Annotated in this window: 45 protein-coding genes and 1 tRNA gene; 19 read left to right on the top strand and 27 right to left on the bottom strand. The window is 49.8% G+C overall.

Annotated elements, in window-relative coordinates; translation table 11 throughout:
* Positions 1–1,019 precede the first annotated feature (1,019 nt).
* The 6 genes from NT002_11005 to NT002_10980 all read right to left on the bottom strand — a co-directional run bounded on the left by NT002_11005 (position 1,020) and on the right by NT002_10980 (position 5,443).
* Complete coding sequence (locus NT002_11005; protein MCX6829791.1) at positions 1,020–1,460, bottom strand: transposase; 441 nt, start codon at positions 1,458–1,460, stop codon at positions 1,020–1,022.
* A gap of 149 nt (positions 1,461–1,609) precedes the next feature.
* Complete coding sequence (locus tag NT002_11000) at positions 1,610–2,332, bottom strand: pseudouridine synthase (protein MCX6829790.1); 723 nt, start codon at positions 2,330–2,332, stop codon at positions 1,610–1,612.
* A 68-nt stretch (positions 2,333–2,400) separates the two neighbouring features.
* Positions 2,401–3,147: an SMC-Scp complex subunit ScpB gene (gene scpB / locus NT002_10995; GenBank protein ID MCX6829789.1), complete on the bottom strand. Its 747-nt coding sequence runs from the start codon at positions 3,145–3,147 to the stop codon at positions 2,401–2,403.
* Between the two features lie 12 nt (positions 3,148–3,159).
* Positions 3,160–3,942 carry a segregation/condensation protein A gene (locus NT002_10990; protein MCX6829788.1) on the bottom strand — a complete coding sequence of 261 codons (783 nt, stop codon included), beginning with the start codon at positions 3,940–3,942 and terminating at the stop codon, positions 3,160–3,162.
* On the bottom strand, positions 3,939–4,928 hold the full coding sequence (gene trpS / locus NT002_10985; protein MCX6829787.1) for a tryptophan--tRNA ligase: 990 nt from the start codon (positions 4,926–4,928) through the stop codon (positions 3,939–3,941). Before trpS ends, NT002_10990 begins: the two co-directional genes overlap by 4 nt.
* A 2-nt stretch (positions 4,929–4,930) precedes the next feature.
* On the bottom strand, positions 4,931–5,443 hold the full coding sequence (locus tag NT002_10980; GenBank protein ID MCX6829786.1) for an HNH endonuclease: 513 nt from the start codon (positions 5,441–5,443) through the stop codon (positions 4,931–4,933).
* A 700-nt stretch (positions 5,444–6,143) separates the two neighbouring features.
* Here NT002_10980 and NT002_10975 point away from each other — a divergent pair.
* The 5 genes from NT002_10975 (at position 6,144) to NT002_10955 (ending at position 9,590) form a co-directional block, all read left to right on the top strand.
* Positions 6,144–6,797, top strand: a complete 654-nt coding sequence (locus NT002_10975) for a hypothetical protein (protein ID MCX6829785.1) — start codon at positions 6,144–6,146, stop codon at positions 6,795–6,797.
* A 400-nt stretch (positions 6,798–7,197) separates the two neighbouring features.
* A complete protein-coding gene (locus tag NT002_10970; protein ID MCX6829784.1) occupies positions 7,198–7,326 on the top strand; it encodes a hypothetical protein in 129 nt (42 codons plus the stop codon).
* Between the two features lie 33 nt (positions 7,327–7,359).
* Complete coding sequence (locus NT002_10965; protein ID MCX6829783.1) at positions 7,360–7,593, top strand: hypothetical protein; 234 nt, start codon at positions 7,360–7,362, stop codon at positions 7,591–7,593.
* A complete protein-coding gene (locus NT002_10960; GenBank protein MCX6829782.1) occupies positions 7,586–8,659 on the top strand; it encodes a hypothetical protein in 1,074 nt (357 codons plus the stop codon). Before NT002_10965 ends, NT002_10960 begins: the two co-directional genes overlap by 8 nt.
* A 163-nt stretch (positions 8,660–8,822) precedes the next feature.
* Complete coding sequence (locus tag NT002_10955; GenBank protein ID MCX6829781.1) at positions 8,823–9,590, top strand: hypothetical protein; 768 nt, start codon at positions 8,823–8,825, stop codon at positions 9,588–9,590.
* Between the two features lie 557 nt (positions 9,591–10,147).
* On the opposite strand, the gene NT002_10950 is transcribed toward NT002_10955, so the two are convergent.
* Positions 10,148–11,569, bottom strand: coding sequence for a dockerin type I domain-containing protein (locus NT002_10950; GenBank protein MCX6829780.1), 1,422 nt, complete (start codon positions 11,567–11,569; stop codon positions 10,148–10,150).
* A gap of 113 nt (positions 11,570–11,682) precedes the next feature.
* Between NT002_10950 and NT002_10945 the strand changes: the two genes are divergently transcribed.
* The 5 genes from NT002_10945 (at position 11,683) to NT002_10925 (ending at position 19,281) form a co-directional block, all read left to right on the top strand.
* Complete coding sequence (locus tag NT002_10945; protein ID MCX6829779.1) at positions 11,683–12,678, top strand: peptidase MA family metallohydrolase; 996 nt, start codon at positions 11,683–11,685, stop codon at positions 12,676–12,678.
* Positions 12,653–13,534 carry a lysophospholipid acyltransferase family protein gene (locus NT002_10940; GenBank protein MCX6829778.1) on the top strand — a complete coding sequence of 294 codons (882 nt, stop codon included), beginning with the start codon at positions 12,653–12,655 and terminating at the stop codon, positions 13,532–13,534. Before NT002_10945 ends, NT002_10940 begins: the two co-directional genes overlap by 26 nt.
* Before the next feature lie 37 nt (positions 13,535–13,571).
* Positions 13,572–14,600 (top strand): lipopolysaccharide heptosyltransferase II, encoded by a 1,029-nt coding sequence (waaF, locus tag NT002_10935; protein ID MCX6829777.1) that lies wholly within the window; start codon positions 13,572–13,574, stop codon positions 14,598–14,600.
* A complete protein-coding gene (locus NT002_10930; protein MCX6829776.1) occupies positions 14,597–15,529 on the top strand; it encodes a carbohydrate kinase family protein in 933 nt (310 codons plus the stop codon). Before waaF ends, NT002_10930 begins: the two co-directional genes overlap by 4 nt.
* Before the next feature lie 530 nt (positions 15,530–16,059).
* Positions 16,060–19,281, top strand: a complete 3,222-nt coding sequence (locus tag NT002_10925; GenBank protein MCX6829775.1) for a thrombospondin type 3 repeat-containing protein — start codon at positions 16,060–16,062, stop codon at positions 19,279–19,281.
* A gap of 148 nt (positions 19,282–19,429) precedes the next feature.
* On the opposite strand, the gene NT002_10920 is transcribed toward NT002_10925, so the two are convergent.
* The 3 genes from NT002_10920 to NT002_10910 form a co-directional block, all read right to left on the bottom strand.
* Positions 19,430–20,059, bottom strand: a complete 630-nt coding sequence (locus tag NT002_10920; protein MCX6829774.1) for a DUF47 family protein — start codon at positions 20,057–20,059, stop codon at positions 19,430–19,432.
* A gap of 166 nt (positions 20,060–20,225) precedes the next feature.
* Positions 20,226–21,416 (bottom strand): MBL fold metallo-hydrolase, encoded by a 1,191-nt coding sequence (locus NT002_10915; GenBank protein ID MCX6829773.1) that lies wholly within the window; start codon positions 21,414–21,416, stop codon positions 20,226–20,228.
* An 87-nt stretch (positions 21,417–21,503) separates the two neighbouring features.
* Positions 21,504–23,321 (bottom strand): M3 family oligoendopeptidase, encoded by a 1,818-nt coding sequence (locus NT002_10910; GenBank protein ID MCX6829772.1) that lies wholly within the window; start codon positions 23,319–23,321, stop codon positions 21,504–21,506.
* Positions 23,322–23,576: 255 nt separating this feature from the next.
* Between NT002_10910 and NT002_10905 the strand changes: the two genes are divergently transcribed.
* Together NT002_10905 and pruA are read left to right on the top strand one after the other, a co-directional pair.
* On the top strand, positions 23,577–24,077 hold the full coding sequence (locus tag NT002_10905; protein ID MCX6829771.1) for a ferritin family protein: 501 nt from the start codon (positions 23,577–23,579) through the stop codon (positions 24,075–24,077).
* Positions 24,078–24,114: 37 nt separating this feature from the next.
* Entirely contained in the window at positions 24,115–25,734 is a 1,620-nt protein-coding gene (gene pruA, locus NT002_10900) for an L-glutamate gamma-semialdehyde dehydrogenase (GenBank protein MCX6829770.1), read from the top strand.
* A 92-nt stretch (positions 25,735–25,826) separates the two neighbouring features.
* On the opposite strand, the gene NT002_10895 is transcribed toward pruA, so the two are convergent.
* On the bottom strand, positions 25,827–26,216 hold the full coding sequence (locus NT002_10895; protein MCX6829769.1) for a hypothetical protein: 390 nt from the start codon (positions 26,214–26,216) through the stop codon (positions 25,827–25,829).
* 393 nt (positions 26,217–26,609) lie between these two features.
* On the opposite strand from NT002_10895, the gene NT002_10890 reads away from it, so the two are divergent.
* Positions 26,610–26,846, top strand: a complete 237-nt coding sequence (locus NT002_10890) for a hypothetical protein (GenBank protein ID MCX6829768.1) — start codon at positions 26,610–26,612, stop codon at positions 26,844–26,846.
* A 136-nt stretch (positions 26,847–26,982) separates the two neighbouring features.
* Here the strand turns inward: NT002_10890 and NT002_10885 are convergent, their stop codons facing one another.
* The 5 genes from NT002_10885 to NT002_10865 form a co-directional block, all read right to left on the bottom strand.
* Positions 26,983–27,183, bottom strand: a complete 201-nt coding sequence (locus NT002_10885; protein ID MCX6829767.1) for a hypothetical protein — start codon at positions 27,181–27,183, stop codon at positions 26,983–26,985.
* A 54-nt stretch (positions 27,184–27,237) separates the two neighbouring features.
* Positions 27,238–28,128, bottom strand: coding sequence for an EVE domain-containing protein (locus tag NT002_10880; protein MCX6829766.1), 891 nt, complete (start codon positions 28,126–28,128; stop codon positions 27,238–27,240).
* A 9-nt stretch (positions 28,129–28,137) separates the two neighbouring features.
* Positions 28,138–29,106: an HPr(Ser) kinase/phosphatase gene (hprK, locus tag NT002_10875; protein ID MCX6829765.1), complete on the bottom strand. Its 969-nt coding sequence runs from the start codon at positions 29,104–29,106 to the stop codon at positions 28,138–28,140.
* A gap of 152 nt (positions 29,107–29,258) precedes the next feature.
* Complete coding sequence (locus NT002_10870; protein MCX6829764.1) at positions 29,259–30,230, bottom strand: PDZ domain-containing protein; 972 nt, start codon at positions 30,228–30,230, stop codon at positions 29,259–29,261.
* Between the two features lie 157 nt (positions 30,231–30,387).
* Positions 30,388–31,194 carry a hypothetical protein gene (locus NT002_10865; protein MCX6829763.1) on the bottom strand — a complete coding sequence of 269 codons (807 nt, stop codon included), beginning with the start codon at positions 31,192–31,194 and terminating at the stop codon, positions 30,388–30,390.
* A 415-nt stretch (positions 31,195–31,609) separates the two neighbouring features.
* Between NT002_10865 and NT002_10860 the strand changes: the two genes are divergently transcribed.
* The 6 genes from NT002_10860 to NT002_10835 all read left to right on the top strand — a co-directional run bounded on the left by NT002_10860 (position 31,610) and on the right by NT002_10835 (position 39,869).
* Positions 31,610–31,682: transfer RNA gene (locus NT002_10860), tRNA-Asn, on the top strand.
* A gap of 423 nt (positions 31,683–32,105) precedes the next feature.
* Positions 32,106–33,797, top strand: coding sequence for a potassium-transporting ATPase subunit KdpA (kdpA, locus tag NT002_10855; protein MCX6829762.1), 1,692 nt, complete (start codon positions 32,106–32,108; stop codon positions 33,795–33,797).
* Between the two features lie 8 nt (positions 33,798–33,805).
* The gene (gene kdpB, locus NT002_10850) at positions 33,806–35,902 is read left to right on the top strand and encodes a potassium-transporting ATPase subunit KdpB (GenBank protein MCX6829761.1); all 2,097 of its coding nucleotides are present in this window, start codon (positions 33,806–33,808) and stop codon (positions 35,900–35,902) included.
* 12 nt (positions 35,903–35,914) lie between these two features.
* Entirely contained in the window at positions 35,915–36,493 is a 579-nt protein-coding gene (gene kdpC / locus NT002_10845; protein MCX6829760.1) for a potassium-transporting ATPase subunit KdpC, read from the top strand.
* Entirely contained in the window at positions 36,493–39,183 is a 2,691-nt protein-coding gene (locus NT002_10840) for a sensor histidine kinase KdpD (protein ID MCX6829759.1), read from the top strand. Before kdpC ends, NT002_10840 begins: the two co-directional genes overlap by 1 nt.
* Positions 39,180–39,869, top strand: a complete 690-nt coding sequence (locus NT002_10835) for a response regulator (protein MCX6829758.1) — start codon at positions 39,180–39,182, stop codon at positions 39,867–39,869. The genes NT002_10840 and NT002_10835 overlap by 4 nt, the downstream gene beginning before the upstream one ends.
* A gap of 364 nt (positions 39,870–40,233) precedes the next feature.
* Here the strand turns inward: NT002_10835 and phoU are convergent, their stop codons facing one another.
* The 11 genes from phoU to NT002_10780 all read right to left on the bottom strand — a co-directional run.
* Positions 40,234–40,896, bottom strand: a complete 663-nt coding sequence (phoU, locus tag NT002_10830; protein ID MCX6829757.1) for a phosphate signaling complex protein PhoU — start codon at positions 40,894–40,896, stop codon at positions 40,234–40,236.
* An 11-nt stretch (positions 40,897–40,907) separates the two neighbouring features.
* The gene (gene pstB, locus NT002_10825; GenBank protein MCX6829756.1) at positions 40,908–41,651 is read right to left on the bottom strand and encodes a phosphate ABC transporter ATP-binding protein PstB; all 744 of its coding nucleotides are present in this window, start codon (positions 41,649–41,651) and stop codon (positions 40,908–40,910) included.
* 76 nt (positions 41,652–41,727) lie between these two features.
* Positions 41,728–42,663, bottom strand: coding sequence for a phosphate ABC transporter permease PstA (gene pstA, locus NT002_10820; protein MCX6829755.1), 936 nt, complete (start codon positions 42,661–42,663; stop codon positions 41,728–41,730).
* Positions 42,660–43,619, bottom strand: coding sequence for a phosphate ABC transporter permease subunit PstC (gene pstC, locus NT002_10815; GenBank protein ID MCX6829754.1), 960 nt, complete (start codon positions 43,617–43,619; stop codon positions 42,660–42,662). Before pstC ends, pstA begins: the two co-directional genes overlap by 4 nt.
* A gap of 83 nt (positions 43,620–43,702) precedes the next feature.
* On the bottom strand, positions 43,703–44,548 hold the full coding sequence (locus NT002_10810) for a phosphate ABC transporter substrate-binding protein (GenBank protein ID MCX6829753.1): 846 nt from the start codon (positions 44,546–44,548) through the stop codon (positions 43,703–43,705).
* 30 nt (positions 44,549–44,578) lie between these two features.
* Positions 44,579–45,769, bottom strand: coding sequence for a hypothetical protein (locus NT002_10805; GenBank protein ID MCX6829752.1), 1,191 nt, complete (start codon positions 45,767–45,769; stop codon positions 44,579–44,581).
* Positions 45,770–45,911: 142 nt separating this feature from the next.
* Positions 45,912–47,699 (bottom strand): ATP-binding protein, encoded by a 1,788-nt coding sequence (locus NT002_10800; GenBank protein ID MCX6829751.1) that lies wholly within the window; start codon positions 47,697–47,699, stop codon positions 45,912–45,914.
* A gap of 3 nt (positions 47,700–47,702) precedes the next feature.
* Positions 47,703–48,413 carry a response regulator transcription factor gene (locus tag NT002_10795; GenBank protein MCX6829750.1) on the bottom strand — a complete coding sequence of 237 codons (711 nt, stop codon included), beginning with the start codon at positions 48,411–48,413 and terminating at the stop codon, positions 47,703–47,705.
* A gap of 721 nt (positions 48,414–49,134) precedes the next feature.
* Positions 49,135–53,547 carry a choice-of-anchor J domain-containing protein gene (locus NT002_10790; GenBank protein ID MCX6829749.1) on the bottom strand — a complete coding sequence of 1,471 codons (4,413 nt, stop codon included), beginning with the start codon at positions 53,545–53,547 and terminating at the stop codon, positions 49,135–49,137.
* 366 nt (positions 53,548–53,913) lie between these two features.
* A complete protein-coding gene (locus tag NT002_10785) occupies positions 53,914–56,793 on the bottom strand; it encodes a M14 family zinc carboxypeptidase (GenBank protein MCX6829748.1) in 2,880 nt (959 codons plus the stop codon).
* Between the two features lie 133 nt (positions 56,794–56,926).
* Positions 56,927–57,671: dockerin type I repeat-containing protein (locus NT002_10780; GenBank protein MCX6829747.1), on the bottom strand; the 745-nt coding region annotated here is incomplete at its 5' end.

Here is a 57,671-nt window from a genome sequence, read left to right as displayed (position 1 = left end):
ATACCTGCCTAACCTCCAAATACCTTTGCGATGCATCTATTACTCTCTGAGAATGTAGAGCACTGAAATGCACACGGTTGAAGATGTTTTCAAAATTGATGATGGAAAAAGCTCCATTCGAATTTCAAGATGCCATGCCTTTTAGAAATATTCCGTCAAACTAATATATATATATACAATGGAATACTTATTGTCAAGCCCCAAAAGGAAAAAATCAGGCCGGGCATGAAATGTTGGCATTCTATTATGATAATATGGATAGAGGTTTAAAATACCCCGGGGGCGGGTATTTTTGCCAGCGACCATAGGTCCCGCGAAAATACCAATATATATTCGCTCTGTGCTCTTCACGGTTCGAAAATGTTCATAGGAGACAATTTCTATCTCCATTACCTAATGAGAAAGGCAACCATTGATTGCGAGTCGACAGAATTGGCATCGAAAGGTATGCACCGATCCATTAATCAACTTTAGCATACGCGCTGTCCCCTTTAATTAAATGGAATGGTACTGAATGCGTCACCAGCCTAAAGTTGGAATTCAAGCATGGAGCCCAAATATAGATTACTATTGGGGGTCATGGCTTGAAAGGCTCTTGCGACTATGTCACGGGGCTTTCCCGCAATGTTGCGACCAATCAAACAAGAGGCTTCATACAAATGGCTGACAGTCAATATACTGGAAAGATCAAAGCGTCCATTCTTCGAAGTTCTGCGAATCTGTTCCGGGGGAATGGAAGGTGCACGGCCTTTTGACCACATATTCGGGGAACAATGGAATATTGGGGCTGTTAAAAAATATAATAAATAGTCAGGTGGGTCGAAGCCCTTGCGGTTTCGACACTTACCCGCATTCATATCCCATTTCCCCTTCAAAATCCACATCGAACCGATGGTAATTTAGCCCCCATCCCCCTTATGTAAGAAGAGTGTTTATTTATATGTCTAAAGTCAAAAAGCAATTTATCAACTGTCCCATCGTCAACAACTGTCACCCGAATAGAATCTTCCCCAAATTCGCTACAAGAACACTACAAGAGAATGCAAAAACGAAGAAACGAACTCCCCCCGCCCCTCGATTAAACCGCTCGCTTTGCATTGAGCAATACTCTTTGTAAAAAGCTCGTTGAAGACCTTGTCCCCAAAACGATCTAAGGCCCGCGACAGAGTCGAGTGATCCGGCAGCTTCTCGTCAAGATCGTAACCGATAAACCAGCGATAGGCCAAGTTTACATGCGCCTGCCGGATTAAATCCCGCACATGCGCTATCTCCTCAACCGCCTGAAGCAAAAACAAACGAATGATTACTTCCGGATCAATCGAGGGACGACCGTTGTCCTGACAATATTGCCCACGCACCGCTTCATGGACAAAACTCAAATCCACCACCTTATTCAAGCGCCGAATAGGGTGGTCTTCCGGGATAAATGTCTCCAACGGCGGCAGAAGCATCATCCTCATCTGTATCCGTTCTCTTTTTGTTTGCATGAACACATATAACTAATCCCCCATGTCAAAAACAACACTTTTTCAACAAGCCCGAAGTCTTGCGGTTCCGCCATTTTTAAACGCGCCATCAGCCGGCCGTGGCGGGCGCTCGTACCGATTTATTATTCTATTCCCACCATATCCTTCAGCTTGCGGATTTCGAGGTGGTTCAGATGCCGCCAGCGGCCCGGTTTCAGGTCGTCAACGCGAAGCCCCGCAAACTCCACTCGCCGCAGATCTATGACATGGTGGCCGACGCTTTTCATGAGTTGTTTGATCTCCCGTTTATGCCCCTCGGTCAGAGTCAGGCGAACTACCGAGCGTCGTACGATGCTATCCAATATTTCCACCTCCGCATGGCCGATATGCCCGTCATCCAGCTTAATTCCCTTGGAGACTTCCGCGGCATGGTCAGCCGTGAAAGCGCCGACCACCAATGCCTGATAGATTTTCTTGATCTCATACTTGGGATGAGCCAGCCGGTAAGCCAGTTCGCCGTCATTGGTTAATATCAAAGCCCCTTCGGTGTCGTAATCCAGTCTCCCTACCGGATAAACCCGCGCGCCAAGTGTTTTGACATAGTACTGAACCGTCTTCCTTTTAAATGGGTCGTGAAGCGTGGTCAGCACCATTTTCGGTTTATTCAGAAGAACATAGAATTTCTTGCGGGTCAAGCCGGCGACCGTCCCATCGACCTTGACAACATCATTCTCCTCGTCAACAATGGTGCCGAGGCGGTCAATCGTGACATCATTGACCGTGACTCTCTTTTCACTGATTAGTTGCTCCGCGCCCCGCCGGGAGGTTACCCCGCATAACGAAAGAAACTTATTTATCCGGATCAATTTCCGGACTCCTCCTTAAACGAGTATTAGGGGCTGTTTCTGTCGGAAACCCGGCAAGCCGGATGACCTCATGAATTCTCAATTACTTCCGCTTCTTCTTCCGCCATCTCTTCATCATTGACATCACCGAGGGGAACGTTATTTTCCTCTGCCTCAGTGTCAGAATCCGGGGCATCCTCAAGCTCCGCGGGCGGAATCATCTCGTCGGTATTCTCCGCGGCCAGCGGTTCATTTTCATCCCGGCTGTCCAGGGGAAGTGTCTGCTGGGCATCCGGCTCCCGCGAGGACAGCAATTCCTCAATCTCGGTCATCTTGGGCAGGTCTTCGATGGCGTTGAGATTGAAATATTTCAGGAATTCATCGGTCGTGCGATACAGAAGCGGCCGCCCGATTGTCTGCGCCCGGCCGGAAAGGGTGATCAGCTTGCGTTCCAGAAGCGTGTGCAGAACCGAATCGGAGGCCACCCCGCGAATCATCTCGATATCCAGTTTCGTCACCGGCTGGCGGTACGCGATTATGGCCAGGGTCTCCAGAGCCGAACGGGTCAGCCGCGCATTCCGCCTTCGGGTGTGAAGTTCCTCCACATACCCGGCATAATCCTCGATTATATAAAGCTGGTAACCGCCGGCCACTTTCCTTATCCGAAACGAGGAATCAGTCGCCAGATATTTCTCATTGAGGGCGGTCACGATCTCCTCGATATCGGCGGCGCTGATATCATCAACCACATCGATCACTCTTCGCGCCGATAATGGTTCCGGTGATGACAGAATCAGTGACTCAATAATCGGTAGTCTATTTCCATTCTGGTCCATATGCTTTTCTCACTATTGCAGAAAATGAAACTTCTTTATGAACTCTATTACCGGTTCGGGATTATGAAAATCATCGCCGCGATAAACTCTCAACTCCGAGAAGGGGAGCGACTGCCGCACCGTGATCCGCTTGATCTTGACCAGTTCCAGAATCGCCAGAAAAGTCAGGATTGCGGTCAGCTTGCGGGGAATATCCTCAAACAACTCTATAAAAGTGGCTGAATCTTTCCCGGCCAGAATCGCCATAATTATGGTGATGCGATCCTCAATGGTACCTGCTTCGGGATTTATCGTGTACTGGCTGTCTTGTCCGGCCCGATCCAGAACTTCCTTGAAAGCGGTCAGAAGGTCAAACAGGGTGGTGGTATCGGAGAGAATAATCTTCTCCCTGTCGCCGTTGCCGCCCCCCAGCCCGTCCGGAACAAAGACCCGCTCCTCAAGTATTCTCTTTTCGCGCAGGATTTCACCCGCCTCCTTGAATTTCTTGTATTCCAGAAGCGCTGCCACCAGATTTTCACGCGGGTCGCCCTCTTCCTCCTCCGATTCATCGCGAGGCAAAAGCAGCCGCGCCTTGATCCGGATAAGTGTCGCCGCCATCAGGATATATTCGCCGGCCAGTTCCAGATTTAAAATCTTCATCATCTCTATATACTGCATATACTGCTGGGTCACTCGGGCAATCGGAATATCATAAATATCGATTTCATCCTTGCGGATAAGATAGAGCAGAAGATCCAGCGGCCCCTGGAAAATTTCCAGGTTGACCGAATAGTTTTCTTTGGGCGTGCCGTTCATTGCCGATAATAATCCATTTTCATTGCGGCCCGGACTCTTTCCATTACTTCCGAGGCCCGTTTTCTCGCGCGAGTTGCTCCGTTTTTCAACACATCCCAGATATAATCTTTATTATTTTCAATAACAACTCTTTTTTCGCGAAGCGGGCGGAGGGACTCATTCAGATTGGCCGCCAGTTTCATTTTGCAGTCCACACAGCCCAGCTCGCCGCTTCGGCAGGGCGGGGCGATCAGCTTCTCGGGCTCCGGCGTGTAAACCTGATGCAGGCAATAAACCGGACAGATTTCCGGACGCCCGGGGTCGCCTCGGCGAAGTTTCTGCGGGTCGGTGAAATATTTCCTTATCCTCTCCGTCGTCTCTTTTTCGGTTGCCGCAATCGGTATATGATTGTCATACGATTTCGACATCTTCCGCCCATCCATGCCGGGGATAACCGGAATCTTCGTGAACAGCGCCTGCGGTTCGACAAACGTCTGCCCATAGAGAGTGTTGAATCTCTTAGCCAGATCGGCCGCCAGCCAGATATGCTTTTCCTGATCTTTCCCCACAGGCACCTTGTCGGCGTTATAAACACAAATATCGGCCGCCTGCAACACCGGATACCCCAGAAAACCGTAACTATCCAGCCCTTTTTCCTCTTTCTTCTCGGTGTAGGTCGGAAGACGGGTCAGGGTCGGGACCGTAACAATCATCGAGAAGAGAAGATGCAGTTCGGCATGCTCTTTCACATCGGATTGGACAAAAATGGCGCATCGCTCCGGATCTAGCCCCGCCGCCAGATAGTCGATTGCCAGTTGTTCCACCCGCTCTTTCATGATCCCGGTGTTTTCATAGTCGCCGGTCAGAGCGTGCCAGTCGACTATGCAGCAATACATGTTATATTCATCCTGAAGCCGCACCCAGTTCTTGAGCGCCGCCTCCAAATTCCCAATATGCAGTTCCCCGGAGGGCTGCATTCCGGATAGAATCGTTTCCCTTTTGTTCAAGATTACTCCATGAAAAGGTATTGTTTCCAGCGGTTGTCGGTGACCCCCACAAAGCGTTGGATATAGGTGATATGATTGGGGCGGGTCGGCTTGCGCAGAAGTTTCATCCCGGCCTGCATGAGCGGCCGGTTTCCTTTCATGTTGTTACAGCGGTCGCAGGCGCAGGCCAGATTTTCCCAGGTGTCGGCGCCTCCCATATTCTTGGGGATAATATGGTCGACCGTCATCGGCCCTTTGACCGCCCCGCAGTAGCAGCAGGTATGGCCGTCTCGGATAAGGACATTTTTGCGCGTCAGAAGGATTCTTTTGCGGGGGGCTTTGATATAGCGGTCGAGCCGCACTACCGAGGGCATCGGGAATGACCGGCTGATCGACCGGATTTTGACCCCGTCGTAGGTTTCGATCATTTCGGCTTTGCCCAGGAAAAGTAGAACGATCGCTCTTCGGGCCGAACAAACCGAAAGCGGTTCATAGTTTTGATTGAGCACCAATACGTTATGACTAAGCAGACTCATGTCGCCGTAAACCTCGCCGCGGGCCCTGCCCGCCTAAGCCAATAAGATTATACTTGACTTCCCGATTGTCAATAGATATTTGCTGGCCCTTTCAGGCCGCGTCCCGATTAGCGCCCTGTTCGTTGGTACCAGCCATGGGAGCCGCCGCAAATGGTGACAACAAGTGACACCCCATTACATCGGGCTTACCATATCAAATGAGAAGATGCTTTCCAAGTTTAGTAAAAATAACTTGACATAGGCGCTATGCCTAATGATATTGTTGATGAGCGCGGAAAGCATTTCGAAAAGCGATCAACCGGGGATATCAACTCGACGCAACCGAACTGATTAGGATCCTATGCCCGTCTGTGACAGTCCTCGGGTTGAATTTGGCATGTCAGCGCGCTAACTAGGTATCTCTTCAACTAGGCGTGAAATGGATACTGCTTACGCGGGTGCATTATGCAGAGTTTCGAAGCATTTTAGAGGCGTTATATGATATGGATCAATATGGACGATGTTAGCCCGTGCACAATTCAGATATTCCAAAGCGTCTGAAAGGAGGTGATATGAATGGTTTAGCTCAAAATGAGCTACAATCCAACAGGATTTAAGGAGCTTTGAATGAAATGAACGCCTATAACTGAGAAAGTTGGAGGTCCGCCAGAAATGAAGAAAACAGTTTTATGGAGTGTATCAAACCCTTATGGAGGATAATATGAAAGAACAGAAGGATTTTCTTCACGAGCATCGTAAGCATCTGCTTTCACCGAAACCCGAGTGGTTACAAGATAAGCTGAAGATATTTGGGATGAAACCGACAGAGTTGAAGCCGCTGAATCCGATTTGCAATGTTATCAAAGGGCCTGTTTACCTGGACCCAATCAGGAAATTTGATCCTCATGTCGGGGAGTTGGACAGATATATTCGTACAATATCACCCAAAAATATCGACGAACTTAAAGAACTGGCCGGTGTGCCAAACCGGGTTTTCGATAAAGAAAAACCCTGTTATCGCTTGCCCTGTGTTCAAATGCATCATCTTCCTACACGAAACATAGAGTCATTGAAGGAATTGGAGCCTGACGAAAGAATAGCGGTAAAGGATATGGCTCATAACCTGCTTTTTGGGTATGTAGACAAAAAGATAGTATCAAAGATCCCATATAAGGGTGTGATAGAGTATATGCTGGAGCGCGCCAAGCGACTAAACACATTTGTTGCTGATACTCTAATTGTCTGCCCGAACGAAGTCGTCATATTCAGGAACTTCGCCGCTGTATACATAACCAATATCATAGTATACGGTTCGGGGTGCATTAGGCTCGGCAACAATACAAAGCTGCATTCTTATCAGATCAAACACGTATAATAACAATATGAATTAAGGAGGTTAATCATGGCGATGTTCGAAGGCTCTGGAGTGGATGGAGTTAATGGGGCTCATGGTGCGAACGGCCTCGCACCGGATCCCGCGACCATAGCCAGTAACGGTGCTGCGGGCAGGGCTGCTGAATGCAGCACCTGGGGAGATGAGTCGCCGACAAATGGTGCTGCCGGCGGAAATGGAGGACAAGGCGCGCCGGGTTGGAACGGCCAAAATGGGGGTGAGGGTTCAGCTGGAACTAATGGTGCGTATGTAACCATAGATAGTACATTTCTAACTGGGACAATAACATTGAACTACAAGGGGGGAAACGGCGGCTACGGTGGCAATGGCGGCACAGGTGGTGCCGGACAGCAAGGTCAGCACGGTGGTGATGGCGGAGCTGGTGGCAGTGGCGAGGGCTGTGAACCGCATGCTGCTCAAGGGCGTGGAGGCGACGGCGGAAATGGCGGCAATGGAGGTAATGGTGGGGATGGTGGCCGTGGTGGGCGTGGCGGCAGCGGCGGTCATATAGTAATCCTCTATGATTCCGGTGCCATATTTCCGAATGTTGTTGCTGACCCGGCGGGCTCGGGCCTTTCTGGCGGTGCTGGCGGGACCGGCGGCCTTAGAGGTGAAAATGGGCCTCCCGGCGGGGGCGGAAATGGTGGTTCTGGAAACCCCGGGGGCGACCGGGGCGACCGGGGCGATTCCTATGGTATTGCTGGAGATCCTGGGAATCCCGGTCTGCCGGGATCACCAGCAACTGTGGATATATTTGAGCAAACGCCGTAATGGCTGACGAAAGATTCCGGAAATTTTTTGATCGACGGACTTCGGAATTGTATGGAGAAGATGGCTTGCCTGAAAACTGCCATCTTCTCCATAGGGCTTTAATTAATTCATTAATGAATGATTTTCAGGGAAAAGCCAAGCTCCGTCGGGCATCTATGTGTCTTGATGGTACACCGGTTGTATATTCTCTAAAATCTACGAGAAATGCGGATGTGGTGCCATTCCGCATGCTGGTTGAACCTGGCGGACTGGGAATTACCGTCTTGGAGCAGATAAACATATCACTCAGGGTCGTTGATGAACTCCTCCACAAGTTGGGATGGGAATTTGTCCTGCACGACCTCAACGCTGTTATTTCTCGTGTTTTCCCTTGGGACGCCGATACTACTCGGAAACTATGGGGCGGAATATGGCTGGGATGTGATTTATCGAAAGATGATGTCCAATTGCGTCTTTATTTGAATCTTCGCTATGACGAGGCACTTTGTCGGTGGCAACGTCTGGCCGATGTCTTAACCTGGTTTAGTGAAGGTGCTCTTGCGGCACAACTTAAAATGTCATTTGAGCAAATATCACTTTATGCGATACCAGTGGGATTGGGTCTAGTCATATCCGAACAGATTCATGCCATAAGACTATATGTCGGAGTGCAACATCCAAATCATGAATCCATGCTGAAAGCCGGTATTAATAAATTACATGGCTCCGAACGCGATGTTGGTTTTGTATGTAGGTCTTTTACCGATGCTTTCGGACCTTTCATTCAACAAAGCGTCACACTCGGTTACGACTTCATTTTAGACAAAGGGCGGCTGATGCAGCCAGAAATCAAAAGAACAAAAATTGACATATCTTGCCAGTTAATAAAAAGAGATAAACTCTATCTTCTTATTCCGCTGATCATCGATCTCGTGAGATACTGGAATCTGGATGACCAGAAACTGAATGGATTTCTTGAGGATATAACAGAGTGCTTCGGGGGTTTTGAAATCGAATTTATCAGCCTTGGATTCGTTGAGGGATTGGAGCATATCACTACTTATGTCAAACCGCATGGATTTAAGAATACATAACTTGAGGGATTCAATTTCTAAAGCGCAGACTTTCCTGCTTAGTTGCCAGAACCAGGAGGGCTTCTGGCGGGACTACTCGCTTCCCTCTGGGGCTAGCGAAGCCTGGACCACGGCTTGTGTTGGCTGGTCTCTAGCATCCGCTCCCAATCGACAGGACTTCACTATGGCATTGAATAAAGCCATGAACGCTCTGCATTCCATACGTGGCGCGAAAGGTTGGGGTTATAACCGAGAAACCGCAACCGACGCAGATTCTACCGCTTGGGCTTTTAGATTTCTTGCCAAAATGGGTGGTCATTTCGGAATGGACGCAGCCGCAACATTAAAGCATTACTTAAGCTCAAGCGGGGCGGCGCGAACATTTCTAGACATCAAACGATTTGGCTCTTGGGCTTTGGAACATGCAGATGTTACGCCTGTTGTAGGTATGGCACTAATTGCAGTAGAGGCTGACACCGCAATCGTAAACCGAGTAAGACAGGCATGTTTGGATATCTGGAAGGCGAATGGGCTCTGGCCGTCATTTTGGTGGACAATAGATTCTTACTCTACAGCACGGAATCTGGAATTTTTATCTGCGAGCGGCGGCATTCCGTCCAACATAGGTAATAGCACATGGGAGTCATTAATCAGTCTAAAAGAACCAGGTTCTCCCTTTGAAGCGGCTAACAATTTGATGGCGGCAATAAGCCTTGGCAAAATACAAACAGATTTTAGCGTACGTCAAGTTATGATATTACTTGAATGGCAGTTGCATGATAGTAGTTGGCCGTCGTCCCCTGTTTTGCTGGTGCCTGAACAAAAGGAGCGTACTATTGGCGACTATACCCCCTATGGCGATTGTATGCACCTGATGAGCACGTCAATGGCCGCCCATGCACTCAATTGCTATCTCCTCGGTGATCTTAAGCAACAGACTTTAGTTTTGTAGGCCAGGCGCGCCCGCCGCGGCGGGTGCTCCTGGTTTTTTGCGGGCGGCGCATGCCTAATCTTTCCCCACCTATTTTTTGACAATCAATCGCCATCCCAACAAAATCACTACAACTCCGATGGTGAATTGGCTCCTCCCCCTATTAATAGAAAGCACGGCTATTTATATGTCTAAAGTAAAAAAGCAAATTATCGCCATTCACACTGTCAAAAACTGTCACCGGCGTGGCACTTGCCCCAAAACCGCTACAAGATCACTACAAAAGAATACAAAAATGAAGAAACGAACTCCCCCCACCCCACCCGGCCATTCCAGTCTAACCTCTTGTCCCACAAACATAACTGCCCGCCGCGTACCCGGCGGGGCCTCAGCCTGTCCGAAAGCCTTTCTGCGCCCGCCGCACCAAATCCCCACCAGGCCAATCCCGCGTACATTTTAAAAAACGAAGAAACAAACCCAAATTTAGTCATCTCGCTGGTATATGGTTGGCTTACTTTATCGCCGGTTCGTTCTTGTCGACACAAGCGTAACAATCTGCGGTACAGTGCGTTACTCTGTCACTGCTCGCAACCGGCGCGAGGCGCGGGACCACCCTTATAGAGATTACAAATCAGATAAGTTATGTCCTGAATATTAGCCCGGCAGTTGCCGTCAATATCAGCGAGAAACCTGGCATCCGGCCGCAATCCGCCTTTGTAGAGGTAGTTGATCAGAAAAGTGATATCGGAAATGTTGATTCTGCAGTCGCCATTAACATCCCCCTGAACCCATTGCGGATAGGCGGTGGTAAATCCAATCCCCCAGACTGAGAGGCCCGGCCCAATTTCGCGCGCGCCGGTGTACCATATCGGCATGGTCCATCTGCCGTTAATGCGCTCGAACCGAAATGTCGAACGGTAGGTCTCGTTATCCCAGGCGCCCGGTGGGCCGTTGGGAAGAATTTCCCCTACCATGTTCCACACTTCCCCCGACTGGCTGACATACAGAAATTGACCGAACTTCTCGGCACTCGTCGAGCCTATGCCGTTGATTGTCGCCAGAAGGTACAGCGCGCTATCCATCGGCGAACGGACAACTTTGATATGCCAGATCTGAAGCGTCGTATCGGGCGGCGCAATAAGGCAGGTATCCACTGCCGTCCAGGTGGTGTCCAGTCTGGGCGCGGTCAGCTCGATTATCTGAGACCCCTGATTGAGGCCGGGAATGTCGACGAACCACATCCGCCAGCGGTTCGGGGCATCGCGGCAAACCGAAGGCGAGACCAGACCCCAGGCCTTCCAGGGTTCCGGACTCCCGCTGACCACAAGGTTGAAAGCCTGCGTCTCGTCCCAGCTTATACCATCGGTCGAGAAAATCGCTTTGACATAGATTCTGTGAGTATACTTGCTCGAGGTTCTAAACAGTACATACAGGCGTCCCTCTTCGGGGACATAGGCAAACTCCGGATCCGAACAATGCCCGTTTTCAAGATAGTGATAATGATTATATATCGGATCGTTTACCCAAACCGTGTCGGAATTCTCGCTGCTGTCGGTGGGATCATCCCCGATCGCATAGGGGCGAATCCAGCCGCTCTCTTTGACATTGCTCACCCGGATAGTGGGGTCTTCATATACTGCCTGGCTGTAAACATAAGGGGTGAACACCATCCAGTATTTCCAGCGGGGAGTATCAACCGAGGCGACCAGCGTGTCCGGATAACCGTCACGATTGACACCGATAACTGTCGCACCGCCGCTCGGGCCAAAACCGTCAGGCCAGTACTCAATATCGGGATGCGCCGCCTGATTGGCGACCGTATCACCGCCGTAATAGAGCCCGATATCCATCGGAGCCGGTGCATTAGCCGCCCAGGGAGCGAGAGAATCCACGGTAAAACAGATACCACTTCCCTGCGGGAATGCCGTTGAGGTTCCCAGGCAGATTATCGCCGCCAGAGATAGGGCGGCGGGCACAATGTGAGCCGGCAGTTTATTCATCTTCAATCTTAAAATGGCAAAGAGTTTCGAAAGCCCGGATTTCCGGCTTTCACATTATAAGATATCCACTTTATCCTGTTTCGTCAAGTAGATATTTTTCTTGAGAGAGCGCTTTGAAATTGATACGAAATTCCTATCTTAGCCTTATGAAAGCGGCGTTCAGGTTCTTTCTCGGCTTCCTTCTCCTATTCGGCGCTCTTACATATGCCGTTGATACCACCACCGTCATTCAGCGGGAGAATTTCGTCTATCATTTTCAGAACCCGCTCTTTGTCCAGATTGCCGATTCCGCTTTCTCCAATGCCCGTAACCGCCTGATAAATATCCTGGGCGATTCGCTCGATTACCGCCCGGCCGTATATATTCCCGAAAGCCCGGAGGATTTCAAAGCTGTCGTCGGCGCCGCTTTTCCCGATTGGGGCGCCGCCGCCGCCCTGCCGTACCGCCGCCTTATCGCCATTAAATCTCCGGCTCATTTTCGAGTCGGACGGTCGCTGCGGGAACTCCTCCAGCACGAATATGCTCACCTGGCTCTGGAAAATCGCTTGCGTCATGTCCCGCCGCCGCGCTGGGTTGATGAGGGATTGGCGATGTTTGTCTCCGCCGAGTGGGGCTGGCCCGAAAATATCTCCATAACCCGCGCCGTGATTTTCGGCTCCCTGGTGCCGCTGGACGAAATTGAGCAGTTGAACCGCTTCTCGGAGGGGAAAGCGGCCACCGCTTATGCCGAATCATATCTGGCCGTGAAATATCTTCTGGACAGTTACGGCCCGGAGACGTTTAATATCTTTCTGGATAGTTTAAAAGAGCGGAAAACGGTCGATCAGGCCCTGATGACCGCGACCGGCTCCGGTTATCGCGACTTTGAAAAAGAATTTGACAAATATCTCAAAGAAAGGTACAACCTGATGACTTTCTTTGCCGACACCATCTATCTCTGGATTTTTCTGGCCCTGGTCGTGCTGGTCGGCTTCATCCTTTATTTCCTGAGACGCAAGCGGTATTTCCGAAAATGGGAGGATGAGGAACGGTTTGAATCGCGCGATTTCGACTATGGGGATTCCGGCCATCCGGAAAAGGAAGATGATGAAGATAAGCCATGGGCTTGAATATGCCGCGGTCTGGGTTCTGACCCGGACGGTGCAGATTCTTCCCGGACGACTGGCCGACTGGATGGCGATTGCGCTGGGAAAAATCGCCTATCTGGCGTTTGTCTCCCGCCGCCGCATCGCCCGCAATAATCTTCGCCTCGCCTTTAAGGATGAAATGGATGAAACCCGCGTCCGCATCGTTACTAAGGAGGTTTTCATCAATGTCGCCCGCACGTCGGTGGAATTCGCTCGCCAGCCGGTCCTCGATAAAGAAAAAATTCTTTCCATGATTACTCATGAGGGAAAAGAACATATCGACCGGGTGCTGGGGGAGGGAAAGGGGGCGATGCTAATCAGCGGGCATTTCGGCAACTGGGAGCTTCTGGGAGGATGGGCGGCCGCCTGCGGATATCCGCTTGACTTCCTCGTCGGCCAGCAACATAACCAGAATGTCGATGAACTCCTGATTTCGTTTCGAAAATCACTGGGGGTGGGCATTATCCCGATTGGGGTCGCCAGCCGTCATGTCATAAAATCGCTTCGGGCCAACCGGATGGTGGCGGTGGTGTCGGATCAACATGCCGCCTCGGGCGGAGTCGTGGTTCCATTTTTCGGAAGACCGGCATCCACGCCAAAAGGTCCCGCCGCCTTTGCGGTTAAAATCGGCTGCCCGATTATCGCCGGAGGTTTGGTCCGCAAGGGTTACAACCGGCATCATGTCATTGTCCTTCCCCCTATCTATCCTCCCGGAACCGGCGACACCGAAACAGATATTCGGGAAATGACCCTGGCCTACACCGCCTGCATTGAATCGCTCATTCGACGCCACCCGGAGCAATGGATGTGGACGCACCGGCGATGGAAATTGGATTGATCTGCATCTCCAGATCAGAATGTCGTGAAATGACCTTATGAATGAAATCGTCATCAGAGTTCCCAATCATCTCGGCGATTGCCTCATGGCCTACCCGGCCATATCCGCGATGGCTTCTGCGGCAGGAGATACTCGTATAACGCTTCTGTTACCCCAATGGGCGGAGCCCATTTATGCCCGCATGAAAAATATCTCCTTACTCCCGCTCGATTCGGGTAAACTGCACGGTCCGGGTGCGATTATTTTTCAGTCACGCATCCTGCGGAAAATGAAATTCGATTCCGGCATCATTCTTACCCCATCGTTCTCTTCCGCGCTGATTCTGTTGTTGGCCGGGGTGAGGAAACGGTATGGCTATCGTGGAGAGGGGAGAGGCATGTTGCTCAATCACCCCGTTCCCAAGCCGGATGGCATTATGCATCGCGCACGGTCATACATGCGCCTGATAGAGCATTTCACGCAAAATCCTCTGCCCGATTCCATCCCGCAAATGGAGATTTCACCGTCGGCGCATTCTGCGGCGATTACTTTGCTCCGAGAGAATGGAATAGACGAATCCGGGCAATTTGTGGCCATCGCGCCGCAGGCGGTGGCGGAATCGCGACGATGGGGATCGGATAACTATGCCGCTCTGGCTCAAACTATCCTGTCTTCATCCGGGGGCCGCCTTATCCTGGTCGGAACCGATTCGGAACGGGCGGCCGGTGCGCAAATCGCCGGTGATGATAAACGAATAGTCAATCTCTGTGGCCGGACTGATATCGGTTCCGCCGCGGCGCTTCTGAAAAAGGCTTGTCTCTTTATCGGCAACGATTCCGGGCTGGCGCACTTGGCGGCGGCGATCGGAATACCGCTGGTCATTCTCTCCGGTGCCGACAACCCGGCCGAAACCTCGCCTCTATCGGAGAAAAAAACCGTCATTATCAAAGATAATCTCGACTGTATCTCGTGCGTGAAAAATGTCTGCCCCCGGCCTGGCGACGATTTCATGCGCTGTATGCGCGACATTTCTGTCGATCAGGTCTTCGATGCCGCTCAAAAATTCCTGACTGCCGAACAACCATGAAAGTCGGTATTATCGGTACTATAAACCGCGATTCGATCCGTCTGGCTGACGGCACCATAAAGGAAGGTTGGGGCGGAATTCTATACAATATCGTTGCTCTTTCCGATTTAATCGGTGATAAAGCCGAAATCTATCCGGTTTGCAATATCGGCCGAAACCATTATGCTTCGATCTTACAGATTCTGGGTCAACTGGAGGGAGTGCATACTGACTATATCCGGAAAATTCTGGAGAAAAACAACCATTGCCATCTGACCTATCTTCCCGATGGTGAGAAAACCGAAATTCTCACCGGCGGAGTCAGAAGATTGACTTACACTGATCTCCATCCTCTGCTTGATTGTGATTTTGTTCTGGTCAATTACATCTCCGGCCGGGACCTCTATCTGTCATCGCTGCAGAAGCTGCGCCGCTGTTTCAAGGGGAAAATATATATTGACCTTCATTCCCTGACATTGGGAAAACGGAAAGACGGCTCCCGGTTCCTGCGAAAACCGCCGGGGTGGGAAAAAGTCGTACAGGTGGCGGACTTCTTCCAGATGAATAGACTGGAATTGTCAATATTGGCCGGGATAGATGTGGGAACGATATCGGATAGGAATAGTCTCCTATCGGCCTTTGAGACCCTGATGACCGGGCTCGGTCGAAACGCCGATTATCTTTCGGGGAGAGCTTATATTATCACTGCCGGCAAACAGGGATGTTACGTCGTTCGAGCAAAGAGAGCAACTCTATCCATGGAGCAAGTTGTCGCGGAACGGAGGGCTGGCCAGGGCGATACCACCGGCTGCGGCGACTGTTTCAGCGCCGGTTTCATTGCCGGGCTATTGCAGAACATGGACTTACGTTCCTGTGCAAAACTGGCCAACCGGGCCGCCCTGAATCGACTGATGGAGCGGCCGATTTACAGACTTCTATCTCTTGGCTGACAGTTGGTTAGGCGGTCGATGACCAATTTACTTTGCGACCGGTCGAAAAAAAGTGTTGACAAGAAGTGGTTTTGTCGATTAATTATATGCAGATAATCAGCCGGAGTGAGATTATAGAGTCTTAATCTATTAGTACTGCTCGATTTTTAATTGACGATCTCAGAGATCATTTGCATGAGGGGGATGGCGCCGGCTGTTTAAGGTTTTAAGGTCAGGATTCAAGAGCACACTCAACCAGAGTTGATTGACCTTAGCCTTTTGTGATTTAGATTCGCTTATCATAAAAAAACCTAATCCGGAAGAACCGGAGAGGAGAGATATCTCCGCAAACAGCCTTGAAATTGAATGGCGTTAAAGCGCTTCGGACGCATTTAGAATTTTATGAGTGAATGTCTTTACTGTCCAATCCATGATTTTGCAGCTTTGACTTCCATCAACTATTTCATAAAATCTCTCGTGGGGGGAATTTTCTTGCCCCACTCAAACGAGAAAATCACCATTAACCAAAATCCTATAACGGAGGTAACACTATGTTGAGAAAGCTACTTTTGTGGTCTTTTGTGCCTCTCATTCTTCTGGCTGTGGGGATTACAGCCGGATTGACTGAGAAACAGAAAGCCACGCTGCTTCCGGAGGGGCTGCAAAGCCCGCCTTTGCAGGGAATAATGGCCGCCTGCGCCCTGCAGAAGCATAACGGAACGCCGTCGTATTACTTTGGCGGATATGTCAACGGGGTGGCGACAGTGACCTATTTCAATCCGATCACCTGCGGATCGCTGCCCACTTATCCCTTTGAAATCCAATCGCTGTCGTTTACACTCTATGACTACGGTGGTTGCCAATGGCCGGTCACTGTTGACATTGTCGTTTACGATATGGCCAACCCACAGGATAGCTGCGCAGGGCCTGGCGCTGAAAAGTGCCGCTTCACAATCACCTGCGACAAGACCACCTGGAATTATCCAAATGCGGGGACGGCTGTTTTCCCCACCGTATGCTGTGTCAATGGCCCCTTCTATATTGGCGTCCAGTATAATGACCCCGGACCGGCGGCACCTCCATCACTCCTTTATGACGGCAACCCCACTCCGGTAGTATGTGATAACTGGATGTATTGGACTGATGGGATCTGGTATGAATGGTACAATCGCTTTACCCCTCCTGTGCCCGGCTATCCAATGTTTACGGTGCAGGGTGAAACCAATTCGCTCAACTGCCAGCATGGACCCGATACCTGTGATTACTATAAGGCTTCTTTTATCGATTATGCTCCATTTGGGATGCCTGATTTTGACCAGAAACAGGATGGGTGGTTTGTCGGTATGCCTCCGGGACAGCAGTGGACACACTGCGGGCCGGTGGCGCTGGCCAATTGCCTCTGGTGGTTTGATTCCAAATTCGAACCTAATCCGGTTCCGCCTCCGGCAATTAATGATCACTACCCGTTGGTGCAGAATTATACCGGAAATCCGGTCGATGATCATGACCAGACTAATGTCATTCCCTTCGTCACCGGTCTGGGCGTTACTTGTCTGACTAATACTACTGCTCCCGGCACATTTATCTTCGATCTGGCAAACGGCGCCCAGCAGTGGATCAATAATGCCGGCCTGACCAATTCGTATACCGTTCGCCTGCGGCCGCTTGATCCCACTTTCCCGTTTGATTCTATCAGGGCAGAGGTCTTGAGAAGTCAAGATGTCATCCTTCTCCTCGGTTTCTGGCAGGAGGTTGCCCCGGGATATTGCGAGAGAATCGGCGGTCATTATGTGACCGTCGCCGGTACTTGCCGGGATCCGCTGACTACGGCACTGTGCATCTCCGACCCCTTTTATGATCGCAACGAAGGCGAACCGCCGGCCGGTTCGGCACATCCTTCTAATGTGCACAATGACGCCCAGTTTATTTCCGGGCCTCACGGCACAATTTATCACGACAAATATTATGTCATCCCGAGCCAGTGCCAGCCGTCGGGACCGATTCCATTCCTTATGGAATTGGCCGGCTATCCGATTAATCCTGCGGAAGCGATGTCTTTCTACGGATTAAATAAATATGATCTTCAAATGCCGAATGTTCCGCCCACCGGCGCTCCTATCCATACGATATTGGAGTATGCCCTTATTATCTGCCCGGTTGTGGACACGGATCATGATGGTATTCCCGATCCTAATGACAATTGCCCGACGATTTATAACCCGGGTCAAGAGGATGTCGATCAGGACGGTAAGGGTGATGTTTGCGATAACTGCCCCAATAATTACAATCCGGGCCAGGAAGATGTTGATGCCGACGGAGTTGGCGATGTTTGCGACAACTGCCCCAATATCTATAATCCGGGTCAGGAGGATGTCGACGCCGATGGAATCGGCGATATTTGCGACAATTGCATCAATAAGTACAATCCTGGCCAGGCGGATGCCGACGCCGATGGACTCGGCGATGTCTGCGACAATTGCCCGCAGGTTGCCAATCCCGGACAGGTGGATGTCGATCGCGACGGCCGGGGCGATGTTTGCGACAACTGCCCCAATATCTATAATCCGGGACAGGAGGATGCCGACCAGGACAATCTAGGCAATGTCTGCGATCCCGATTATCCCGTCTACTACAAGCCCGGTTATCCCGATTATGTCCCGTTTGGCATGCCGGATATTGACCAAAAGCAGATGCCATGGTTCAATGGCCTGCAGTGGACGCATTGCGGACCGGTGGCCGTGGCCAACTGCTTGTTCTGGTTTGATTCCAAGTATCAGTATCTCATCAATCCGGCCTCGCCGCCGCCGCCGGCCATCAGCGATGATTTCCGCCTGATAACCGCCGGGGCGCTTATGGTGGACGACCATGATGCTGTGAATGTTCCGCCTGTCGTTAATAATCTGGCGGCATTGATGGGCACGGGGTCGTTAGGTACAGATATCAATGCGATGCATGCCGGCATAAACAGCTATCTGGCCTCGCTGGGTCTGGATGACACCCTGATCGCTTCAAAGTATGCGAAGCCAACCTGGGAGTTCATTAGAAGTGAGGTTAAGAGAAGCCAGGATGTTATCATGCTGCTCGGGTTCTGGCAGCCGGATCCTGGCGTTCCGGGCGGCTGGTCTCGAGTCGGCGGTCATTATGTTACTGTAGCCGGTGTCGATACCAGTCTGCTAAACCCGCCGTCGGTCTATATCTCCGATCCGTTCTTTGACCTGCTTGAAGGTGATCCGCCGATGCCAATGCATCCGGCCCAGGTGCATAATGATCTGGCCCTGGTCAGCGGGCCACATGGAACTTATTATCATGATGGTTATCAGCTGACTCTCCAGTCACCAAGCCCCGGCGGAGTTATCGGGCTACCCGCGTATCCGATCGCCTCCAATCAGACTTATCCGGCGCAATTCTCGCGTCTCAATTGCCCGACGGAATTCCAGAGTCTCTCAAGGACGTGGCTCGGCGGCCCGATTTTCACCGAAGTGGAGTACATTATAACCGTTTGCCCGTTCGTCTGCGACTGCAAGCCGGGCGATGCCAACGGCAGTGGTATTATCAACATTCAGGATATTACCCACATTATCAACTTCCTCTATAAGGGCGGCCCGGCACCAACGCCTTATAGAATCTGCTCCGGTGATCCCAACGGCAGCTGCATTGTCAATATTCAGGACATAACCTATCTGATTAACTTCCTGTATAAAGGTGGCCCCAATCCAGTCACCTGCAATCAGTGGGTTATCAATTGCGGTCTGCCGCTCAGAGAGCCAAGATAGAGCAAGTACCGCGATACTTGCCGGTAAAAGGGTCCGTCTTCATGGCGGACCCTTTATTATTATCCCGTTATCAGCCGAGTTCCTATTTTACAGGTAAGGGAAGGGGAAATTATTACGGGGATGAGATAGGCTTTGAATTCTTATTTGATCAGGAGGCCTCGATAACAATGCCTTCGATGATGTTGGCAACTTCCTCGCAATGGTCGGCGGCCTTTTCCAGACGATCGAAAATCCCTTTCCATTTGAGGACAATCACGGTCTCTTTCTCTTCTTTAAAGAGCCGCGCCAGCGATGCGCGAAGAACTTGGTCGCCGGCATTTTCAGCCTCATAAATAGCCCGGCAGGACTTTTCAATAATCTTTGCCCCCCGCTTCAGGTCGCGCAGATTAATGATGGCGCTGTCAATCTCGGTTGTGGCTTTGAGCAGTATATCGGAAAACTGTACAAATTCCGGCCTCACTGAGGTTAATTTGTAGAGTATCATGCGCGATACGGCTGAATCTATCGCGTCAATAATATCGTCCAAGCGTTTCATCAGTCGGTGAATGTCGCTTCTGTCGATAGGCGTAATAAAAGTGCGGTGGAGAGCGTCGATGCATTTACGAGTGATATCGTCGGCCTGATGTTCGATATCATTAATGCGTTTAACGCGTGAATCCAACTCCTGTGGATTCAGCGCGATCGCGTTCAATTCAAGGCATACTTCAATTGACAATTTACTGTGCTGTTCAAAAAAATCGAAGAAACTGGTTTCCCTGGGTAGCAATTTTCTCAGCATAATCACTCCAGACGGTTAATTCCATAATTCCATTATCCTCGGAACTCAAAATGCCATTGAGGCAATAAGAACAACTCTAATACTATCCCGCGGCATTGTCAAGAGCAATCCGGGCGGCAAAATTTAATCACTTCCCGGCCCGCAACACACAATATTTACCGCAATACTATCTCTCCAAAATTGCCTTTCTGATTTTCTCGCCCAGAGCAACGCAGTGGCCGAGCACCTCCTCGGTTGGAACATATTGCGCGCTGACACCGTCATCAATAATGGCAAACTTCATCCCTTCCATTGCTTCTTTGAGAAGCTTCACACTCATGTCGCTCCAGCCATATGAGCCGAAAGCGGCGCCGATTTTGTTGGCAGGACGGAGGCCGCTCATATAGGCGATCATCGCCGCCATTCGGGGAAGCAGACCGCTGTTCAGAAGCGATGACCCCAGCAGCACGGCGCGGGCATCAAGAACATCAGTCATTATGTCGCTGGCATTATTAAAACGAAGGTCAAAGACCTTTACCGAGATACCATCACCGGCAAGCCCCCGCGCCACCGCGGCCGCCATCCTGGCCGTGCTTTCCCACATGGTATCGTAAATAATCACGGCTTTCGGTTTGGTTTCGCCCGAGGCCCAGGAATTGTATGCCTTCATTATCTCGGCCATATCATGGCGCCAGATTACGCCGTGATCGCCGGCCAGCATTTCCAACTGAAGGCTTTGCTTGTTCAATTTCTCCAGAAATTTTCTTACCGCCGGTGACATCGGCAGGAAAATATTGGCATAATACTTGGCCGCTTGATGGTACAATTCTCCTTGTTCCACCTGATCGTCAAACCTCTCGCTGGTGGCCCAGTGCTGGCCGAATATATCATTGCAGACCAGAATCTTATCTTCCTTGATATATGAAACCATGCTGTCGGGCCAGTGAATCATGGCCGACCCGAAAAACTGAATGGTCTTGCCGCCGATATCCAGAACATCCCCCTCCTTAACTATCTCGAATGGCCAGTCTTCGCGATGAAAATGGGCGATCAGAGCATCCCTGCAGGCTTTAGTGCAGATAAGCTTTTCCGGTTTCACTAGATTGATTATTTCCGGAAGAGCGCCGGTGTGATCCATCTCGGCATGGTTGACCACAATATAATCTATCTTATCCGGGCTGATCAGTTCTTTGATATTATCAACCAATTGTGAAGTAAATTCCGCCTTAACCGTATCGAATAAAACGGTTTTCCCGGCCTTCAGAAGGTAAGCGTTATAAGTCGTACCTTTTTCGGTGACATAACCATGAAAATCACGAAGATTCCAGTCGACCACGCCGACCCAGTAAAAATCTTTCTTTATTTCCATCGGGCGCATATGCACTCCTTTCGCGGCAAAATGAAAATCCTATGGCAAAGAAACTAAGGCGGGACAGAAATATTACTGCCCCGCTCCGACACTGCCTTAAGCCTTCTGGGCCAATTTTACGAACGGCTCGATATTGGCCAGAGTCCTCTCCACCGCCTCGTTCCAGAATCCCTCTCTGGTCAGATCGACTCCGAGATGTTTACGGGCAATATTCTCGCTGGTCATCCTGCCGCTGTCGGCCAGAAGAGCGCGGTACTTGCTCGCGAACGAGGGTCCCTCGAGGCAGGCACGGTTGTAGATGCCGTTGGCAAAAAGATAACCAAAGGTGTAAGGGAAATTATAAAATGGGCGGTCGGTCAAATAGAAATGTAGTTTCGATGCCCAGAAAAGCTTGTGATATCCCTCTTCGGAATCCAATGTCCCTGCGAACGCTCTTTTCTGAGCTTCCAGCATCATTTCGTCAAGACGTTCCCGCGCCACCAGGCCTTTTTTCCGTTCCTCATAGTAGGCGCAATCGAAAAGATAACGGGCGTAGAGATTGCAGAAAAGAATATGAGCGTTCTGGAGTTTCTGATCCAGAAGCATCAGACGTTCATCTTCATCCACGCTCTTATTGAGCGCGGCATCGGTAACCAGAAGCTCGTTGAAAGTTGAGGCCGTCTCGGACAAGGCCATTGGTGAAAACACGCCGAATATGGGGAATTCTCTTAAGACACTGGAGTGGTAGCCGTGACCCAGTTCATGCGCGAGAGTCCCCAGATGGTCAAAAGTGCTTCCCCAGGTCATGAAGATACGGCTCTCCTTGGCCACCATCATGGAAGAATGATAACCGCCGCCGGCTTTGCCCGCACGATCCTCTGCTTCTATCCACCTTTTTTCGATGGCCATTTTCGAGAAATCGGCCATTTCCGGGCTGAAGGTTCTCAGGTTTTCGATTATAAACTCACCGGCCTGTTCGAAACTATAGGTACGGTTTGCGCGCCCTACCGGCGCTGTCTGGTCATACCAGCAGAATTTGTCGATACCGAGAAGCTTCTTTTTGGCATCGATATATTTAGTAAGCTTGGGTGCGCCATTTTCCACTGCCCGCCACATTGCCTCCAGTGTTTTCTGCTTCATTTTGTTGTTCAAGAGTGGTTCCACGAGCGCCGATTTCCAACCCCGTCTTCCATAGATGGAGAGTCTGAATCCGGCCTGAAAATTGAGTGCCATCGCGGCGAGATTGGCCCGTGATTCCCAGGCTTCTTCGATTTTCTGGTGCGCCTGCCGACGCGTATCGCGGTCGGGAGAACTTCCCCGCAGGGCCAATTGACCCAAAGACAGCAATTTGGTCTCTCCGGCCTCGACATAGTTGACCCGCAGATCACCGTACATTTTGTCATAAAGCCGATTCCAGGCATGGTACCCATTAACCGCCAACTCCGAGGCAAAAGCCTCAAATTCCGGCTCCATTTTCATCTTGGCTATTTCCCGCATCCGGTTCAGGAAAAATGCCGCATAAGTCAGTCTTTTGTCCGAGAGCAATTTCTCCCATTTCTTATCGTTCTGCTTCTTGGCAAAAGCTTCCAGCATCACCATCAGTCTTTCAAACTGGGAATCGAGCAAATCAGCCTCACCTACAATCTGATGAGCTTTGTTGTCATTGACATTCTGGCTTACCAGGCAGTTGGCAAAAGATGAAATCTGGGAGATATGGGCCAGAAGCTCCTGAAGTCTGATTATGAATTTGACCCATTTCTCATAATCATCTTTATCCAGCTTTTGAGGTAATTTGGGGAATTTCGCCATAAGCTCTTTCAGGTCTCTCTTTGTTTTTTCCCGAAACGCAGCGAACTCTTTTGATTCACTTCCCCCCGGAAATATCGAATCCAGATCCCAGGTTGGTGCCTTTTTGGCTGTCTCTTGCTGGCTCATATTTTCAACTCCTGCTTATACTTGTACAAATCAGTGACATTTACCATTTCTTCGCCGGGGAAGCATTTTACCCGGTCTTTTCCGGAGCCTATTATACGATGATGGCGGGCGAATTCCAACGGAAATCACGGCATTGGCGATTTATGATAATTCCCAAATACGGGGTTGCGGATTTCGGCCAAAAGCATAAATTAGGGGCAATCCGGCCGTATAGAATGTCTGGATTAGGTTTGAGAAACATATAAGGAGCATACAATGGACATTTTTGAATTTGCAATGAAGATGGAAAAGGATGGGCAGGCCTATTATGAGAAAATGGCCGCGCAGGCAGGAAACGCCGCCCTGAAAGGCGTTCTTCTGGACCTCGCCGCCGATGAGGTAAAGCATTATAATTTGTTTAAGAGCTTTAAAGAGGGGGATTTCTCAGTTGCTTCCAAAATGAAATCCTCCGGCACCAAAGTCATGACCAACGCCAAGAATGTTTTTCAGAAATTGGCCGCCCAAAAAGGCGAATTGAGTTTTCCTGAGGATATCCTGGCCGCCTGGCGCAAAGCACAGGAGATTGAGAAGAAATCGGAAGATTTCTATCGCGAGAAAGCGGCCGACCCCAAAAATGCGAAAATCAAAGACACCATCATTCTGATTGCCAATGAGGAGCACAAGCACTGGGGATTGATCGAAAACGTTCTGCAATTTCTTGATCGCCCCAAACAGTGGCTTGAGAATGCCGAATGGAATCATCTGGATCAATATTAATTGCTGAATATTAAGATAATGGATAAAGGAGTAGACAATGGGAAATTTTAGAGTCCCCATCCCCACCAATGAACCGGTCTGGTCCTATGCCCCCGGCTCCCCTGAAAAAGAGCTGCTGGTAAAGGCTATTGCCGAACTCAAAAAAACGAAGATAGATATCCCGATGGTTATCGGAGGGAAAGAAATCAGGGTTGGAAATCCGATCAAGATTACTTCACCTCATAACCATGCCCTCGAATTGGGGCAGTACTATCAGGGCGGGAAAAACGAGATTCAGATGGCGGTCGATGCCGCCATGAAAGCGAAAAAAGAATGGGCCGAATATCCCTGGGAAGAGCGCGCCGCGATATTCCTCAAAGCGGCCGATCTCATTGCCGGGCCGTATCGGTACCAAATGAATGCTGCCGCCATGCTGGCGCACAGCAAGAACGTCTATCAGGCCGAAATCGATGCCGTTTGCGAACTGGTCGATTTTTTCCGCTATAACGTGTACTATGCGCAGGTCATTTATGATGTTCAGCCGGATAATGCCCGAGGCATCTGGGATAGGATGGATTACCGCCCGCTGGAGGGATTCATCTTTGCCGTGACCCCGTTCAATTTCATCTCGATCGGTGGCAACCTTCCGACCGCGCCGGCGATCATGGGGAACACCGTCCTCTGGAAACCTGCTTCATCGGTGGTTTATACCGCTCATTTAATCATGAATATTCTTAAACAGGCCGGGTTGCCCGATGGCGTCATCAATCTGGTCACCGCCCGCGGCGCCGATATCGGGGATATCGTCCTCAAGAACGAACATCTGGCCGGAATTCATTTTACCGGAAGCACCCCCGTGTTTCAGGGGATGTGGCGGATAGTCGGCGAGAATATTGCCAAGTACAAGACCTATCCGCGAATAGTCGGCGAGACCGGCGGGAAAGATTTCATTTTCGCCCACAATTCCGCCGATATCGATGAACTGGCCACCGCTATTACCCGAGGGGCCTTCGAATATCAGGGGCAGAAATGCTCGGCCGCGTCGCGTGCCTATATTCCCAAATCCCTCTGGCCGAGACTGAAAGAAAGACTCCTCAGCGATCTGGAGCAGGTCAAAATGGGTGATGTCGAGGATTTCAGCAACTTTGTCAACGCCATTATCGATAAGGGCGCCTATGATACCATTGTCGAGTATATCGACTATGCCAAGAAATCAAATGAGGCCGAGATTATTTGGGGCGGCAAATACGACGGCACAAAAGGCTACTTTATCGAGCCGACCGTAGTAATCACCACCAACCCGCATTTCCGCCTGATGGAGGAGGAAATTTTCGGCCCGGTGATGACGATGTTTATATATGACGACATCGATTTTGCCAAAACACTTGAGATCTGCGACCAGACCTCGCCCTATGCTCTTACCGGGGCGGTTTTTGCCAAAGACAGGAATGCCGTCATTCAGGTCTCGAGAGCGCTTCGTAACGCCGCGGGGAATTTCTACATCAACGACAAGCCGACCGGCGCGGTGGTGGGGCAGCAGCCATTCGGCGGCAGCCGCGCCTCGGGCACCAATGATAAAGCCGGGTCGCTTCTGAATATTATCCGCTGGACTTCGCCACGGGCGATTAAAGAGAACTTCATCCCCCCGAAGAATTTCAAATACCCGTTCATGGGCTGATTGGAAATTGGATTTTCATCGGGAAGGGCAGGCACCGTGCCTGCCCTTATTTAATTTTGCTTCAGATAACCGGGGCGTATTTCAATACGCCCCTACAAATTCACCGGGTTTTCCTGATCGTATTCCCAGCTCAGAGGATTTTCAATTATATATTTTCGGATATTGTAAAGATCTTCGTCGTTGCGAATGACATGATCATAGTAGTTTCTTTGCCAGACAGTCTGCCCCGGTGTCTCCCTTAAGGCATTGATTTTGGATGTTGTTGCGGCCTTAAAACCTCTTATTATCGCACCAATTGTATGTGATGGCGATTTCCATTTCGTAGGGGCGTATTGACATACGCCCTTCTGTTCGACAATGGCAATTATGCCATGAATATGATTGGGCATTATAACCATCTGATCCAATTCTATATTTGGTCTCAGGATGCGGGTTTGCTTCCATTCGTGTTCGACCAATTGACCATAATCATTCATCAACATTCGGGCTTCATTGATTTGGCCGAATAGTTCGATTCTTTTATATGTCACAAGCGTGACAAAATACATGCCTTCTCGCGAATAATCATAATCCTTTAACCGCAATGACCGGCGCTGATGAGTATTAGCTTCCTCTTTCATCCGATATAATTAATAGAATATCATTAAGCCCTACAATTGATTCTGCCGCAATTTGGATGAAGTGTATTCTTCCGTTCTATACCGGGTCACAACTGCGCACACAGCTTTACAAAAATTGAGAAGAATGCGACGATTAATTCAAGGTGGTTCTTGACGCCATCCACAAAAGAACAGGTAGTCACAATTTGTGACCACCTCAAAAAGATTAAATTTTCTCCATCATTGCCTTACGTGTTCACCGAGCACGGCGCTATCATGCTGGCCAGCGTTATCAACTCGCCCCGAGCAATTGAAGCCGGCGTTTATGTGGTGCGGGCTTTTGTGAAATTGCGAGGTCTATTATCTGCTCATAAAGAAATAGCCGGGAAGTTAAATGAATTGGAGCGCCGCCTTGAAGGACACGACAAGCATATCCAGACATTATTTGCCGCCCTCCGACAGTTGATGACCCCGCCGGAAACCAAGAAGCGAAAGATTGGTTTTCATGAATAATGAGGGACAATATCAACTTACCCCCTAATGTGCCTTGATTTTTGTAATACATTCTGTGACTAATCTCCTGCAGGCGAGGTCTTGTAATGCAGCAACGCCATGCGCCGTAAAGCAATTACTATTCTGAAAGTCGTCTTTACTCTGCAGAAAGATTCTCTTTATGAGGCAATTCCAATTGATCGCAAATGAGCATATCGATAGCATCGTACCACCCGAAATAGTCGCCGATTTTATCCTCGACTTTCTTCAATTCATCAGGGGTCAAGACACGCCCGTATTCCTCTTGAGCAACCGTCTGTACATCCTCAATATTAATGGAATAGATTATTTTCTCCATGACATCGATAATCAGCCTCCTTGTATAATTGGATCGATTTGTTAACAGATTCTCTTATCTAAATATCCCAAGCCCCTTTTCCATTTCCTTGTAATCTCTCTTTTTATTAAGCAATGTCTTGATCAGTGAACTGTCGATAAATCTGATTTGATTCTGGATTTCATGAAAAGTGCCAGTAATCAATTCCTCAAATTTAGCTTTGTCTCTGATACCAGCCACTAAGAAGATATGACTATTCCAGAGATCATGAGCATGTTTCAATTTGGCAAGCGCATGATAGATGTCGCCACCCACCTGGACTTCAAAAACAAACGTTGGCACAGATCTTTCAACTCTTCGCCATACAATGTCCAGGAATGTACTTTCCATCGGATATTCCACATCCGCAACATATCCCTGTAAGCGTCCAATTTCAACCAGCTGCGTTTTTAATTCGTCGTGATTTGCTACAAATGGCTCAGTGGCCTGAAAGAATTCGCCTTCCTCCTTAAGAACGGGACTTATAAGTGGCTTCATTCCCAATGAAACTCGCGCCGCGTTGACTTCCTCGATTGGATAACACTGAAAAACCATTCTACTTATCATTTGAAGATCGTGCGTAGAATAACACTTACTTTTCCATAGTACCGGTGGGAGACAGTATTCTACATCAAATTCAAAACGTAATGGCCAAATTACTTCTTTTCTTTTTATCTCCTCGGGCCATAGGGGATTAGTCTGTTTGAACTTCGAGACGACAGTGCCAAGTCCCACTATTCCATGCACTGGTTTCGAAACGTAGAAAAGAAGACCATCGCCTATACGCATCATATTCCATAAAGCACGAAGTTCTCTGAAATCCTTAAGCCCCCATAAATTGTTCGATTCAAAGGCAACATCCCAATTGCCCTTTGATCCTACTATTAGCCAATTCTGCTGCAAGACACTGCTCCCTGTTTTAATCACCTTATATACTCATTCATAATCCGATTCGAGGTAATCCTTCGTCATCGCCTGGCGGTGGAGGCGTTCGGCCAGTCGCTTGGAGAATTCCAGGGCCGAATTCTCGCCATAGACCTTCAGCATATGGTTCATGGCAATAACCTCGGATATCACGGTGATATTTTTCCCCGGCGATATCGGGATATTTATCAAGGGAATCGACACCCCCAGAACGGTCGTGGTCAACTCTTCAATCCCCAGCCTTTCATATTCCAGATTATCCGACCAGAGTGTCAGATGCACCTCCACCTCAATCCGCTTCTGAATCCGCACCGCCCGGATACCAAAAAGCTTTTCGATATCGATTATCCCGATGCCGCGGATTTCCATCAACTGTCCCAGCATCTCCGAGCCGGTGCCGACAATCAGATCCGGCGCCTTGCGTGTAATCCTTATCACATCATCGGCCACGAGGCGGTGCCCCCGCTCGATCAAATCAAGGGCGATTTCCGATTTGCCGATACCCGATTTTCCGGTGTAGAGAAGTCCCACCCCGTAAACATCAACCAGCGTTCCGTGAACCGTAATCGAGGGGGCAAAAATCATATCCAGATAGGCGGAAAGGCGATTGGTCAATTCCGAGGTGGTCAGCCGCGAGGAGAAAACGGCGGTCTGATATTTGTCGGCCATTTCAAGGAAATCGAGCGGCGGCGTTATTCCTTTGGAGATCATCAGCACCGGGATATTGCTGGCGAAAAGGCGCCTGGCCACCTCCATCAGCGACTCATGACTCATCTGAACCAGAAAAGCCATTTCCGTCTCGCCCAGCACCTGGGTGCGGTGGTTGGCGAATCGTTCCATAAATCCGGCCAGGGGAAGCCCCGGGCGGTGTACCTCAGCCGAGGTGATTTTTTTCTTCAAGCCCGCTTCGGAATTGAGCAATGTCAAATCGAAATAATCCTTGCGGTCTTTATATATGCGGTCGACAGTTAATTCAGGCATGGGAATTTCCTGTTTAAGTTGTTCAATCCATTATAAGACCGGCGGCATATTTAGGCAAACAAAAAAAACCCCCGGTCGCCGCCGCTTCCGGGGGGTTAAGGTTGATAAGTTGATTTGACCTTTTGTGAGTGCCGGTAATAACCGGACATTTTCTATTTGCCCGGATTATTCTGCATATTCTTCATTTGTTGCTGGAGTTCCTCTATTTGCTCTTTCAATTGTTTGATCGATTCCTGCATCCCCTCCATGTCGGGGTTGCTGTCATCAAAATTGCCGCGCAGCAGGCCACGCATCGGCCCGTTGAACCAGATCATGTCCCTGGGGATATCGGGGGCCTGAATATCTGGCAAGGAATAGAAATTGTCCGGCGTTTCGGCCACCTCCACCGCCATTTCAAGGCGGGCCCGGTCGCGAAGAATCGTCAGGTTCAATTTGTCCCCTTTTGATTTATCGCCGACCGCTTTCTGCACATCAGCCGGTTCGGTAACCTCCTTGCCGTCGATCTGCGTGATAACATCCCCGGCCTTCAAACCAGCCTTCTGAGCAGGAGAATCTTCGAATACCTCGGTTATCAGCGCCCCCTGGCCATCTTTAACTCCGAAATATTCGCCCAATTGGGCGTTAAGGCTCTCCAGATTTACGCCAATATAAGTGTCTGAGATATTGCTTCGGCCCATGACATATTTCTTGCTGTAAGCTTGCGACAGCGAGCCGGGATCGCCAAAAATCCTGGGCGGCTCCTCACCTTTGCGCTCACCGATAGTGGCGGTCATTTCCTTCTGTACCCCTTTTCGGAGAATTTCGACTTTGATCTGATCGCCGGGTTTGTGTCCGGACACCAGTTCGGCCAATTGATCCGAGCCGGTCAATTTGGCGCCATCGATGGAAAGAATGATATCCCCCTGCTGAAGCCCGGCCTTATCGGCGGGAGAGTCGGGGATTACCTGATTGACAATAACCCCGTGGTCGACATCGAGGCGGAACGCCTCTTTGAGATCCTTGTCAACAGTCTGGGTATAAAGCCCCAACCATGCATTGGCGGGATTCTTATCGGCGACGCCGGCCGACCAAAGTGGAAGCACGGCCAGAAGCGCGATAAGACCGAGAAAAACCAGTCGTCTCATAATTTATCCTCCTTAGACATCAGTCTTATTCTAAATACTGATATTTCTACCACGATGGAAATTCAGTGGTTCCAGAAATTTTCAATCCTGAGAAACTACCGGAAATTGTTTGAATGGAAATTTGGCTGTCGCTCAACCGACAACAGCTTCAGATTGTTTATTTATTGCCGGGGTAATACTTGATGCGGAATCCAGCTATGGCCGAGCGGAAATAAGGGACCGGAATCCGCTCTCCCCGGATCAAAAAGGAAATGGTCATTTCCGGTTCAAGCGGGAAAATCAACTCCAACTGGCCGAAAACGCCATGCTTTGACCCGCCCCCCCGGGCGGCAAAAGAAAGAGTCCCCTCGACACCATCGGGGTTGACATACTCCCGGTCCTTTTCATACCGTTTTGGGAAAAAACTGATCATTCCATAGAGAGATTCGGCCTGAAGCGGGTCATCTTTTTGGTAGAATTTTGCCCCAACTCCGACAGTCAGCTGTCTTGAAATCGGCATAAAAGTCCTTGCAACAGCCTGCCAGCGATGTGCTCCCGGATCGCGGTCGGGGATTTCGCCACCAAAACCAATAGCGATAATTAGAGCGCCTACAGGGCCATCAGGATTACAGGGCTTTGCCGACTTTATCGGATTGGCCATATAGAAAGAAAACTCCAGATTGTAATTGTGAAAAAGTGAGTCGTTCTGAAGGGCGGAATATGACCCGGAAATAGTCCACCGGGCGGCCATGGGAATTTTGAGCCCAATTCCCAGGGCCTTTCGATCGGTCACCGGCACACCGGGATTACCGGTTACCGAAACATATTGGCCGGATAGGTAACCGTTTGGTTTCCCCAGCAACCCATCCGGGTGGTGAGTCAGATTTGCTGCCCGGGCAGCCGCATAGCCACCAAGGAATAGAATTGCCAACAAATAAAGGGCTGGCAATCCCTCGCTGATGGTATGAAATTTCGTGAGCTTCACTTGTTTCACCAAGCATTAAACATAAGACAAAGATGGAGAATATTCAAGGTGGGCGGGCAAAAGAGAAAGAAGATGCGTCTGACCTCTTTTTCTTGAAAAAAGCCTGCGAAACGAAATTTATCTATATTTGGGGGCGCAGGTGACAGATTTCCGCGTTTCTTGGCGAAACAGGGACAGATTATACCCCCCTATAGCTCAACTGGTGGAGTTCGGCAGCCGCCGGACCAATCATCGGGCCAATCATCAGAAGAAGAGAGGCCATAGTTTTTTTGCGGGGCCTGCCAATTGAGGGGGAATATTGGGGAAGAGTCAATCTTTTCGACTTGACAATTCCCAGGAAAAAGATATAATAGCATTTCCGCGAGACAGGCGGACAAGTTTTTGTGTTCTTTGACGATATAGGGATAGATTATACTCCCCTGTAGCTCAGTTGGTAGAGCAGGTGACTGTTAATCACCGGGTCGCAGGTTCGAGTCCTGCCGGGGGAGCTAATATATAAACCCTTATATTACAATCACTTATAGTCGCGCTACCTATTCGAACCCCAAGAACTCAATCTAATGAGTTTGCATTTGATCATTGTTTTCTTCCCAAATTTTTGATGATATACATTGTGGCCTCAATGTATAGATTGCCAAGGGTTGAATTAAATCATCTTTATAAAATCTTTACGCACTAACATCTTCTCTTTATTCACTACTTGCTTACTTCAAGCGTTTATTTGACGATGAGAATCATGGAATTATTGCTCAGGTTCAAATCGCGGTCTAGTCAATTATGTTAGTCCGTCCAGGTTTTAGAAAGGGTATTTATAAATGGAATTCATAATCACTGGAATTGTCGCCATCGCCCTTCTAATCTATCTCGTTTACGCTATGTTCAATCCGGAGCGATTCAAGTAGGAGCGCTATATGTCAATCCGTGATTTTATGCAGATTTTGATTTTTGTCGCTGTTCTGGTTCTGTTGGCTCCACCGCTGGGGCAATATATGGCGAATGTCTTTGGCGGAAAGCGAACATTTCTGCATCCGGTGTTTGGTTGGCTTGAGCGACTCATATATCGATCGTGCGGCGTTGACGAAACCGAGGAAATGAATTGGCGGGCATATGCTGGGGCGCTTTTATGGTTCAATGCCATCGGTTTCGGAATTGTGTTTGTTCTGCAGATAGTTCAGAAAATGCTTCCGCTTAATCCCGCAGGATTGGGCAATGTCCAATGGGCGTCGGCTTTCAATACCGCTGTCAGTTTCATGACCAATACCAACTGGCAATCCTATGCGGGCGAGACGACCCTGAGTTATCTGACCCAGACGCTCGGTCTAACAGTCCAGAATTTTGTCAGCGCTGGGACCGGCATAGCTGTGATGCTGACGCTGATCCGGGGAATTGTGAAAAAAACATCTGTTTCACTCGGGAATTTCTGGGTCGATCTTACACGTTCGGTAGTGTATGTACTCCTTCCTCTGTCAATTGTGCTGGCGGTCGCTTTAGTCGGACAGGGAGCCGTTCAAACCTTCTCACCGGCAATACATGCCACTACTATCGAAGGTACAATTCAGGTCATCCCGCGCGGTCCGGCGGCTTCACAGATCGCTATCAAGCAGCTGGGAACCAATGGCGGAGGTTTCTTTAACGCCAATAGCGCCCATCCTTTCGAGAATCCAACTCCGCTTTCCAATTTTCTGGAAATGCTGGCCATACTCATTATCCCTGCCGGGCTTGTTTTCACCTATGGCCGCATGGCCAATGCCCGTCGGCATGCCGTTGTCATCTTCAGTGTCATGCTGATGCTGTTTATGAGCGGGTTGGCGTTGTCGCTCTATAGTGAAAACACCGCCAATGCGGCTCTTGGTATTAAAACCAATCTTGAAGGCAAGGAGACACGTTTCGGCAATACAAATAGTGTTTTGTGGTCGGTCGCTACGACGGCCGCATCAAATGGATCGGTTAACGCTATGCATTCCAGTTCATCACCTCTCTCCGGCGGGGTGGCGATATTCAATATGATGCTGGGAGAGATTGTTTTCGGAGGCGTCGGAGCTGGCATGTATGGAATGCTTCTATTTATCATATTGACAGTATTCCTGTCTGGGCTTATGGTCGGACGGACGCCGGAATATCTGGGGAAAAAGATAGAAGCGCACGAAGTTCAAATGGCGATACTCGCTATCCTTCTGACTAACGCGGTCATATTAATCGGGAGTGGAATGGCTGCCGTATTGCCCATTGCTCTAGCTGGGCTGGCCAATAAGGGGCCGCATGGTTTCAGCGAAATCCTTTATGCGTTTACATCGGCGGCGGGCAACAACGGAAGCGCTTTCGCCGGTCTCAATGCTAACACCAATTTCTATAATCTCACGCTGGGAATATCCATGCTAATCGGTCGGTTTGGGATAATTGTACCATGTTTGGCTATCGCCGGCAGCCTGGTTACGAAGAAGATTTCGCCTCTCTCAAGCGGATCGTTTACCACCGACAATTTCGTCTTTGGGTTAATTATGACTGCAGTAATACTGATAGTTGGCGCTCTTACTTTCCTGCCGGCGCTTTGTCTCGGGCCGATAATTGAACATCTTTTGATGCGCGGTGGGATAGTATTTTAGGAAGACTTATGGTTCCTAAAGAATCAAAAATAGTTGATCGAGCCCTCATAATGGCAGCGCTGAAAGATTCTTTGCTGAAGTTGAGACCGACCGCGGAGATGCGCAATCCGGTCATGTTCGTTACTTATGTCGGGGCCGTTCTGACGACCATATCTTTTTTGGGCGGGTTTGTCAAAGGTGCCATTTCCGCATTTGAATTGCAGATCAGTGTCTGGCTCTGGTTTACAGTAATTTTTGCCAATTTCGCCGAGGCCCTGGCCGAAGGGAGGGGCAAAGCCCAGGCCGAAAGTCTGAAGAAGACCCGGACACAACTATTTGCACGGCTTATGAAAGACAAAAAAGAAATCAAGGTGCCTGCAACAGAGCTTCGAAAGGGCGACTTGGTAGTTTGCGAAGCAAATGATATTATTCCGGCCGATGGTGACGTAATTGAAGGCATTGCCAGTGTGGATGAATCGGCCATTACCGGGGAATCAGCGCCAGTCATCAGGGAAAGCGGTGGGGATCGCAGCGCAGTGACCGGAGGCACCCGGGTTATTAGCGATCGTATTCTAATCAGAGTCTCTTCAGAACCGGGTAATGCTTTTATTGATCGCATGATCGCCCTTATCGAGGGGGCCAAACGTCAGAAGACTCCCAACGAAATTGCCCTGAGCATAGTGTTGGCAGGACTGACGATTGTCTTCTTGTTGGGGGTGGCGACACTCAAACTCTTTTCCGATTATGCGAGTGCCGCGGCTGGGCAGAATTTGAGTTCGATCATAACGGTTCCAGTTCTGATTGCTCTTCTGGTCTGTCTCATTCCAACAACCATCGGTGGGTTACTGAGTGCTATCGGGATCGCCGGTATTGACCGGCTGGTGCGCCGAAATGTCATTGCCAAGAGCGGACGAGCAGTGGAAGCCGCCGGTGATATTGATGTTCTCTTACTTGACAAGACCGGTACAATCACACTTGGCAACCGAATGGCTACGGAATTTATCCCTGCGCCGATGTATCTGACGCAGCATCTGGCAGAGGCCGCCCAACTGGCCTCGCTGGCCGATGAGACCCCCGAAGGAAGATCAATTGTTGTCTTGGCCAAAGCGAAATATGATTTGCGCGCCCAAACTCTGACTCCCAGTCAGGCGAGATTTATCCCCTTTTCGGCGCAAACAAGGATCAGCGGGGTGGACATTTTTGATGCCGATGGTTCGACCGCTTTACGGATTCGAAAGGGCGCCATTGACTCCATTCGTTCATATGTGGAACAGAATGGCGGCGTTTTTCCCAAGGAAGTCCAGACGGCAGTTGAAAATATCTCAGTCATGGGTGGAACTCCTCTGGCAGTGGCCGACGATACCGGAGTTCTGGGAATAATACATCTGAAGGATATAGTAAAAGGTGGCATCAGGGAGAGATTTTTGGAGCTTCGCAGAATGGGTATACACACGGTCATGATTACCGGCGACAATCCTCTGACAGCGGCGGCCATCGCAGCGGAAGCGGGTGTGGATGATTTTATCGCTCAGGCCACGCCTGAGACGAAACTTGCGAGAATTCGCCAGGAGCAGCAAAACGGGCATCTGGTCGCCATGACCGGTGACGGCACCAATGATGCGCCGGCGCTGGCGCAAGCCGACGTCGGTGTCGCTATGAACACCGGGACGCAGGCGGCCCGAGAAGCGGGCAATATGGTCGATCTTGACAGTAATCCGACCAAGCTGATTCAAATTGTTGAAATCGGCAAGCAACTTCTGATGACACGCGGCGCCCTGACCACTTTCAGTATTGCCAATGATGTTGCCAAATATTTTGCCATTCTTCCCGCCATTTTTGGAACGCTCTATGCTCTTTCAGGAACAGAGAGCGGTCCTCTGGCGGCATTGAATATAATGCACCTGCATTCGCCGCAGAGCGCCATCCTGAGCGCCGTAATTTTTAATGCCCTCATTATTATTGCCCTGATTCCTTTGGCTTTGCGAGGAGTGGCATACCGGGCGCAATCGGCTTCGCTGCTTCTGCGCCGCAACCTTCTTATATATGGTTTGGGTGGTCTTCTGGCTCCCTTTATTGGCATAAAACTGATTGATCTGATTGTTACCCTATTCGGCTTGGCTTCTTGAAAGAGAGAATAAATGAAGACAATTATTACCGCCGGCAAGCTTGTGTTGGTCATGACGCTAATCACTGGATTAGCATATCCACTTTTTGTCAGCGTCATTGCAAAGATTCTCTTTGCCGATAAAGCGGAGGGAAGTCCCATTTTGAAGAATGGCATCGTAATCGGATCCGAGTTGATCGGACAGAATTTCACCGGACAGCAATATTTCTGGCCGCGGCCATCTGCTATTGAATATAATCCTCTTCCATCTGGCGGGAGTAATCTTGGTCCGACCAGTGCTGTGCTCAAAGATAAGATAGCTGGAAGACGGGCGCGGTTGCTGGCGATCTATGGCAGAGATAGAGAAATACCTGATGACTTGCTTTTTTCTTCCGCCAGCGGACTTGACCCGCATGTCAGCCCGCAGGCAGCGCGTTACCAAGTTGATCGCATAATTAAGGCGCGACATCTTGACCAAACGACAAAAAATTCCTTATATAATCTGATTGACAAATATACCGAATATCCGACTCTGGGTCTTTTGGGAGAACCCCGGGTCAATGTGCTTAAATTGAATCTCGCTTTGGATTCATTAGCAGGAGGTTCGAAATAATGCCCGAGCCGCTTCGCCCCGATCCTGATGAACTTCTGGCTGCCATCAAGAAGGATGAGAGCAAGATGCAATCCGGCCGTCTCAGAATATTTTTTGGCATGGCGGCCGGTGTGGGAAAGACATATGCCATGTTGAAAGCGGCCCAGGATCGCCTTAAAGAGGGTGTCGATGTAGTCATCGGGACAGTCGATTCGCACCGTAGAACCGAAACCGAGATGCTTACGGCCGGACTTCCTCTCATTCCCCGCAAGAAGATTGTCTATAAAAATGCTGCTCTTGAAGAGATGGATATTGATGCTATTCTGGCGCGGCGTCCGCAATTGGTTCTGGTCGATGAACTGGCACATACCAATGTCCCCGGCTCCCGCCATCCAAAAAGGTGGCACGATGTTGTTGAATTGCTTGATGCCGGAATTGATGTATATACCACCATTAATGTCCAGCACATCGAGAGCCGCAAGGAATCGGTTGAGAGCGTCACAGGTATTAGGATTCGTGAAACTGTCCCCGATTCTATTTTGGAACGTGCTTACCAGGTCATTCTAATTGATATTACGCCCTCCGAGTTGCTGAAACGACTGAGCGAAGGGAAGGTGTATCTTGGCGACATGGCTGGGGCCGCCGCGCGGAATTTCTTTAAGGAGGATCGTCTCACTGCCCTGCGCGAGATCGCTCTGCGGCTGACGGCCGAGAAAGTAGACAGTGAACTGCAGGACATGATATCGGTAAGAGAGTCTGATACTGCCTGGAAAACAACCGAACGATTGATGGTGGCGGTGAGTCACAGCCCCTTTTCCGAAGGATTAATTCGGGCCACGCGCCGACTGGCCTTCGGTATGGAAGCGCCCTGGATTGGAGTCCATGTCGATACCGGAATAGCTTTATCGGATCAGGATAGAGCGACTCTGGCCAAAAACCTCTCTTTGGTTAGAGAACTGGGCGGCGAGATCGTCTCTACTTCCGATTTGGATATTGCCCAGGCCTTGCGGAGAATTGCGCGGCAACGCAATGTCACCCAGCTTATTGTCGGACGTCCAACACGCCGACGATTTCGGGATATACTCCAGGGTGGAACAATTCTGGATCGGCTGGTCAGGGAGAGTGGGAGCTTTGACGTGCATGTTTTGCGCCAGGAAACCAAGCGAAGCGCCGCTTCAGAAGTTCGTCCGAAAATTGAATTTGAATCGGGACTGTCGATTTACGGTTTGGTAACAAGCGCCGTGGCCGCAGTCGCCTTGATAGATAGTCTTTTGCTTCCTTTGATTGGCTATCGAGCAGTAGGCTTCATATTCTTGCTGACCGTTCTTGCCATGGGGATGTTTGTCTCAATTGGTCCGATTCTTGTCGCCGCCGTTATGAGCGCCCTTATCTGGGATTTCTTCTTTATTCCCCCCTATGGGACTTTTCGGATTTTCGCTCCCGAAGATATTGCTATGTGCGGCGCCTACCTTTTCGTCGCTATCACCACCGGCACACTTACCAACCGAATTCGGAAAAGGGAACGGATGTTGCGTCTCCGCGAGGAGCGCACGCAAGTGCTTTATGATATCGTTCGAACTATGGCGGCCGGTCATAACAGGCGGGAATTCATGTCACTGACTGCCGAAAAAATGGGAGCGACTCTTGACGGAGAATGCTCCATAGCTCCTTCAAATCAGGATGGGAAATTGGAGCGGCAGACCTTTCCGTCTCGTGAATGGTGCCGGATCGATAGGGAATGGGCCGTAGCCCAATGGGCATTTGAGCACGGCAAGCAAGCGGGATGGTCCACCGATACTCTGCCGTCAGCCGACGGTATCTATATACCTTTACGAGGAACCTCGGAGACAGTCGGTATATTGGCATATCATCCCCGCGGGAAAGTGCATCTTCTTCAGGAAGAAGAGAATCTTCTTTCCACAGTGACCCGCCAATTGGCGATTTCATTGGAAAGAGAATTGCTCCAGGATCGGTCTCAGCAGGCCGAGCGGCTGGCGGAATCGGAAAAGCTCTATCAGACCATCCTTAATTCCGTTTCGCATGAAATTCGCACTCCTTTGACGGCCATAATAGGCTTTACATCAGCTCTTCGGAGCGACCAACTAAATGCCGACACGGAAAGCCGCCGGCAAATGATAAACGAATTGAGCGACAGCGCTGAACGTCTAAATAATGTGGTAACGAATTTGCTTGATTTATCTCGTCTTAATTCAGGAATGCTCAGCTTGAAAAAGGACTGGCATGATATAAATGACTTGATCGCCGTCGTCCTCGGTGAATTGCAAAAAACCCTGTCGGATCATTCTGTCGCCATCAGGAGTGCTGAAAATTTGCCTTTAATACGAATTGATTTCAATCTGCTTAAACATGCGTTGATTAATCTATTGTCAAACGCGTCCGCCTATACCCCTTTGGGTACAGCAATTGAATTGGAAATAACGGCGGTCGAAGGCACATTAATCCTGAAAGTCACTGATAATGGCCCGGGCGTTCCGGCGGAATCTCTGTCGCATCTGTTTGACAAATTTTACCGCGTTCCCGGGACACCTTCAGGCGGCACTGGTATCGGACTTGCCATTGCCAAAGCTATTGTCGAAATGCATGGGGGGAAAATTGAGGCCGCCAATATTCCCAAGGGGGGAGCCTGCTTTTCTATCAGACTCCCCATCGAAAAGCAGCCTGAATTGCCTAACGAAAGTGAGGGCTTGTGAGCGGGACCCGCATTCTGGTCATTGATGATGAAACCGCGATCCGGCGCCTTCTGAAAATTAGTCTCGAGGCCGAAGGATACACTCTGCTGGAAGCCACCCAGGGGAGAGAGGGGTTGGTGTCTGCCTCCACGCAACGGCCGGATCTGATAATCCTTGATCTGGGATTGCCCGACATTGACGGACTGACGGTCCTTGGAAAATTGCGCGAATGGTCAACTATACCGGTTATTGTCCTGACCGTTAAAGACTCCGATATAGAGAAAGTAACCCTACTTGACGCCGGCGCCGACGACTATCTAACCAAACCCTTCAGCGTCCTGGAGTTATTGGCGCGCATTAGGGCGGCGCTTCGGCATACTCAGCCTTCCGAAATGCAGGCGATTTTTCACAGCGGACATTTGGAGGTTGATCTCTCTGCCAGAACGGTATCCGTAGCGGGCCAGCCGGTCAAATTGACCGCGACCGAATATGATATCCTGCGACTATTGGTTCGTTATGCGGGGAAAGTTGTCACGCAGGGACATTTGCTGAAGGAAATCTGGGGGCCGCACGCTTCAGAACAAACACAATATTTGAGAGTCTATATCGGTCAGCTCCGCAAAAAGCTCGAGAAGGACCCATCACGCCCAGAATTGATTCTGACTGAGCCGGGCGTCGGTTATCGGTTTATTGTTATTGGACGCTAATCAAAGCTCCGCATATATCTATTCCGCATAGACAGAATGTAATTCAGTTAATGAAACTGTCTCGTGGCCGCCCATTCGGGTTCAATTCGCTTTTGAAGACGGTCAGGCAGTCAACCTGAAGTAGTCAGTCAGCCCTGCGAAAGTTCGAGTTACGTCCTGCCGGGGGAGCTTTTCTATGCAACGTTCTCAATAATCCAGTTGCGGAAATCGTCTCGTCAACCCCGCCATACATAATAGTTTGTGGTACAACGGCTTAGGTCGTCGGAGGGTCACCACCTTTACATCGATATAGAACTTTTTCCAGCATTGTCTGCATTTCGCGGAAGTGTACCCTTTAATTTTCGAACATCATTATGCCAGTGATTTAGAAAGAACCCGTGCTATGTCGTGTTATGACACCTTCAATCATGTAAATCACATCTTCAGCAATATTTGTTGCATGATCGGCAATCCGTTCGAGATACCGGGATACTGATAGATACGGGATCAAAATATCGAGTTGCTCCGGATGAGCGCGAATAGCATCTTTGACCAAATCGTACATTTCCCGGTTGATCTCATCAACATCATCATCGGTGCGACAGACATCTCGGGCCAGTGCGGTATTCAAGTTCACCAGCGAATCAAGACTTTTCTTCAGCATATCCTGAGTCTTTTCCGCCAATGCGTCGAGATCAAAAGGAATGGCTATCCTGGGCTGGGTGCTGAGGAATTGGGCACGCTCAGCAATATTAACTGCAAGGTCCCCGATTCGTTCCAGATCGCTGTTAATCTTAAGTACGGCAATAATAAACCGCAAGTCGATCGCCACCGGTTGGTGAAGGGCAAGTATCTTGAGGCAGTCCTCTTCCAGATCGACCTCGGATTGATCAATCTCCGGATCCTGCCCGACAACCCTTTCGGCCAGAGCGGCATCTCTATCCTCAATGGATTTTACCGCCATTCTGACATTCTCCTCAACTGAGGCACACAAAGACAATATTTTCTTTTTGAGTTTCTCTATTTCTCTCTGTAAATGGTGTGGCATTTTATCCTCCGTCATCCGAATCGCCCGGTGATGTAATCTTCAGTCTGTTTCATAATTGGTTTAGTGAAAATCATCTTCGTCGGGCCGAACTCAATCACCCGACCTTCATAGAAAAAGGCGGTGTAGTCGGATATTCGCGCCGCCTGCTGCATATTATGCGTTACTATAACAATGGTATAATTCTTCTTTAATTCACCGATGAGATCCTCGATTTTTGAAGTGGAAATCGGATCCAGGGCAGATGCCGGCTCATCCATCAAAAGGACTTCCGGGCGCACCGCCAGCGCACGGGCGATACAAAGCCGCTGCTGTTGACCGCCGGAAAGCATATAAGCGCTGGTACTGATTTTGTCCTTTACTTCCTCCCAGAGAAATGCCCTTTTCAATGTGTCCTCAACGGCCTCGCGGATAACATCCCGGTCGCTGATGCCGTTCACCTTCAAACCGTACGCGACATTTTCAAAAATTGATTTGGGAAAGGGATTTGATTTCTGGAATACCATCCCGACCCGTGTGCGAATGGAGGAGACATCGCGAATATCCTTATAGATATCAATATCATCGAGTTTGATTTCCCCTTCCATTCGCGTTCCCGGAATGGTATCGTTCATTCTATTCAGGGTTCGAATGAAAGTCGACTTGCCGCATCCCGAAGGACCGATTAGGGCGGTTACCCGGTGCTCTTCGATATTCATCGAAATATCAAAGAGTGCCTGATTTTGGCCATAGAAGAAATTCAGGTCCCTGGCCGTCATCTTTATTTTCGGCCCGACGACATGTGCCTGATGCAGGCCGCTATTTTTCCTGAAATCATTTATTTCTATTTCATTATTATGCACTGACCCTCCTTAGTCTTATCCTCGAACGAATAAAAATCGCCACAAAATTCAATAGAAAGGTCAAAACCAGAAGGACCAAAACGGTTCCATAGAGAATCGGCCTGGTGGCCTCAATGTTGGGCGACTGCGTTGCCATAACATATATATGATATCCCAGAACCATGAATTGATCGTGGAGGTTTGAAGGCAAATGCGGCAGATAATAGGCCGCACCGGTGAACATGATAGGTGCTACTTCACCCGCGCCGCGGCTGACCCCCAGAATCACTCCCGTAAAAATCCCCGGCATAGCCTGTGGAACTATAATGCGGGCAATAGTCTGCAATTTGGTCGCCCCAAGGGCATAACTGGCTTCCTTGAGGTCCCTCGGAATGGCCCGCAGTGCTTCTTCCGTTGAAACTATCACCACCGGCAGGGCCAGAAGCGAGAGAGTCAGCGAGGCCCAGATTATGGCCGGCTGGCCCCATACCGGGCGTCCCGGGCTATAGAAGATTGAGTCGATGCCCGTGCCTATAAAACCGACGAAGAAACCCAGCCCGAAAAGCCCGAATACGATTGAGGGTACACCGGCCAGATTGTTAATTGCCACTCTAATCAGGCGCGTGATTCTTGAATCCGGACGGGTGTATTCCTGCAGATAGATCGCCGTCATCACGCCCACCGGGACAACCGCTATTATCATAAGAAATACCATAGCCACGGTGCCGAAAATGGCCGGGAATATGCCGCCAGACTCCATTCCATTTTCCGGAGGATGGGTTAAGAATTCCCAGTTAATGACGCCAATGCCGCCGAGAAAGACATTAAATAATATCACTGCAAGTATGAGCACAATAATGACAACCGCGGCCAGAGTCAGCCCTTTCGGTATAATGCCCGGAGATTTCTGCTTGAAATGATAATGGGCTGATGGCAGGCTCTTATTCATTTTGTTTTCCCCTGAATCTTTTCGCGCATCCGCAGAAGAACATAGTCGCCGCCCAGGTTGATGATGAAGGTAAATATGAATAATAACGTCCCGATGAAAAAGAGTACATTATAATGGGGACTTCCAAAAACAACCTCGGCCATCTCGGCTGCAATAGTCGCTGAAAAAGTGCGAATGGAATCGGCAAGGTTTCCCGAGACAACGGCGGCATTTCCTGAAGCCATAAGTACAATCATAGTCTCGCCAATCGCCCGCCCAAAACCGAGCACGATCCCGGCTGCGATTCCCGGCAGGGCCGCCGGAAGAACCATTGTGAAAGAGACCTGCCAGGGATTGGCACCCAGGGCAATGGCCGCTTCCCGGAGCGACCGTGGGATGGCAGTCATGGCATCTTCGGCCACGGTGAATATTACTGGTACAACGGTGATTCCAAGAGCAATTCCGGCATTGAGGGCATTGAGGCGATAGGTCAGACCAAATGTATTCTGCAGCCAGGTAGCCAGTACAATCAGCGCAAAAAACCCCAGGACCACCGAGGGTATCCCGGCCAGAAGCTCAATGACTGGTTTGATGATTTCCCTTAACCTTTTGGGTGCAAACTCCGACGAATATATTGCCGCGCCAACGCCCAGAGGCACGGCAAAAAGCATCGCCACCAGAGCCGCTTTCAATGTTCCCAGGAAAAGCGGCATAAGGGAATATTTGGGAACATCGGAATTAGGCTGCCATGACCATTTGGGTTCCCGTTTGGGGTAGAACTCCTGCTTAAACACCATCTTGGAAATGCTGGCTTCCTTTTTGACCTCGGGGCTGGTCAAAATTGGGATCGTTTCTTTGAAAATAAAAATGAATATCAGCAGGATAACGACCAATGCGGTCAGAGCATTGACGGCAATGAATTTCTCGCCGAGGAATTCTTTGATCCGAGATTTTTTCTTGAAATTGTATTTTTCCACTTCCATCCCATAACGGGTATGAGCGGAAACGAATTCTCGCTCACCCGTGGTTTCATTTTTGGCCGTCTGTCCTGCGAATATTCTTATTTTATTTTGCTGCTTTCAGCCTTTTCCTTGGGCAACGGAACATAATCGGTCTGCTGAGCAATCTTCTGGCCATCCGCAGAAAGAGCCCAATTTAGGAAATCCTTTAATTCACCGGATGGGGTGCCATTGAAGAACCAGTACAACTCGCGGGAAATCGGATAGGTTCCGCTAACTACCGTTTCCATCGATGGCTCCACCCCCGGTGTTTTTTCATCTTTTTTCACCGCGAGGGGTTTGACACCTTTATCCCACGCTATGCCGCCATACCCGATGCCGAATTTATCCTGGGCCACGGCATTGACGACAGCCGCCGTACCGGGCAGAGTCTGTGTCACGTCAGCGTAGTCCTCATTCTTGAGCACATGTTCTTTGAAGAAGGCATAGGTGCCGGAATTATTTTCTCTGCCATAGAGAATGATAATGTGCGATGGGCCGGCGACTTCCTTCCAATTGGTTATGGAACCGGTATAGATACCCCGGAGTTGCTCCAGGCTCAATTCCTTGACCGGATTGGCTACATTGACAAACACTGCAATTCCGTCGAGTGCTACGGCTACTCTATGCAGCTTTATCTTTTTGGATTCGGCGTCGGCGTATTCCTGCGGCTTCATGTCACGCGAGGCTTCGCAAATATCAGTTCCCCCGTTCAGAAGCGCGGCAATGCCGGTGCCGCTGCCGCCACCGGAAACCTGAAGCGTCACCTCCTTATGCGTCTTCATATATTCCTCGGCCCAGCGCTGACCGAGACGCACCATCGTGTCAGAACCTTTGATGGTGATATTTCCGGCAAAGGCCACACTGGCCGTCATAAGAATCATTGCCGCTGTGATTAACTTTTTCATAACTACCTCCAATTCACCTTGTGAATTCTCTTAAAATTTGAATTCCGTATTTAGATACAGAAATCTTTCATCCTTTGTACCTTCGGCCTGATAATTCTTGTTGCGGATATCAAGCGATGCTTTTACCCCTTTTATGGGAGCGCATTCGATTCCGGCGATAATCAGAGTATTGCCGTCCTTATCAACCTTCGTGTTGGGGTCATATACATCGGCCCGGCCGAATAGAACCAGCGTTCTGAAAAGCGATTGTGACGGAACCAGTGCATTTAGATACAAATTGCCCCAGAATGAAAGGCCACTCTGTCTAAGGTCTTCCTTACCTGCTCCCTGTCCCAGTGTCTGGAAATTCAGGTCTAAGCAGAGGTCGGTCGCTTTCTGATAGGCCAGCTTGCCGCCTATAGATATCATCTGTTTTTTCCAGTCCTCGGCTTTGACCGTGGAATCAAAGGTCTTGTTCTGGGTCCCGGTATAAAACTGTCCGAACAGGGCCACCTGATTGAAATCGCCGCTGTTATAAAAGGGGAGCAGTTTGCCGTAAAGATTGATATCCTTATTCTTATTCTTATCAATGAAGTCACTGTACTTGGTGCCGTTAAGAACGGAAAGTCCTGCCTCGCCCAGATTCCCCTGCGGGCCCAAAGTGAAATTGAATGAGAGCCCTAAATCGGCGGTCGAGAGCCAACCGTTTAGATCACCGATATTCTTTTCGATATAGCGACGATTCCAGATACCATCCATGTAGTTGAGGTACATGGTCGGCTGAAGACCGAAACGAATCTTGAAATATTTGGCCACCGGTTTGATTTTCCAATCGGCGTAAGCATATTTCAAAATAATCGGGTAGCCGCTGTAAGCGCTCAAGGCCGGAATCTTCACCGTATCCCCGTCACTATCGACAACCTTGGTCTCGGAGGTCGAAAATCTCTCCGGCCGTATATCAAATGTTATCCGAAGATTGGTATAGTCCGAAAGTTTCGATTCCGCGCCGAAATAGGCACGGTCGATGGTAAAGGCGTTATAATTGTCGGCTCCATCCGTTCTGTTCAGCATCCATGTGGAATAGATGGTGCCTTTAACCGATGTCTCCGCCGCGAATGCGGAACTGACCCCCAGGGCAATCACTAACAGCAATAAAAGCGTGATTGTCTTCTTCATGATTCTTCCTTTCTTCTTAGTCTCATCTTTCTTAATCATCTTCATTTTCAGGTCTTGATTTTTCAAATTCTTTCCCGGTCACGCCCAATGAAACGCCGCAATTGTTAGGATTTTGTTAGGGAGAGGTTAGAAATTGGTATAATTCGAATATGTCGGCGGCCGGAATGTCAGCCCGCCGAAGGAAGTTATCCTATTGCGGAATATTTTTTTACGAGTTGGCGGACTTTATGTATGACGGCAAAAATATGGTAAATGTGCTGCCCTTACCGGGAACACTTTCGACACTCACTCGTCCGCCATGAGCCAAAATGATATGTCTGACAATCGAAAGCCCCAGTCCGGTGCCGCCCAATTCGCGGCTGCGCGCCCGATCCACACGATAGAACCGTTCGAAAAGTCGCGGAAGATGAACCTTTTCGATGCCGCAGCCGTGGTCAGTGACTTTGATCGCTATCCCAGTATCTTCCGATTTGGCCGACATCTCGATACTGCTTTTCGCTTCGCTGTATTTAATGGCGTTGTCAATAAGGTTGGTAACTGCCTGCTCCAGAAGCGGCGCATTTATATTAGCCTTGAGATTGTCATCACACTGGAGCCGTAATTGAATATTCTTGGCCGAGGCTTTCGGTTCACAGATGACGATTGCACCGTGCAGGACACTCTTAAGTTGAGCGAATTCAATTCCTATATTGCCCCGCTCGGTCTGCTCCAATTCCGAAAGGGTCAATAAGTCCTCAATGATGGAATTGAGCCGTTCGGTTTGTCTGGCGATAATTCCCAGAAACTTTTCGGTATCTTCGGGACTATGGACCCCGCCGTCACGTAAAGTTTCGACAAAACCTTTAATTGATGTAATCGGCGTCCGCACTTCGTGAGAGACATTGGCCACAAAGTCACGGCGGATTATTTCCAACTGATGTAAGCGGGTGATATCGTGCAATACAATAACAGCGCCCAGGTTCTGACCTTTTTCGTCGTGAAGGGGGGAGCCGTGCAGATGTAACATTCGGGAGGTCTTGTCCTGTAGGCTGATCTCCTCTTCCTGAGCTTTTCCGCTTTCCAGAATGCGGGCGACAAATTTATGCAGGTTGGCGTTCCGGAATGATTCCTGCAGATAACGCCCTGCCACCTGATTAATTTCAACCCCAAGCATTTGTGCAGCAGCATGATTGAGATTGATTACTCGTTCCATGTTGTCAAAGGCGATGACCCCTTCAACCATACTGGTTAGAATTGCCTCACGTTCGTTGCGCTGGTCGATAATGGTCCGGACTTTTTCATTCAATTGTTTCGCCATCTCATTCATCGTTTCTGCCAGTTCGCCAATTTCCTCGGTTGCTCCAATCGGCAGGCGGTGTGTAAAGTCGCCTCGGGTAAAATACTCCGCAGCCTGTTTCATTCTTACCAGCGGCTGGGTGATACGGCGCGAAATGTAAAGACTCGCCAGCGCGGCTAGGACGGCGATCAAGAGACCTCCCACGATCACCTTGGTGTAAATCGAACCGAAAGCGTGTTCAATCGATGTTATCGGCAGGGAGGTACGCACAATGCCCACGACCTGCCCATTTTCGATTAGCGGCACGGCCGCATACATCATCGTTTCATAAAGGGTATGGCTGTACCGCGTGGCAATTCCGATTCGCCCGTCAAGCGCATCCTGAACTTCAGGCCGATTTGAATGATTCTCCATTTTTGTCGGGTCTTCATCGGTATCGCCGATCACCCTACCTGATGGGAGTATTACGGTAATACGCGTGGCACTTTCGCGCCCCAGTCTTTTGCACAGGTCATCAATATAGACGGCATCCGAACCAAGATTGAGCCCGGTCATTCGTTCCCGTAAAATGACTGCTCGCGCCTCAAGCTCCTGCGCATTTTGGGTCAGGTAAAACTGCTTTGTCGAATAGACGATAAACCAGGTCACCGCCGTTATCGAAAGAACAATGACAAAGATATATGAAGGGAAAAGCTGCCAGATTAACGGTCGCCGACGCATGCTTTACTCCTCACCTCCGGTCGCTTTTTCCGAAAAGCGGTAACCAACCCCGCGCATGGTTTCAATATATTTACCATAAGGGCCGAGCTTCTTCCGAAGACCGACAATCTGAACATCAACCGATCGGTCGGTCACCGGATAATCAGTCCCTTTAACCGCATCAACAATCTGGTAGCGGGTGAATACCCAGCCCGGTTTGGAGGCCAGGAAAAGAAGGATTTGAAATTCCGTGTAAGTTAAATCAGCAGGTTTGCCATCGATGCGCAATTCACGTTTTCCCCGGTGGACCTCAAGGCCGTCAAACTTCATTGTAGGCGCTATTTCTTCCTCTGGGGAGATTTTCTTTCGCCGCAGTACCGCCTTGATTCGCGCCATCAGCACTTTGGGGTTGAACGGCTTGACAACATAATCATCCGCGCCAAGCTCCAGTCCGATCACAATATCAGATTCCTCCCCCTTGGCAGTCACCATAATGATCGGAATATCAGCGGTGCCAGAATCCCCTTTCAGCGCTTTGCAGATTTCCCTTCCGCTGATTCCGGGGAGCATCAGATCAAGGAGTATGAGGTTAAAGGGTTCGGATTGCGCGGCTTCCAGACCTTCTTTGCCGTCAACAGCCTCGGACACTCGATATCCTTCACGAACAAGATTATATCTGATAAGCTCGCGGATGTCGGCATCATCCTCTATAATCAGAATTTTCTCTCCGGCCATGCTGTAATTCATCCGCCTTTCGAACTCAGATATTGATATTCTGTTTCTTCCTCATATATTCGGCGGCCACAAGTCCTTGTGTCTAAACGAATATGTTAAGAAACTAATTGAAAGCCGGAATTTTGGCAAGCCTTTTATCCGCAGCGGAATTGCGGTCTGGAAACTCTTCCGGCGACTGAAGAAGTCGTGGAGATTTCTTGAAAGATTACTAATTGAGAAACGGCCAAAATATCTCTGCACCGGTGACTCCGCATTTAGCAGTTGTGAAATCACCTCGTAGCTGCGCATTTAGGTTCAATACGCTTTTGAAAATGGTCGGGCAGTCAACCTGAAGTAGTCAATGAATTCTGCAAAAGTTCGAATTACGTCCTGCCGGGGGAACAATGATTAAGCCTCTGTTGCACAATCAATTGAAGATGCACTGGCCATTTGGAACAATAAACTCTATCCGCCAAAATTTGTTTCCATTTTAAAATCAACTAACGCAGAGATGTTGTTATCAGGCTGGGCGTGTCCTAGCCATGAGTCTCACCTGTCCACCTTGTTTGACAACAGACAGCCACTACTCACTTTTATATCAGGTGTTTATTCTTCTCTTACGACATTCCTAATTTTCAAGAAGAAATAATAGGAACAGATGGAAAAGCAGGAGATGGCATTACAGAATGGATAATAAAAAAGGACAGCCGAAAGGCTGTCCTTTTGTCATCAGACTGCAGAATCAATGATGAATGGGCGCCGGACCATTCTTGTACAGGAATGCGATCAAATAGGAAATATCGCGAATATTAATCAATTGGTCGCCATTAGCATCGCCCACCTCAATTATCGGGAACGGCGCCGGGCCGCTCTTGTATAGATAATTAATCAGGTAAGTTGCGTCCTTAATGTTAATAATGCGATCGGCGTTGGCGTCGCCCGCTCGGTGACCGATTATGGTGCACTGACCGGATTCGGTGAAATCGACATCATCATTGAACTTACCGGAAATAGTGTAAGCCCAATAAGTAGTATCCCACAGGTTGGTCAGACCATAACCTTCGATGCATTCTTTCATATTGACGTAGATTTCCATCACGCTGCCGGTAAAATCAGTATAGGAAGGCAGCATCTTGATGGAATCAGGCGTCAGTCCGTTGATCTTAACGGTGGCCGGATTGACATCGTCTATGTCGTATCCCGGTTCAAAATCGCCGCCAAGATACCCTCTCAACAGCATCGGATCAACAGAGAAAGAATACATTACATAGAGGAGCGACGGATCCAGATAGATAGTATTACCGCCGCCGTATCCGATGGTCATCGTCACAGGGACATTGGTCACGGCTTTAACGGCACCGGTATGCGTGATGGCTATGTTTGCAGTATAAGTGGATCCCAGTGTGAGATCGGCTGCATCATAGACAACAGCCAGGGGCAATGTTCCATTGCCGGGCACCACACCAGAGGGTGGAGCTACTGTCAGCCAGCTCAGCGGAGCCGGATTAATGCCGATAGCATCGAGCGAGAACTGAGCGCCATCATAGCCGGTGTAGACGAAAGCCAACTTGACATTGGTTTCGTTCTTATAAGCGCTCAGGTTGACAATGGAATTATTCCACTCCCAGTTGACGAATTCGCCATACTGCAGGTGATCCCACAACTTGGTCGGCCAGGTCGCGCCGCCGTCGGTCGAAATCCAGAGAGCCAGGGTGCAATTCTGGTAAGGGTCGACCGACCAGTAATAACTTCCCAGCCACCAGAAATCAACAGCATACTTAACACCGGCAAAATTCAGAACCGGGCTAATCAGCCATTCGTTCTGAGTGCCAGTATATGTCTCGTCATAGAAACAGTCGGCATTGTATGATCCTTCGTATGGCGCGTAGCTGCCAATCGCCCAGGTGAAAGGATTATTGACGACCGCCGACCAGCCGGTTGGAGGCACCGCGCCGCCTTCAAACCCCTCAAATAGAAGCGCTTTGGCGTCTTTCGTAAGAGCCGGAGCCGCGCCGGGACCGAAAGGTGATTTCTTCAAATTCTCAGAACACTGGCCGCCGCCGACACTCGCCTTTTTGCCATACTGAATAGCCGTCGAGAAATTGATATTAGCCGGGCCATTAGCACCAAGAGTAAGCCCTGTGTAACCCGTTGCCTCAGGCGGAACCATGCCAAAATTGATGGCAGGTGGGGCTACTGTTAAATAGGTTGGCGTTCCGCCAACTTCGATAGTATAGTCCTCAACCTCGCCATAGGAGGTAGTGCCGCATTCAGGCGGGGCCGCGGAATAGTTGATACGGACCCTCATCCGGGTGGAACCGGGTAAAGCATCGGCGGGCACTATAATATCGCCGGTATAAGGACCAGCGCCCGAGGAAACCGTCAGCGGAATTGCTTCATTGGCATCACTGAAATCAAAATCATGATTCCAATCAACCCAGACAGCGCATATATCCGAGCTGTAAGGATAACCGTTGACCACCGTAATCGGGTTGGTGCTTCCATAGGGCATAGTGGTCGAAAGGCCGGTATAATCACCATAGCCGGTGCAGCTGGAGCTGTTATCAATGCTGCCGACCGTCACCTGACTGATATACTCATCGCAACCGCCGGAGGCATCGCAATAATGCGGGATCCACGGCGTGCCGTTGACATGAATAGTATATGGGCCGGCATAATAGTTGGTCGGGTATGATGGATGGTAGGCCAGCACCGGTATATAATATGTCCCGGGATCAAGGGCCGAGAACACCATGGTGACATTACCATCGCCGCCGCAGCCGTTCCAGTCGGTCGTGGTGGCATAAATGAGTGAGCCCGCATCGCAGGGGCAAGCCGTAGCCAACACAACATAGACCAACTCGAAGGATGGTGAAGTGCCGCAGTAGTCGATGGTTATATCCATCTTCTCGGTAATAGTAAAGGCTTCCCAGGCCTCGGTGGAACCGACATCAAGCAGAGTGCAATCGCCGGTCGAGCCGACATTATTGCCGGTTATCGTTGCCGGGACGGTCTGCACAACAGCATCGGCGCAGTTGTCATTGTATGGAGCCGGAGGCGGAATAATGCAACTGGTAGTAAGAAGGCCGCTGCCGCTATTGGATGAATAACCACCGACCTCAATCAGGTAACTCTGGCCGGAAATTACCGGGAAAGTGGCCTGAGACTGAACGCCGCAACCGGAGAAATCGTCGTTGCAGGCCAGCTGGGTCAGAGTTGCGGGATCGCCGCAGCCGTCATAAACGGCCATTTTGGTATCATAGCCGGAACCGCACAGGCTGGCAGTGGCATTACCGGTGCAGGTCGCCGTGTAGCAGTACCAGATATTGGGAGCAGTCTGGCATGCGCCCGGGCCGTCAAATGTAGCTGATATTGTTGCAAAGGCCAGATTGGCCACATCACCAATCGCCTGAGCATACTGCCAGTTATCATTAGGAGGCGGGCCTGCCGCAAAAACGATCTTCAGATCAAAATTAGGAATACAGGCAGGAGACGGCCAGGTGTCAATCATGACATAATAGATGCCCGGTTCGAGGTGCAAGCCATAAATACCATGTATTCCGCTACTATAGCTGGTGTGAGTCGCCAGACAAGTAGTTGGATCCGGCGGACAGGCATCGTCAATCAGAATGCCGGTATAGGTAGTTCCTTTCGGGTCCAGGGTGAGGTCAATATTGATCGGAGCGTCGACATCAAGCATGTAGATAATATCTTCGCCGCCGTCATAGGAACCAAGACAAGTAGTATTGTAGTTGTCAACCCGGCCACAGGTATAGTTGGTGTTAACATAACCGGTTAAGCCGATATCTTCGGGCAATTTTATCGAGATTGGGTTGGCACAATTGTCCCCCTCGGTCGGAGGCGGGGGAGTGGTGATGGTCAGGTCGAAGTTGGGAACACAATCAGGGGTCGGCCAGGTGTCAATCATAATATAATAAGTGCCCGGCTCAAGGTGCAAACCGCTTATGCCGTGAGCGGCGCTGCCCGAACTGGTATGAGTGGCCAGGCATGTCCCGGCGTCAGGCGGGCAGGCATCGTCGACCAATATACCCGTATAGGTTGTTCCCTTGGGATCCAACATGATATTGAGATCGACCGCCTCGGTAACATTCAATTGATATATGATGTCTTCGCCGCCATCATAACTGCCGAGACAGGTGGTGTTATAGTCATCTCCTCTGCCGCAAGTGTACTGATTGAGATCCGAATACGGCAAAGCAGCCGGCAATGTGACAACAATAGGATTGCTGCAATTGTCGCCGACACCGGCCACCGGGCAAGGATCGGCACAGGTAGTGGTGCCGCTCCATGTGCCGCCCAGAGCGGTGCACTGGGCCTCAGTATTATCGGCACAGCTGGGAGCCAGGGGATCACCGTAGCAGCAGCGTCCGGCAGGGGCGGGATCATCATTTATCGTGACCAGGTCGAGTAGCAACTGGGCGCCATCGCTGCCGTGATATCTCCAGGCCAGCTTGACATCGGTCTGGCCGACATAGGCCGCCAGCGAAACAGATGCTTGATACCAGGTCCAGCTTGTGAAAGCTCCGGCCGCGGTTTCATCCCATAGCTTTGTGGGCCATGTGGCGCCGCCATCGGTGGATATCCAGAGCTCATAATCATAGTTATTATAGGGGCTGACTCCCCAGTAATAACTCATGTTCCACCAGAACTGGACTTTCAGGTCGGAATTGGCCGTGGCAAAGTTCAGCGCCGGCGTAATCAACCATTCATCCTGCATACCCAAAGCCGGATCATATTCTACATCGGCACAGCCGGTGCCGGAATATACGCCCGTTGTCTGGAGTTTCCAGGTATAACCGGCAACGGTTATAACGGTCGTCCAACTGGCCGGGGGGACGGCCACATCGAATTCTTCACCCAAAAACAGCGATTTTGGCATCTCCGCTTTTCCCTGGGGGGCATTACTCGGAGGTGCAAATTTGCTGGTTTCATACAATTCTCTGGGGTCGGGCTGCCTTTCCAGCTGATTCTTGAGCTCCCAATTGGGGTCAGGAGTCGGCTGATTGGCCGCCGGCGAGATAATCGCCTTGTGCTTCACTGGAATCGGCTTATCAGCTCCGAAAATCGGCGAGCCGATTGCAAGCACGACCAAAATCGCCAGAGCAATAATTAAAGCCATTCTGAATTTGGTCATTACATACCTCTCTCCAAAGGTTAATCACACTCAAAAAAGGGTAGATAGATCTCATGTCCGGAGGACACGAGCGTTGTCATAATGTCAAAAGCACCACCTCCTCAACTAAGTCAATGTTTTAGAAGCCAGCTTTTTAATACGACTGAAGCAAAATCTCTTAATCGCTTTTCTTAAGGCAGGAAAAATTTCGAGTACCAAAAATGGGGTACTGGACGCCTTACTTTCTCCGATAATTCAATATCATGACTTCCTCTAATAAAGTCAAGCGCAATCTGTTGACAAAACATTCCAATATGCTGAGAAAGCCATTGCGTCAATATATGTGATAAAATTTGTCCCGTATAATTCGTCCATAATCAAAGCTCATTATGGGCAAACCGGAACTGTTCCTCCTTTATATAAGTAATTTATCAAATAGGTTACATCCTGGATACTGGTGTTCCCGGAATTGTTGACATCGCCCGACTCCTGATGGATCGGTGCCGCTCCTTCCTTATATAGAAAATCTATCAGATAAGTAATATCCCGAATATTCACCTGCCCGTCATCGTTGACATCGCCGCAGATAAAGGCAGGGCTGACATGGAAACTGAATTGTTTCTCATCGGCGCTTCCGGCCAGGTCTACTGCGCGGGCAACAAAGAGTATGGTTCCGCTGTCGACCGGTATTCCCGATAACAAACCTCCCGTCGATATGCTAAGTCCAGTTCCGGCCAGTCCGCCATTTTTGTCGCTCCAGGTCTTGGTCCCGGTACCTCCGCCCGCTGTCAGGGTCTCCGCGTAGGCCTCTCCTTTAATGCCGTCAGGCAAAATGGCCGTGGATATCTGGACCACCGGATTTATATTGAAAGAATAAGCCTGTTCGTCGTTTCGACTAAGCTGGTCAGTCACTACTGCCGTGAATGATATGGGGCCGTTATTGGGCGGTGTCCCGGATATCAATCCAGCGCTCGAAAGAGCCAAACCGGATCCGCTCAATTGATTGAACTTATCCGCCCAAGTCAAATTTCCCGTACCTCCGGTCGCGGTAAGTTGCTGGGAATATGGCCGGAGTGCCGTCCAGTCCGGCAGAGTCAGCGTTGCTATCTGAGGTGGATTGCTCGCTCCCGGAGTTGGAAATGTGATAAAATCAATCCATCCGCAATCGCTTCCACTCACCCCACTTTGGTCCTTGGAATATTTCCAGGTACATGTATGAAGTCCACTTGTGACGGGATAACTGGCCAATGCCCAGCCGACCGAGCCGGACCACTGCCCCTTCAGGATGCCGTCTATATAGAACCGAAGAAAATCATAGTTGGCCTCGGATGAGATTTTATAGCGGAATGAAATTGTGCCGGCAGTGTCATTATCTAAAGAAACGGCCATTTGCGAATACTGCTGATTACCTATGGGACCCGATCGGGCGCAATGAGTTCCTTCATAGACTCCACTTGTGACAATAGTCCAGGATTGGTCCCCACTCAGTTCCCAGGGGAACGATGTAAAACCGCCCGATTCAAAATCCTCCGTAAGCCGTCCGATAAAAGTCTGGAAATTAATCGTCTTGCTGTAACCGCCGTCAGCAACGACATCAAGCTGAAAGTTCACGGCATGATTGAGAGGGCAGGAAGGCGAAACGGAAAACTGAAAGTCGCTCGAGGATATTCCGGTGCCCCCGAGGGCGGGAATATCGGGAAATAAAGAAATCGGGTTGGTAATTGTAATGTATGAATCGGCCGTTGATAGCGTTCCGCTCACCCCGCCGGCGATTCCGGCGCCGTTATTGACGAGAGTGACCTTCATATCGGCAAGGTCGCCGGGGAAAATGAAATAACCGTCATGTTTCTGAAAAGCCAGGTCGGGGATATTCGGCATCGGCGCCATCGCAACGTTGGCAGTAATTACACCCCCGCTGGTGACATTCAGATTCCTGCGAGTCTTCAAGTAATACCCGGGAGCGCTGAATTCAACATCATAAGTGCCGGGGGCAATCATCCGATGATAATCTCCGACCTGCGGATCGGTGTATATTTCGGATTGATCAAAATCATGACCGATAGCTGTCACTTTGGCGGAGACAGGCAACCCGGTGATAGAATCGGTTACAACGCCGCGGATTCCATAGAGTGCATTTTCAAGATAATTCAAGAAGGAGGAACTATTATAAGTCCAATGCGCCGGAAGCTGGCTTCCCGGAAGAAGCTTGGTATCGGAAATTTCTATCGTTATTTCGCGGCATCCATGCCACCAGTTCATATAATCCTGGCGGCCGCCGTTGACCTCATACCAGGCGTACCCATTGGTAATGCCGTTATTCAGGTAGTTCATATAACCGCTCGGGCTGTAAACATGCACCGTGTCGGCATACTTGCGACTGATATCGAAATACCAGCTGTTATCAGGATGTAGTCTTGACCAGGTATCCCAGGGGTAATTGACCACTTCGACCCCACCATGGAAATTGGCTGAAATCACAAAGGAATGGGCATCGGCAAAATCCATCATGCAGATGGTTTCCGGCTGCCAGGCATAACCATCGGGATGATCGCCGTCCTGCGGATCGGGGAAATTACGATTAAGGTCAACCCCGTTGGCATTCCCTCGCGTGGCTCCGCTGACCGAATTGTTGCCGCCGTGATATGTCCCGTCGGGGTTGGCCAGCGGGTTAATCCAGATTTCACAGTTATCCACAAGGCGCGTCGCCATGGAATCGGTGCCGTAATTGCTGAGAAGATAATCGATTAACCGGAGCATCAACACATACCCGGTGGCCTCATCGCCGTGCATGGAGCTGGTGAACATTACTTCCGGCTCATCCTCTTCTACGTTGACATTGCCGGAAATCCTGGCAACAAGCAGCTCGCGCCCCTGTACCGAGTATCCAATCCTCTGTACGGTGCAAAGATTGGGATAATCAATAGCATATTGATTCATCATGCTGACATAATTGGTATAGGTCGGATAACTATCCCAGGCGCGAAGTTCATCCTTGGTGTCCGCCATCTTGGGCGTTATCAGGCTCCCCGGATGGGGCAGAACGATATAATCGTACCCCAGTGTCTTGAATTTCCCCAGTTCATCTTCGTTGGCGTAGGCGAAGACCGTATCTCCTTTGACGTTGTCAATCGATATGATCCTGGTAAGGGTGGCGATTTCTTCCCGCGATTTTATCAGAAATTTGAAATAGGTTTCCACATTTCCGGCCTCAGGAACTATGTAGACCGACATAACCAAAGCCGCCAAAAAGATGAGCCATCGTTTCATATTCTATTCCTTGTCCTATGTTGCACTATGGCCACAAGTTCTCCTCTCGTGGCTGTATCATTCATTCAATCTCTCAATATCATCTGTGGCGGGGTCGGTCTCGGGTCGATCCCGCGCTTCATAGTTTCTCCATCTACGGGCAGAGTGGTATTGGCCCGCTCTTATAAAGGAAATTTATGAGGTAAGTAATATCGCGGATATTCACCTGACCGTTGCCATCGGCATCAGCGGCCTCCATCGGATTCGGCGCCGGGCCGCCCTTATACAGAAAATTAATCAAATGAGTGATATCCATGATATTCACCACGCCGTCACCGTTGGCGTTGCCGCAAATATACGGCGGTAAAACGGTCATCTGAACCGGCAAGATCACCTGCGGCGTCTCGGGATCATTCGACAATACCTTCAACTGACCATTATAAACACCCTCCGCCAGTTCGCCCGGCGTAACCCGCACCGTCACCGTATCCCAACCAAAACCGGGAATCGACCCCGAACCCGGTTCGACCCACAGCCAACTCGCCGCCGCCATCGAAATGGCCAGATTGTCGTGCATATACGTACCGTTAAAGACCACCTGTAAACCATCCGTCCCGTTACCGTTCTCAATCCCCAGGGTCGCGCCGCTCAAACCCTGCGCATCGCTCCCCGGATTCATCACCCCATACTGCATCAAAATCTGACCATCGGGATATAAAATCACCTGAAACGACAACGAACCCGTCCCGGTCGTAGAATAATAATTGGGAACACCGTCATAACTCACGATAAAACGAGTGCCGACGGCATCATAATAATAGTAGATATGCCCGCCCTTGCGCGGATCCAGATCGTCCCACCACAACGAAATCATGTTGTTCGGCAGAGAATCATTGGGA

The organism is Candidatus Zixiibacteriota bacterium, from assembly GCA_026397505.1.
Classification (GTDB): domain Bacteria; phylum Zixibacteria; class MSB-5A5; order GN15; family PGXB01; genus JAPLUR01.
Note: the sequence above shows the minus strand (reverse complement) of the source record. Positions and strands in the feature narration are given on the sequence as shown.

Bases quoted from the DNA above. Each gene is read 5' to 3' on its own strand.
- NT002_10870 (MCX6829764.1), bottom strand. From the start codon at position 30,230: ATGAGACGACTGGTTTTTCTCGGTCTTATCGCGCTTCTGGCCGTGCTT.
- NT002_10840 (MCX6829759.1), top strand. From the start codon at position 36,493: ATGCCCGAGCCGCTTCGCCCCGATCCTGATGAACTTCTGGCTGCCATC.
- NT002_10885 (MCX6829767.1), bottom strand. From the start codon at position 27,183: ATGGAGAAAATAATCTATTCCATTAATATTGAGGATGTACAGACGGTT.
- NT002_10990 (MCX6829788.1), bottom strand. From the start codon at position 3,942: ATGAACGGCACGCCCAAAGAAAACTATTCGGTCAACCTGGAAATTTTC.
- NT002_10925 (MCX6829775.1), top strand. From the start codon at position 16,060: ATGTTGAGAAAGCTACTTTTGTGGTCTTTTGTGCCTCTCATTCTTCTG.
- hprK (MCX6829765.1), bottom strand. From the start codon at position 29,106: ATGCCTGAATTAACTGTCGACCGCATATATAAAGACCGCAAGGATTAT.
- NT002_10960 (MCX6829782.1), top strand. From the start codon at position 7,586: ATGGCTGACGAAAGATTCCGGAAATTTTTTGATCGACGGACTTCGGAA.
- pstA (MCX6829755.1), bottom strand. From the start codon at position 42,663: ATGAATAAGAGCCTGCCATCAGCCCATTATCATTTCAAGCAGAAATCT.
- NT002_10790 (MCX6829749.1), bottom strand. From the start codon at position 53,547: ATGACCAAATTCAGAATGGCTTTAATTATTGCTCTGGCGATTTTGGTC.
- NT002_10950 (MCX6829780.1), bottom strand. From the start codon at position 11,569: ATGAATAAACTGCCGGCTCACATTGTGCCCGCCGCCCTATCTCTGGCG.
- NT002_10800 (MCX6829751.1), bottom strand. From the start codon at position 47,699: ATGCGTCGGCGACCGTTAATCTGGCAGCTTTTCCCTTCATATATCTTT.
- pstB (MCX6829756.1), bottom strand. From the start codon at position 41,651: ATGACGGCCAGGGACCTGAATTTCTTCTATGGCCAAAATCAGGCACTC.
- pruA (MCX6829770.1), top strand. From the start codon at position 24,115: ATGGGAAATTTTAGAGTCCCCATCCCCACCAATGAACCGGTCTGGTCC.
- NT002_10975 (MCX6829785.1), top strand. From the start codon at position 6,144: ATGAAAGAACAGAAGGATTTTCTTCACGAGCATCGTAAGCATCTGCTT.
- NT002_10965 (MCX6829783.1), top strand. From the start codon at position 7,360: ATGTTGTTGCTGACCCGGCGGGCTCGGGCCTTTCTGGCGGTGCTGGCG.
- NT002_10955 (MCX6829781.1), top strand. From the start codon at position 8,823: ATGGCATTGAATAAAGCCATGAACGCTCTGCATTCCATACGTGGCGCG.
- kdpC (MCX6829760.1), top strand. From the start codon at position 35,915: ATGAAGACAATTATTACCGCCGGCAAGCTTGTGTTGGTCATGACGCTA.
- NT002_10940 (MCX6829778.1), top strand. From the start codon at position 12,653: ATGATGAAGATAAGCCATGGGCTTGAATATGCCGCGGTCTGGGTTCTG.
- NT002_10905 (MCX6829771.1), top strand. From the start codon at position 23,577: ATGGACATTTTTGAATTTGCAATGAAGATGGAAAAGGATGGGCAGGCC.
- NT002_10915 (MCX6829773.1), bottom strand. From the start codon at position 21,416: ATGCGCCCGATGGAAATAAAGAAAGATTTTTACTGGGTCGGCGTGGTC.
- phoU (MCX6829757.1), bottom strand. From the start codon at position 40,896: ATGCCACACCATTTACAGAGAGAAATAGAGAAACTCAAAAAGAAAATA.
- NT002_10980 (MCX6829786.1), bottom strand. From the start codon at position 5,443: ATGAGTCTGCTTAGTCATAACGTATTGGTGCTCAATCAAAACTATGAA.
- NT002_10810 (MCX6829753.1), bottom strand. From the start codon at position 44,548: ATGAAAAAGTTAATCACAGCGGCAATGATTCTTATGACGGCCAGTGTG.
- NT002_10890 (MCX6829768.1), top strand. From the start codon at position 26,610: ATGCTGGCCAGCGTTATCAACTCGCCCCGAGCAATTGAAGCCGGCGTT.
- NT002_10895 (MCX6829769.1), bottom strand. From the start codon at position 26,216: ATGTTGATGAATGATTATGGTCAATTGGTCGAACACGAATGGAAGCAA.
- waaF (MCX6829777.1), top strand. From the start codon at position 13,572: ATGAATGAAATCGTCATCAGAGTTCCCAATCATCTCGGCGATTGCCTC.
- NT002_10785 (MCX6829748.1), bottom strand. From the start codon at position 56,793: ATGAAACGATGGCTCATCTTTTTGGCGGCTTTGGTTATGTCGGTCTAC.
- NT002_10930 (MCX6829776.1), top strand. From the start codon at position 14,597: ATGAAAGTCGGTATTATCGGTACTATAAACCGCGATTCGATCCGTCTG.
- kdpB (MCX6829761.1), top strand. From the start codon at position 33,806: ATGGTTCCTAAAGAATCAAAAATAGTTGATCGAGCCCTCATAATGGCA.
- kdpA (MCX6829762.1), top strand. From the start codon at position 32,106: ATGTCAATCCGTGATTTTATGCAGATTTTGATTTTTGTCGCTGTTCTG.
- NT002_11005 (MCX6829791.1), bottom strand. From the start codon at position 1,460: ATGAGGATGATGCTTCTGCCGCCGTTGGAGACATTTATCCCGGAAGAC.
- NT002_10795 (MCX6829750.1), bottom strand. From the start codon at position 48,413: ATGGCCGGAGAGAAAATTCTGATTATAGAGGATGATGCCGACATCCGC.
- NT002_10910 (MCX6829772.1), bottom strand. From the start codon at position 23,321: ATGAGCCAGCAAGAGACAGCCAAAAAGGCACCAACCTGGGATCTGGAT.
- scpB (MCX6829789.1), bottom strand. From the start codon at position 3,147: ATGGACCAGAATGGAAATAGACTACCGATTATTGAGTCACTGATTCTG.
- NT002_10920 (MCX6829774.1), bottom strand. From the start codon at position 20,059: ATGCTGAGAAAATTGCTACCCAGGGAAACCAGTTTCTTCGATTTTTTT.